This window comes from Nesterenkonia sedimenti (assembly GCF_012641515.1).
In the GTDB taxonomy this organism is placed as follows: Bacteria; Actinomycetota; Actinomycetes; order Actinomycetales; family Micrococcaceae; genus Nesterenkonia; species Nesterenkonia sedimenti.
The window spans coordinates 1-55,111 of the sequence record NZ_JABAHY010000011.1 but is presented as its reverse complement, the minus strand read 5'-3'; the positions used below and the strand labels follow the sequence as shown (position 1 = coordinate 55,111).

Genomic DNA, 55,111 nt, shown 5'->3' with positions numbered 1-55,111 from the left:
GAATCTCGTTAGCACGCTTGAGTTCCTTGTTTTCTCTGCGCAACCGGCGCAGCTCCTCGATCTCATCGGTGCTCATCCCAGCTGCCTCACCGGCATCACGACGGGCTTGTTTGAACCAGTTATTCAGCGTGTGGGCAGAGACGCCAAGCTTCTCACCGACCGCCTGGGCAGCACCCCAAATTGATGAATTCTCGATGCGGCGGTGGTCTTCCATCATCCGCAGCGCCCGGTCCCGGAACTCAGCAGGGTAAGGCTTCTGGTGGGTGGTCATAGTTCAATCCTCCTTGAACGGGTAGGACGGAACAACACCCAGTACGGTTCAATCCTTGTATCCGACGCTTGCGGACTGACCACCTTCACCAAAGACCTCTTCGCAAGCCGCGGCCTACCGATGCGAATGTATCCCGGACAGGCCATGAGCTATCAATTGCTGGAAGAATGGTCCACGCTCGGACTCGGGGCCGCCTTGCTGCCCGCATCCCGTGTCAGCAATGCAACGCCGCGCCGCGTGACCGACGCCGGATTGGACGTAGAAATCTTCTACGAAGCGGTGTGGGACCCTGCCTCAGGACTCTCAGCTGCTATCAGCACTATCATTGAGCGGTTTCAATGAAATGCGTTCCCTTCAAGGCTTGGACCGGTTTGTGTCATGAGAGGGTGAGGAAGAGTTTCTCGAGTTCCTCCACGGTGAGGCCGTCTTCGTCTTCGGCTGCCGATTTTGGGTCTGTGATGCAGTACTGCATGGCGCCGGAGATGATCATGAAGCCAGCACGATCAAGAGCTGTGGAGACCGCGGCCAACTGGGTGACGACCTCGCGGCATGAGCCGTTGTTCTCCACCGAATTGATGACCGAGTCCAGCTGACCTCGGGCACGTTTGAGCCTGTTAAGGATCTTGCGCTGAGTCTCCGCGTCTGCGTTACGCATGTGGGTCCTTCCGGTGCCTTGGATCAGAGAATGAGGATACGACGAATGATAGTCCCATGATTCTGCAGGGCGGGGTCAGCCGGAAGCGAGCTGGGTCCGGACTTCGTTCATATCGAGGGCTTTGATGGACTCGATAAGTTCGTGGAGACCAGCCGGGGCCAGAGCGCCGGGCCGTGAGTACACCAACACGCCGTCGCGGAACGCCATCAGTGTAGGTACTGAGGTGATCTTCGCAGCTGAGGCCAGGGCAGGTTCGGCCTCGGTGTCCACCGAGGCGAACATGATCTCAGGATGTTCGGCAGCGGCACCTTCGAAGACCGGGGCGAAGGCGCGGCACGGGCGGCACCACTCGGCCCAAAAGTCCACCAGGACGACGCCGTCCTGGTGGATGCTGCTGGCGAAGGTGTGCTGGTTCAGGGCATGGACAGCCGTCATGATGAAGTTCCTTCTGTTTAGGTGAGTTCCAGGGTGAGTACAAGCCCGCCCATGATCAGGACAAAGACCCCGAAGGCTTTGCGCAAAGCAGTCTCCGGAATGTGGTTGGTGAACCGTGATCCCAGCAGTGCTCCGATGACTGCTGCGCCAGTGACCAGTAGGATGAGCGGCCAATCCAGGGTGACGGCAGTCAGGTAGCCCCCTAGGCCGGCCACTGACTTCATGGTGATCACCACCAGGGAGGTGCCCACTGCTGCGGACATGGGCAGGCCGGCGAGCAAGGCCAAGGCGGGAACTACAAGGAAACCGCCGCCTGCACCCACCATGCCCGTCACCAGGCCGACGATCAGCCCGTCGGCCAGGATGCGCCACCTGCGCAGGGAGGAGTGCTCCCCACCCGGAGAGGATGTAGGGACGGCCTTCCGGCGGCGCAGCATGGCCGCTGCGGTGACAAGCATCATGAGCGCGAAGGCGATCATCAGCACCGTTCCAGGGATCCGGCTGCCGATCAGTCCTCCGGCGAAGGCGCCGAACATGCTGGCGGTTCCGAACAGCGCGCCGATCCTCCACCGGACGTTGCCGCGGCGTGCATGGCTGATCAGACTCACTGCTGAGGTGACAGCGACTACGAACAGTGAGCCCGCGACTGCTTCCCGCGGCTCCATCCCGGCCACATAAGTCAACAGCGGGACCGCCAGGATGGAGCCGCCGCCACCCAGCAGGCCCAATGAGACACCGATGAGCACTGCTAGGCCGACGATAACTACAGTCACAGGCTCCATGGAGGTCTCACAGTGTGCCGGTGATGTCAGGAATATCCCGAAGCGCGGACTCCAGGGTGGGGTCTGCTGCGGTTCTGTTCCAGGGCATCCGGCTCAGCGCGTAGGACATGCCGCAGGTGTTGGTCGCTGCGGCGAAGATCAGCCCAGAGCCGACGCCGAAGGAGAGCCACTTCAACTTCGGGCTGACGAAGTGGCTGGCGAGGATGCCCGTAGCCACCAGGACCCCGGCTCCCATGCGGACTTGTCGTTCCATCTCCCATCGTTGGGTTCCCCGCATCAGCTCTCCGCCTGCCTGCACATAGGCGTTGATGCCGCCGTTGAGCATGTGGAGGCGGTCAGTCCCCGCTTGGGACAGGGCCTGTGCGGCCTGCTGGCTGCGCGCACCAGATTGGCAGAGCAGCATGACCTCCTCTGGCAGCGAGGAGGCCACAGCGGAGGGGTTCTTCTGGAGCAGATTCAGCGGCAGGTTTCGTGAGCCCTTGATATGAGCAGCTTCGAATTCCGCTGGTGTGCGGACATCGATGAGCACTTGAGGTGCAGAAGGGTCGCCCTGAAGCAGATCCTCAGGAGCACAATATGTGACAGTCATAGTCAGCCTTTCGTCAGTGGAGTAGGAGATCAGCGGTCCGTGTGCTCAAGCCAAGCGTTGTAGCTGCCTTCCAACTCGAGGACCCGGTAGCCCTCTCGACGAAGGGCGCTGGCTGCGACGGAGTTGCGCCTCCCGGATTGGCAGTAAGAGATGATCGTGGCGTCCTTCGGCAGCTCGTCCAGGTGCCAGAGCACCTTGCCGGCGCTGAGGTTCTGCGCCTTGGGGATATGGCCGCTTGCGTATTCGGCGGCACTGCGAACATCGAGCAGCACATCCGCCTCGACTGCGGCGAGCTCCTCCGGGGGGACGGTTGCCGGGGTGAGCCTCGGAAGGCCTTCGAGACTGCTGATGTAACCGGCATGGTGATCAATCCCGACTCGGATCAGGTGGGCCCGCAGTCGGTGCGCCTCATCCTGGTCGGCGGCCAGCAGCACCAAGGGGCGGCTCTCCCGCTCTGGGTCATAGGCCCATGCGCCGAAGCTGGCAGGCTTATCACTGGGGATATTCAGAGCCCCGAGCGCGGTGCCGGTATGCACCTGCTGGTGGGGGCGGGTGTCGACCACGATGAGCTCATCGGTCTCGACTCCGGCCGCCACCTGATGGGTCGGAAGTTCCTCGAGGTCTGATAGCTGGCCCAGAATCGCCGGGCCTGTCTTGTTCTGCCGCTTCATCCGCCCGAAATAGGCGTGGGCATCCGGTTGGCCTTCCAGCAGCTGCTGGACGAATCCAGCCTCGTCATCGTTGTCAAGATAAGGTGACCACCAGGCATTGGCCCGTTCATAGCCCACTGTCGTGGCCGGCAGGGCACCCAGCGATTTTCCGCAGGCGCTACCGGCACCATGACCGGGGTAGACCAATACGTGGTCTTCCATCCCAGCAAAAACGTTCTTCAGGCTGTTGAAGAGCTGCTTCGCTCCCGCATATCGAGTATCGACACCGCCGGCAGCCTCATCCAGCAGATCCGGCCGCCCGAGTTCCCCGGCGAACACGAAGTCGCCCGAGAGGACGTAACCCGGCTGATCACTGAACGCACCATCAGTGATCTCGAAGACCAGGTGTTCCGGAGTATGGCCAGGGGTATGCCGAGCCCTGATCGTGATGTTTCCGATAGTGATCGCATCACCGTCATAAAGGCGATGGGCGTCGAATCCGTATTGCCAATCATCGTCCCCCTCACCGGAGACATAGAGCTCAGCACCCGTCGCCGAAGCCAGCTCTCGACTTCCCGAGAGATAGTCGGCATGGATATGGGTCTCGGTGACGCCCACGATCTTCATCTCGTGGCGCCGAGCAAGATCCAGGTACTCGGCGATGTCACGGCGTGGGTCGACCACCACCGCCTCATTCTCAGCCTGACAGCCGATCAAGTAGCTGGCCTGTGCCAGGTCTTCGTCATAGATGCGTTCCAGTAGCATTGCGCCTCCCATGATTAGCTCCTATATACCCCGTAGGGTATGTAGAACATCCTGCCATATACCCCCCGGGGTATGCAAAAAAGGTTTTTCATCCCCGAGGATTCGGCCGGTGCTCAGCGGCCACTGTGAAGGCCCCTAGCCTCTCCAATGCGGCGATAGCGGTGAGCATGCAGGTCAGGGCCACAATGGTCCGGTAGTCGATATAACCCAGGTAGTGCTCATCCGGGGTGACGAGGAAGCAGCTGAGCACTGCCAGCAGCACCGCGAAGCAGGCGAATGCATTACTGGTGATCCATCGGCGGGCTGCCACGGGATTTATCGTTGCACACACCACGGTCTCACTTGGACCTGACCCCGGTGGCGACAGTTATACTGGATCGCCGTGACCCACCTCAGCCGACGGGGCTTCCTCGGCGCCTCCTCCGCAGCCACTACCGCAGCTGCCTATCTCTTCACCGGCGCCACCCCTGGACCTCAGGAGGGCGCTGAAGGCAGTACCGAGGACGAGGCCGCAGCCCAGGAATCCACTGATGCCTCCGGCGCTATCACCATCGCCTCTACCTCAGCACCGGCATCTCTCGACCCGGGCCTGGCCACCGACACTGAGACCGAACGCATCTGTCGGCAGATCTTCGAGCCCCTGGTCGGCATCGATAAGGACACCGGCAATGTCTCCCCGCTGCTGGCCTCAGACTGGGAGGTCAGCTCCAATGGCCAGGTCTACACCTTCGCCCTGCGCCGCGGTGTGACCTTCCATGACGGCAGCGAGCTCGATGCCGAAGTCGTGGTGCAAAACTTCCAGCGCTGGGGACGGTTGGACTACCTCTACGGCACCAATGCCATGCACCGTTCCACTCCCCTGGCCTTCCCCTCGGTCTTCGGCGGGTTCATGGGCTCAGCCGACTGTGTACTGGAATCAGTCGAAGCCCTTGATGAGCGCACTGTGGAGCTGCGCCTGTCCGAACCGGTGGTCTACCTCCTGCAGGCACTGACCCTGCCTGCCTTCGGGATCATCTCCGGTGAGCTGCTCACCGATATCGACCCCACCCGGGTGGACCGCGCACCTGCCGGCACTGGCCCCTACGAGCTGGCCGAGCGTGAGAACGGCGCCGTGGCTCTGGAGGCATTCGGCGGCTACTGGGGCAGTAACAGCGGGCCCGAACGTGTTGTGGTGCAACCGCTGCCGAAGTCCTTCGACCGGCTGCGCGAGCTGCAGCGCGGGGCGGTGGATGTCTATGACTACATCACCGCCGATAACCTCCGCTCCCTAGTCCAGGCCGGTCGGCTCTACCTGCAGCGTGATCCCTTCTCTGTGATCTATATGGGGATCAACACGACCCACCCGATCCTCTCCGACTTCGACATCCGCCGGGCGGCTGCCCGCGCCATCGACCGCCAGTCGCTGGTGAACCAGCTGTTCCTGGACGGCTCCCGTGCCGCATTCCAGTTCACCCCTGCAGCATTGGCAGTGCATTCCGACGACGCCGTGCGCCACAGTTACAACCCCCAGTTGGCTCAGGAGCTACTGGAGGAATCCGATTACGACGGCGAACCCCTGGACTTCTACTACCCGATCACCACCACTCGCAGTTACCTGCCCCGCCCCGAGGCGGTCTTCGCCTCCGTGGCCGCGGATCTGACTGCCGCCGGGTTCAATATCCGGCCCCGGCCAGTGCCCTGGGATGAGGGATATGTGGATCAGATGCTCAATGATTCCGACCGCGCCTTCCACCTGCTGGGCCGCAATGGCGGGTTCCGCTCCCCGCATTCCTTCTTCGCACCTCTTTTCCGCCAGCCCAACCGCGAGTTCAACTTCACCAATGAGACTGTCAATGATCTCTTGGACTCCGCTCGCGCCGAGGATGACGAGGAGCAGCGCACCACCTACTACCAGCAGGTCGCCGATGAGCTGCAGGAGCAGCTGCCGGCAGTACCGCTGGCGTACCCCATCTCAGCCCTGGCCCTGGGATCCTCAGTGCGGGATTACCCAATGTCCCCGGTGCTCAACGAACGGTTCGCCGACATTGAGCTCACCGAGACCTGAGGTCAGCTGCGGCGTCGTCTTGAATTTCTTCACCGGTGACCCGCGGCGGTAGAGTCAAAGCCGAATCCTTGCCCGTAGTCAAAACTCTTGAGGAGCCCTGCAGTGAGCGAGTCACCGTCGACTGATGCATCCCAGCGATTCGATGTGATCCTGATTGGGGCCGGCATCATGTCGGCCACCCTTGGTGCATTGTTGAAGGAGCTACAGCCGGACTGGGAGATCGGGCTCTTTGAGAAGCTCGACAGCGCCGGACAGGAATCCTCCGACCCTTGGAACAACGCCGGTACCGGCCACACCGCCTACTGCGAGCTGAACTACACTCCCCGCGGTGCCGATGGCTCCATCTCCACAGCCAAGGCCGCCGGTATCGCCGAGCAGTTCCATGTCTCCCGTCAGCTGTGGTCGCACTGGGTGGATGAGGGCACACTGGGCAGCCCCCGAACCTTCATCAACGCCCTGCCGCATGTCAGCTTCGTCTGGGGGGATAAGAACTCCCAGTACCTGCGCGACCGCTATGAGGCCATGAAGGCTGAACCGCTGTTCTCGCATATTGAGCACACTGAGGATCTCGACGAGATCGGCAAATGGGCTCCGCTGCTCACCGGGGGACGCGATCCTCAGCAGAAGGTTGCCGCCTCTCAGTTCAGCGATGGCACCGATGTCGATTTCGGGGCGATCACCCGTCAGCTGGTCGGCCAGCTGGAGTCCCAGGGTGTGGACCTGCGCTACAGCAGCGAGGTCACCAATATCAACCGTGGCACTGACGGCCGCTGGGAGCTGAAGGTCAAGAACAAGGCAGGTGGCCAGAAGTACACCGCCAGCGCGCGGTTCGTCTTCGTCGGCGCCGGCGGCGGTGCCCTGAGCCTCCTGCAGGCCTCCGGCATCGACGAGATCAAGGGCTTCGGCGGCTTCCCGGTCTCCGGACAGTTCCTGCGCGCCACCGACTCCGCAGTTGCCGAACAGCATCACGCGAAGGTCTACGGCCTGGCCTCGGTGGGTGCCCCGCCGATGTCGGTACCGCATCTGGACACTCGTTTCGTCGAGGGACGCCGCTCCCTGATGTTCGGCCCCTTCGCCGGTTTCTCCACCAATTTCCTGAAGTCCGGTTCCTACTTCGATCTGCCCTCCTCGGTCCGGCCGCATAACCTGCTGCCGATGATGCAGGTCGGCGCCGCCAACACCTCCCTGGTGACTTACCTCGTCAAAGAGGTCACCAAGTCCCACAAGAAGAAGGTCGGCGCCCTGCAGGACTTCTACCCTGAGGCTGTCGGTGACCAGTGGGAGCTCATCACCGCTGGTCAGCGTGTTCAGGTGATGAAGAAGAACGAAAAGGGCAAGGGCGTTCTGCAGTTCGGCACCGAGCTGGTCACCGGCTCCGGCGGTTCCATCGCTGGGCTGCTGGGCGCCTCCCCCGGTGCCTCCACTGCGCCCTCGATCATGCTGAAGCTGCTTGAACGCTGCTTCCCCTCCCAGCTGGAGGGCTGGCGGCCGAAGCTGGAGCAGATGGTGCCCTCCTATGGCCGGCTGCTCAACGAGGACCCCAAGCTGCTCGAAGAGGTCGTGGCCTCCACCAGCCGCACCCTGCAGCTGGACGACTGATCCCGCAGAAAAGCAACTCCATGGCCTCACTGCGCTACCCGGCACCGGAGTCTTACCGGACCTCGCATGGGCTGACCGTTCACCTCTGGCGGCATGAGCAGCCGGTGAACAACCCCGTGCTGCTGGTTCATGGATTCGCCTCCAACACCCTCTACAACTGGGTCAAGACCGGATGGCTGGATCCTTTGGCCGGTACTGGGCGCAGTGTGATCGCGGTGGATCTGCCCGGCCACGGCGCTTCTCGCGATGTTGATGCCGGCGCCGCCGGGCTGCGGGCTGCCGATGTGCTGGCGGATCTCGCTGAGGTAGCCACTGATACCGGCGGAGCAGTGGATCTGCACGGCTATTCCATGGGGTCTCGGCTCAGCTGGGAGTTCGCACACCGCTACCCACAGCTGGTCTCCTCTCTGGTCATGGGCGGCTCCCCGGTCTCCGATGAGGTGTATCAGGTCGACGCCGACCAGGCCCGCAGCTGGGCTGCCGGTGGTTCTGAACCGGCCGATGAGGCCACCCGGAAGTTCATCACCGTGGCCTCAGCCCTCCCGGATCAGCATCTTCCCCATGTGGTGGAGTTCCGGCTGGCCCTGGCTCATGACACCTATCGTCCCGAGGAGATGGTCCCGGCCGTACCTACTCTGGTGGTCGCCGGATCTAAGGACGGCATCGCCGCCGGAGCCGAGAAGCTCGCCGAGCTGGTCCAGAAGACCGGTCAGCCGGCTCAGTTCGTGGAGATCCCGGGACGCAATCACGTCAATGTGCTCACCGCTCGGGACTATAAGTCTGCTGTTACAGGCTTTCTGGCTCGCTGAGCTCACCTGCGCGCAGCATCACCAGGATCGGCACCGCCACAGCGGCTGCGACGCCTGAGGCCACCAGTGCGGTCTGCCATACCTCGAGCATCCCGCAGGTGAGGGCGATCAGGAAGGCCAGACCGAGTGCACTGCGGTCCAGGCGTGGATTGGGCTCCCATACCCGTTCCGCCGGGGCGATCAGCCCGCCCAAAAAACTCAGCAGAGCCGGAGTCCAGACAGCCTGTTGCTCGGCTGCTGCGATCAGCAGCACCACCAGCACCACATAGCCGACGGTGCTCATCAGCATCAGGTTCCGCCAGCGGACCCACCGAGTGAGCAGGCGGGTAAATCCGATCGAGAGGAAGAACCCGGCAAGCGCAAGACTCGCGGCAGCCAGTGCCGGCCAAATTCCTGAGGTCACTGTGGCCAGTGCTACGGCAAAGGGCAGCAGTGCTCCTGGGAGTCGGGCCACCAGTGAGAGCAGTCGCATCAGGGGTGCACCAGCATCTTCAGATGGGATCCGCTGCGAGTCTTGGTCACGCGCAGCTGCACTGGGATCTGCTGGTGCATCTCGCTGACATGGCTGACCACTCCGACTTGCCGGCCCTCCCCCTGGAGGGTGTGGAGGGCCGACATCACGGCCTCGAGAGTCTCTTCATCCAGGGAGCCGAAGCCCTCATCGATGAATAGGCTCTCCAGTTCGATTCCGCCGGCCTCAGACTGGACGATCTCTGCCAGCCCCAGGGCCAGGGCCAGGGCGGTCATAAAGGTCTCACCGCCGGAGAGAGATTCGGCGGGTCGTTCCTCCCCGGAGTATTCGTCGAAGACCTTCAGATCCAGTCCGCGCAGGCCTCGCTGTTGCCTATCGGGGTCCAAAAGCAGTTGGTAGCGCCCGCTGGACATGGTGCTCAGGTGTCGGGTTGCGGCCTGGGTAACCCTCTCCAGACGGGCCGCCAGCACAAAAGTGGACAGGCGCATCCGGAGGTCGTTCTCCCCCTGACCGGCCACAGTCTTGGCCAGTTCTGTAGTGCGCAGCTGTTCCCCGGCCTGGGTCTCCCGTTGGGTCAGTGCCGTCTGCAGCTGCTCAGCGGTTCGGTCCAGGCTCTCCATACGCGCCGTATAGGCAGTGTATTCGCGGTGCTGCTGAGCCAGTGACTCCTCCGCCTCCTGGGCTGAGGTGAGCACCTGATCGACCTCCTCGGATGCGGGAATCTGCTCCCCCGCCTCAGTTCGGTCTCGCCCCTGTTGGAATTCCTCCTGCTCGGCCTCGTAACGCAGCCTCTCGGCTGCCGCATCATAGGCCTCTACCTTCTCGGTGAGTTCAGTCAGGATCTCAGGTGTGCACAGGGAATCGTCGACTTCTGCTGCGCTGCTGAAGGGCGATTCGGCCAGTTGTTTATCGGCAGCCTCACGGGCGCTGACTGCCTCTTTGGCTGCAGCCGCGGCCTCCTGTTCCTGCTGGGTGGCCGCAGACAGGTGTTTATGCAGACTCTCCAGGGCGCTGATCCGCTGACTGATGCTGGGGTGTTCGGCTCTGAGCTCGTTGATCCTCTCCTGGAGGGTTTGAGCTTCTTCACCGAGCCGGTGGGCCTCGGCCTGTTGGGTCTCGGCGCGGTGCAGGGCCTGGGTGTGCTGATTGCGCAATTCGGTCAGCTTCTGCCCGGCCTGCTCTGCCTCACGCCGCAGTCTGTGCTGCTGGGTCCGAGTAGCTTCCGCAGTTTCGACGGCAGTGCTGCTGGTCTCTGCGGCGGCAGTCAGCTGCTCCAGGAGTGTCTCTGCGTCCTCCTCGAGACTCTGCTGAATCTCCTGCAGCCGGGTGACGGTTTTGGTCTTCTCGGCCTGCAGGCTCTGCAGCTGTCCCCTGCGTTGGTTGAGGACTTCAGCTGCCTCCTCCACCTGGTCCCTGCTGACGGTCTCCGGTGAGGTTTCCAAGGGCTGGGGGTGCTCAGTGGACCCGCAGACCAGGCAGGGGGATCCTGGTTCCAATTGGGCGGCCAGTTCAGAGGCCAGGGACTGCAGGTGTCCTTCAGACAGTCTCCGGTACTCCGCCTCGGCCTCGTGGACTTCCTGTTCGGCGGTGGTGATCCGGTCGCTGAGGTCGGTCAGTTCCTGCTGGGTCTTCTGGCGTTGGCCGCCCAGTTGGACTTTCTGCTCCGCACCGCTGAGGCTGCTGCGGGCGCTGTCGAGTGTCTGATCCAGCTCCTCGGGGTCCAGCAGCTGTTCTTGAAGTTCTTGCTGGGTTTTCTGCAGTCCGGTGACCTCAGCGGCGATCTCTTCGGCCCGGGTGGTTGCCTCATCAGCTGCCTTCTTCGCCGTCTGTGCCTGCTGCAGAAGCCGGCTGTGCTCAGTTTCGGCCCCGGTGGCCTCCGGACTGGTCAGCCGGGCGTGGAGGACATTGAGTTCCTCGATAGCAGTGCTGATCTCGGTGCTGGCGATGTCACTCTGCTCGGTGAGCACCTGGTGGGCACGTTGGGCAGCTTCCTCTGCACCTGCGAGCAGACTCCGGTGGCGGGTCTCGGCCTTCTCAGCAGCACTCAGCCAGTCGCGGACACTTTGACCGGCGCGGTGTTCGGCCAGTTGCCGACGGGCCTGGTCCACAGCACCTCGTTGATTCTGGTGGTCTTCAAGCCTGCGGAGATGTTCAGCCCACAGCTGCATCTGCCGCCGCCGGCTCTTGAGGTCCTCAGCCTGCTGCCGGGCCTGCTGCGCGGCTTTCTTCGCTGTACTCTCAGCCTCGGCCAGCTGTTGCTGTCTGCTGTGCGCTGCTTCGGTCACCGTAGTGATCAGCTCTTCCTCAGTGAGCTCATCAGTCTGCGGCGCCTGGTCAGCCAATAGGGCAGCAGCCGAATCCCGAAGCGTGCTGGTGTGGATGCTGATGGTCTTCTCCAGCTGGTTCAGGAGGTCCTCAGCATCACGTTTCTGTTCCCAGAGGTGGGCCTCGAGCCGGTTGTAGATCCAAATGTCGAAGAGCTGCTCCAGGATTTCGCGACGGGTCTCATTATTGGCATGCAGCAGTTGGGCGAAGGCGCCCTGGGGCAGCAGGATCACTTTGGTGAACTCATGGACCTTCAAACCGATGATCTGTTCCAGCTCGGCATCGGCCTCGGCGATCTTATGCACCGGCAGGGTCTTCCAGTCGCCGTCGGTCCGACGTTGGATGCTCAGTTCGGCCCCCACGCGCTGGGGTTTGGCTCCACGACGTTTGGGCGGGCGCCAGTAGACCGCCTGGCGCCGGATTCGGTACCGGTCTTCTCCCCTGCTGAACTCCAGTTCGACATAGGGCACCCTGTCTGCCGGGGCATGCTGGGATTTCAACTGGTCAGGGCGGCGCTCCCCGGGAACTGTGCCATAGAGGGCGAAGGTCAGCGCATCCAGGACCGAGGTTTTCCCGGAGCCGGTTTCGCCGCGCAGCAGGAACAGCCCGTCGGCGCCCAGGGCATCGAAATCGACAGTCTCCGTACCGGGGAAGGGACCGAAGGCGCAGAGTTTCAGGGTGTGGAATCTCATGCGGTGCGCGCCTCCTGCAGTGCCTGCTCCACCAGGGCGAGTTCCTCATCATCGGCGCTGCGGTGTCTGACATGGTCCAGGAAGCTGGCCACGAGGTCCAGCTCGGTGGCAGCTTCGGCGAACTTCTTCGAGTAGGTGGTGGCCTCCCGCTGGGTAGCCGCTCCGGCGTAGCTGTACTGCATGAGGTGTGGATAGACCTCGCGCAAGCGCTGATAGGCCCTTTCAGGCCGTTCGTCATCGGTGAGGGTGATCTGCACGAAGGCCTCGGACCACCTCTGAACGGTTGCCGGGTCCAGGATGCTGTCCAATTCGCCTTTGAGCCTTTTGACCTCTCGGCCGATCTGCCAGTCCAGCCCAGTGATGGCTGAGCCCGGATCTGCTAATTCGGTGGATTCGATCAGCCAGGCCCCTTTGCCCTGGGACTCCTCTGAGAAGGAGTAGCGCAGCGGGGAGCCTGAGTACCGGATGCGCTCGGCCAACCGCTGCCGGCCATGCAGATGACCCAGGGCCACATAGTCGAATCCCTCGAAGAGCTCCAGGGGCACCACGGCCAGTCCCCCGACAGTCTCCTCGTGGTGATCCAGGGACTCCTCCGGAACTGCCGGGGCACCGATATTGCGTTCGGATTCGCTGGCGATTCCCCGGGCCGCAAAGAGATGGGCCATCACCACTGTGGTGGCAGATTCGCCCCGGTCTGCGGCGTCCTGACGTATCCGGTTCAGCACCTCGGTCATCACTGAGGTGTGGTGGGCCTTCTGGAGACCGAGCTCCTCTGCACACAGCTGTGGTTCCAGATAGGGCACACCGTAGACCAGCAGCTGGCTGCCGTCCTCCTGGGTGAAGGACACCGGGGTCCAGGCATCGGCTAATTGGGTGCGCAGATGCACACCGGCGGCAGTGGTCAGCCGGGAGGTGAATCCCAGCCGCTGGGCGGAGTCATGGTTGCCTGGTGTCACCACCACCTGGGCTCCTGCCTGGATGAGGCTGTAGAGGGTGTCATCGAGCAGTTTCACCGCCCATTCCGGTGGCAGCGCCCGGTCATAGACATCCCCGGCGACCAGGACGAGATCAATCTGCTGTTCTTCCACCTCAGCGCAGAGTCTGCTGAGCATCTCGGTCTGTTCCTCGCGCAGCGAGGTCCCGTGGAAGCCTCGGCCCAGATGCCAGTCTGAAGTGTGCAGAATCTTCATGTTCTCCACGATATGCCCCGCAGAGGACACGGCCAGGTTCCCACGTCTACTCTTATGGGGTGAATTCGAGACTCCACCGTAGAGATGAAGGGGCTTTGGTGTGACAGATGAGGAGCTGATCGCCGCATTCGAACCGGCGATGCTGGGGCTGCTGCCGGCTGAGGGCCAGCCGGTGCATGCGGAGTCGCTGCTGGCCCTGTGCCTGGCCGACGGGCTCCTGGAAGTTATGCAGTGGGCCAAGGAGGGCACCGGTGCCGATCCTGCTGCGAGCATGTGGCTGGGAGCGCTGCGCTGGCACCGGCTGATCACCGGGGCTTTCCCCGCCGGCGCACCTGAACCGGTGGCTCGGCCCACGGACCACGCCCTGGGGCTGATCCTGAGCTCCGGTGGCGCTGAGATCGTTCCCGGATCCGCTGAGTCGTCGCTAGCCGGACTGGCCAGTGGCGCCATGGGCACTCGGGCTGAACCCGCCCAGCCGGAGGCTCAGGAAGATGCGGCCCTCACCCGGGTGCTGCCGATCAGCCTGGCCCCCTATGTAGATGACCAGCTGCGGCAGGACTGGGCTGAGGAAGCCATCTGCCTCACTCATGGCCACCCCCAGCTGCGGGAAGAGGCCCGACGACGGGCCACGCTGAGGCCTGCTCCGGAGGAGGCGGGGCCCCGGCACCAGCTCTTGGGCGTCGTCGTCGAGGATCTCGTCAAGCGCTGGAAGGCCGCTACGACTTAATCGGCCAGGCCTCGCCGAGCAGCTGCTGAAAATCCTGTTCGGTGATGATCCGCAGGGTTTGGCCCCGCTCGATCCGGGTGCGGGCCTCGCGGACTTTGCGGGCCTGCAGCGGCGGCACCGGATCGGCTGCCTGGAGGTCCTCGGCGCTGACCCCGTCTCCGATGACCAGCAGACTGGTGGATCCGGTGACCTTCGAGGAGGTGTTTCCGCCGTGGTCTGCCACCAGGCCCTTGGCATCGGCTCGCGGGATCGCGAGATTGCCGCTGAAGACCACATGCTCTCCGTGCAAGGGGTGCTCGGGGTCGGCATCGGGATTCGGCGCGAGGTTCTTGCCCTCATCCTGCCAACGCATGAGATCAGGCAGCATATCGTCACTGATATCCGGGGTTCGGGCGTCGAAGAGTTTCTCATACTGCCGGACCTGCCGGGTGGCCCGGGACTCGTAGGCACGCGGCGGGGTCCAGGCTTCCAGTTCCTCGGCCTCGATAAAGTGCCGGCCGAAGAGATCCTCGAGCCGGTTAGCCTTCTGCCGCTCAGCGATATCGACGACGATGGCTGCAGCAGCCCGGGCGTCCCAGAGCGCGTGGTGGTGATGTTTGAGGTGGAATCCGGCCTCCTCAGCCGCTGCCGGCAGAGCATGGGATTCCAGCTGGTAGACCGCGCGGGCCAACCGGACCGAGCACAGCGCCCGCAGCCCCGGGGAGCTCAACCCGGAGACCTCCAGTGCTGATTCGAAGACCTCGAGGTCGAAGGTCGCGTTATGAGCCACCAGGGTGTCACCACCGATGAACTCCCGAATCTGGGCGAAGAGATCGGCGAACCGAGGCTCGGCGGCGACTCGCTCTGCCGTGATGCCGTGGATGTCCACATTGCGCGGATCGAATCGGTCAAACCCCTGTGGGGGACGCATCCGCTTGAAGAAGAGCTCATCCACATTGCCGTCACGGACCCTGACCATGCCGATCGCGCAGGGGGATCCGCGGAAGCCGTTTGCCGTTTCGAAGTCCACGGCGGTGAAGTTCAGGCCGCTGACCCGAGGGGGGCGCAGTCCGGCCAGGGAACCAGGTGCTGAGACCGACATTACGCGCCCAGCACCTCCACCAAATGAGGCGCCAGGGCGGCGAAGGCTTTGCCGCGGTGGGAGATGGCGTTCTTCTCGGCCATGCTCAGCTCGGCAGTTGATCGGGTCTCCCCGGCCGGTTGCAGGATGGGGTCATAGCCGAAGCCGCCCTCGCCACGCGGGGTGGCCAGCAGGGTTCCCTCGAGTTTGCCGTAGGCGGTGTACTCAGCCCCCTCAGGGGTCACCAGGGAGGCTACGCAGACGAAGGCCGCGCTGCGGTGTTCTTCCGAGATATCGGCCAGCTGCTGCAGCAGGAGGTCGCGGTTGTTCTCATCGGAGGCCTGGGCTCCGGCCCAGCGGGCGGAGAAGATTCCCGGGGCTCCGCCGAGGACATCTACGGCAAGCCCGGAGTCATCGGCCACAGCGGGCAGCCCGGTCTGCTGGGCCACTGCACGAGCCTTGATCAGGGAGTTCTCCTCGAAGGTGACACCGGTTTCGGGGATGTCACCCACTCCGGCGGTGGCAGAGTCGATGACGGCGTCCTCGGTGTTGAGGTCCTGCAGCTGGGGCTGGGTGGCCAGCAGGGCACGGAACTCGCGGACCTTGCCCTGGTTGCCGGTGGCGAGAACGATTCTGGCTTCGGCTGGGATGCTCACCGGGAGAGTGCCTCCCGCTGGAGATTGTCCAGCTGCGCGCAGCCGGTGACCGCGAGGTCGAGCAGTTCGTTGAGCTGGTCGCGGGAGAAGGGCGCACCCTCGGCAGTGCCCTGAACCTCGACGAAGTCCCCGGAGCCGGTGACCACAACGTTCATATCGGTTCCGGCCGTGGAGTCCTCGGGATAGGGCAGATCCAGCACTGCGGTGCCATCGGGGAGCACACCCACCGAGACTGCGGATACAGAGTCCCTGAGCACCTCGGCATTCTTGCGGATATGGCCTTCGGCCCGGGCCCATTCCACCGCATCAGCCATGGCCACGAAGGCTCCGGTGATGGCTGCGGTGCGGGTGCCGCCATCGGCCTGCAGGACATCGCAGTCCAGGGTGATCATGTTCTCGCCCATGGATTCGAGGTCAACCACTGCGCGCAGGGACCGGCCGATCAGCCGGGAGATTTCGTGGGTGCGGCCGCCGATCTTTCCTTTGACCGATTCCCGGGAGCTGCGGGTGTTAGTTGCTCGTGGGAGCATCGCGTATTCGGCGGTGACCCAGCCGCGGCCCGCGCCTCGGAGCCAGCGGGGGACATCGGATTCGAAGCTTGCGGTGCACAGCACCTTGGTGCGGCCGAATTCGATCAATACGCTGCCCTCGGCGTGTTCGGACCACCCCCGAGTGATGGTCACCTCCCGCAGCTGGTCAATGGCGCGGCCGTCTGCTCGTAGGTAATTCTGGGTCATTGATGCTCCTGCTTCAGTGCTCGCGGGGTGCTGGTGCTAGTGACGGATCAGTTCTCAGATGTCGTAGGTGACCCCGTGCGAGGCCACGGCGATATTGCCGGTGTACCGGCGCGAGGCGTGTTCGTGGACGATCTGGGCGTTGGTCCAGGCCGGGATATGGGTCAGCAGCAGCCGGCCCACTTCTGCCTCGGCGGCCGCGGCACCGGCCCGGTCACCATTGAGGTGGATCCCGTCAAGGTGATCGTCCCGGCCGTCCTCGAAGGCAGCCTCGCAGAGGAAGACATCGGCGCCCTTGGCAGCCTCGATGAGTCCCTCACAGCTGTCGGTGTCGCCCGAGTAGGTCAGGGTGCGCACACTGCCGTCCTCCTGGCGTGCTTCGATCCGCAGCGCATAGGGCTCCTCGATGGGGTGCCGCACTGGGACCGGGGTGATGGTGAAGGGACCGATCTCGGTGGGCTGCCGAGGGGTCCACCCCCGAAAGTCGAACTCCGAGTGCATCCCCGGATCGGGGTTAATGCCATGGGCGATAGCGATCCGCTCATCGGTTCCGGCCGGGCCGTGCACCGGGATTCGATCAGCTGTCCACCCTCCGGGCATCCATTTGACCACAATATGCAGGCCCGTGAGGTCCATGTAGTGGTCAGGGTGCAGATGGCTCAGGCATACCGCGTCGAGCTCGTCCAGTGAGATGTGCTGCTGCAGCGACCCCAGTGCCCCACTGCCGAGGTCCAGGGCCACCCGCCAGGTGCGTCCCTCATATTCTTGGCTGATCAGGTAGCAGGATGCCGGCGATTGCGGTCCGGGGAAGGACCCGCTGCAGCCGATGATGGTCAGTCTCATTGCCGCCAGCTTAGCGGTCCTGCTCTTCGGGCATCACATCGAGCATCGCTGAGAACAGGGTCTCCTGCAGCCAGGTGGTGAAGGCGTAGAGCTCGGCCATGAACTCGTCAGTGGTCGCGGCCTTGCCCTGACCTGCGATGTTATGCACTTTCTCGGCGTCGTCCTCGGTTTCGATACCGAGCCGGGCAGCCAGTGTCAGCCGAACGTCATTGATCGCCCGCCCGAAGACCGGGGCCTGCTCCTCGGTGAGTATGACCGGATCGGATTCAAGGGCCATCCGGGCGGTCTGCAGATCGGAGATCTTCGACTCCCGCAGCGAGGATTCGGAGAGCCTGCGCAATTGGGCAGCTTCATCAGCGTCCTCGGCGGCATCTGGCAGCAGCCGGGCGAGCACCTCGTCAGTGGGCGGTTCCAAACCCGGCTGGGCGTCGTCGTCGTTCTCTGCCTGTTCCTGCTCGTTCTCCAGGTACTGGGCGCCGAGGCCTGCCAGTTCACGGCGGAAGTGGTCGAACTCATCCTGCTGGTCAGTTGCGGCGGTGTCTCCGTCGACCTCTTTGCCACGCTGCTGCAGCAGGGTGATCACATCGGCGCAGAGCTGGGAGATCAGCCGCCGTTCGTGGGTTTCTAGGTCAGCCTTATATCCCCGGGTGGTTGCCCGGAATGCTCGCGCCATCAGTTATTCCGCCTCTTCCACTGTGGCCTGTAGGCCGTAGTTGTGCATGGCGGTGACATCGCGCTCGGCCTGCTCCCGCGGACCGGTGGCGACCACCGCCCGGCCTTCATGGTGGACCTGCAGCATCAGCTTCTTGGCCTTCTCCTTGGAGTGACCGAAGTAGCTGCGGAACACCCAGGCCACATAGGACATGAGGTTCACCGGGTCATTCCAGACCACCACCTGGTAGGGCCGGTTGGCGGCAGCACGCTGCTGTTCGCTGAGGTCGGCCTCCTCGCGGGTCAGCGTTGATCCGGCAGTGGAACTCATAGACCCCATTTTAGGGCCGTAGGATAGCGACCGTGGAATCCACCGCCTTGCTGACCGACCAGTACGAACTGACTATGGTGCAGGCAGCCCTGCGATCTGGGGCCGCCCACCGCCGCTGCACCTTTGAGGTGTTCAGCCGCAAGCTGCCCGCCGGGCGCCGCTATGGAGTGGTCGCCGGGACCGGGCGAATGCTGGAGGGGTTGGAGCAATTCCGGTTCGGTCAGGCCGAGTTGGACTATCTGGATTCGCAGAAAATCGTCGACGACGACACCCTGCAGTTCCTGGCTAACTACCGGTTCTCCGGGGAGATCACCGGCTATGCCGAGGGCGAGGTCTACCTCCCGCATTCCCCAGTGCTGCAGGTCACCGCGAGCTTCGCCGAGGCCTGCCTCTTGGAGACCTTCGTGCTCTCGGTGATGAATCATGACTCCGCGGTGGCGGCTGCGGGATCTCGGATGACCATGGCCGCTGATGGGCGTCCCTGTGTGGAGATGGGCTCCCGGCGCACCCAGGAGTATGCGGCAACTGCTGCTGCCCGCACCGCCGCGGTGGTGGGTTTCGCGGCAACCTCCAATCTTGAGGCCGGCCGCCGCTGGGGCATCCCGACCCTGGGCACTGCCGCCCATGCCTTCACCCTGCTGCATGACAGTGAGGAGGAGGCCTTCGCCGCCCAGGTTGAGGCTTTCGGTCCGGGCACGACCCTGCTGGTGGACACCTATGAGGTGGAACCTGCAGTGCGAAAAGCGGTGGAGATCGCCGGCCCCGAACTGGGTGCGGTGCGCCTGGACTCCGGGGACCTGGTGGAGCAGGCCCATGAGGTCCGTAAGCTGCTGGATTCCCTGGGCAATAACAACACCAAAATCATTGTCTCCTCGGATCTGGATGAGCATGCCATCGCCCGGTTGGCTGCTGCCCCGGTGGATTCCTATGGTGTGGGGACCCGGCTGGTCATCGGCTCCGGCTCCCCGACTGCCTCCATGGTCTACAAATTGGTGGAGCGTGCTGAGGCCGGTGCTGAGCCGGTTTCGGTAGAGAAGGCCTCTGCGGGTAAGGCCAGCACTGGCGGGAAGAAACAGGCCCTGCGCAGCCTGGATGATCATGGCCGTGCCGAGGCTGAGGTCATCTCTGCCCGAGGGCCGCTGGCTGATGCTGGTTATGTGGGCCGTCAGCTGCAGGTTCCGCTGGTGGTCGATGGTGAGGTCCAGCCCGGTTTCACTGGTGCGGAAGGTGTTCAGCAGGCTACTCAGCGGCACCGGGATTCACTGGCTGAGCTGCCCTCGGATGCCCACCGTCTTTCCGATGGAGACCCCGTAATTCCGACGATCTTTCGTTAGGCTGTAAGCATGGCTGAAGCACTGATCATTGTGGATGTGCAGAACGACTTCTGCGAGGGCGGCGCCCTTGCCGTTGCCGGTGGCGCCCAGGTGGCCGCTGACCTCAGTGAATTCCTGGAGGATATGCACGCCGACTACGACGCCGTGGTCGCCACTCGGGACTGGCACATTGATCCTGGTGCCCATTTCTCTGAGAGCCCCGATTTCGTCAAGAGCTGGCCGGTGCACTGTGTGGCCGGGACTGCGGGGGCGGAACTGCATGAGGATCTCGATACCGACTACATCGAGGCTGAGTTCCTCAAGGGCCTCTACGACGACGGCTACTCTGGTTTCGAGGGTCGGCTGGGTGATCCTGGTCGGGTGGGAATTCTTGAAGGCGAGAAGGGTGTGAAGGTCGAGGCGGCCGACGTCGTCGCCGAGGACGCTCCTGATTTGGACACCTGGCTGCAGGAGCGGGAGATCGATGCGGTGACGATTGTCGGCATCGCCACTGATCACTGCGTGCGGGCCACCGCCTTGGATGCCGCTGAGAATGACTACTCGGTGACTGTGATCTCTGATCTGACCGTTGGTGTCAGCGAAGAGAAGATCGAGGAGACCTACGAGGAGTTCGCCGAGGCCGGTATCACCGTCACCCCAACCCAGGACCTCTGATTCCGGCCCCTACTGCCAGGGGTTGATCATGGTCATCCCGGCAACTGTTGCGGTATCGAAGCCCGGCAGCATTTCCGCGGCGGCTTCGAGGCTGACGGTGCGTTCGATGAGGTGGTGCGGTGCCAGCTCGCCGGTGGCGATGAGCTCAAGCATGGCCGGATAATCCGCTGCGGCCATACCGTGGCTGCCCAAAATATCCAGCTCCCAGGCGATCGCCCGATCCAGGGGGATGCGGGGGTGACCTCCGGTGGGCGCCAGGAGACCGACTTGGACATGCCGGCCGCGACGGCGCAGGCTCAGCACTGCATCAGCGCTTGTCTGCTCACTGCCCACCGCATCCACTGAGACATGGCTGCCGCCTCCGGTCAGCTCGGCCACGGCTTGCGGGATGTCTTGGCCTTCGGCCAGCAGGGTGTGGTCTGCTCCGAGTGCACTGGCCGCGGCGAGCGCTTCCTGATGCCGGTCGACAGCGATAGTCCGTGCGCCCAGTGCCCGGGCGATCATCACAGTGCTCAGCCCCACCCCGCCGGCACCGATGACGGTGACCCATTCCCCCGGTTGGACAGCGGCACGGCCGACCAGCGCCCGGTAGGCGGTGGCGAACCGGCAGCCCAAGGCTGCGGCGGTACTGGTCTCTACGGCATCGGGGACTTTGATGAGGTTGGTATCGGCGGCGTGCAGGGCCACGTATTCGGCGAAGGACCCCCAGTGGGTGAATCCGGGCTGCTGCTGTTGGGGGCATACCTGGGCTTGCCCCTCTCGGCACCAATGGCAGGTTCCGCAGCCGCAGATGAACGGGACGGTCACCCGGTCACCGACTGAGAAGCCGCGCACCTCGGGAGAAACCTCGACGACGACGCCGGCTAACTCATGTCCTGGCACATGCGGGAAGGCGACATCACTGTCATGACCGGCCCAGGCGTGCCAGTCGCTGCGGCAGAGACCGGTGGCCTCCACTCGAACCACCACTCCCCCGGTAGGAAGGCTGGGATCCGGTACTTCACGAACTTCCGGCTGGGCCTGGGGAGCATCGATCACCACTGCACGCATAGCAGCATTCTCCCAGGTCTTCAGGCCACGGCCGTGAACCGCTGGAATGCCCTGTGTGGGACCCCAGCTCTGATCAGCTTCTGCCCCAATACCTGCAGATCATCGAGATCAGCCCAAGTCAGGCGCACCACCTGATAGTCCAGCATCCGCAGCGCGTCTTCACGCAGCTTCTCCTGCCGAACGGTCTCCTCCGCCGGCTGCCCGGTCAGTCCCCGGGTGTATTTGACCATCCCGTCGAACTCACAAATCACCCCATCCCACCAGAAGTCCACCCGGACACTGCCGATACGGGGTAGGTGAATAACCTGCTGCAGTTCCGGAGGCTCAAAGCCCAGCTCATCAAAGAGCACCCTGCACCGGGACTCCCCTGGGCTCTCCGAGCGCCGGTCACCAAACTGCCGCAGCCTCCGCCACACCTCGGCCAGACCCCGAACCAAAAACTCCTCAGCCCGATCGAGAGCTTCCTCCCCCACTCGGACTCCGTAGACATAGTTGCCGGCCATCACGGCATCAAGCACCATCACCGCCTCCTGACGCGGCAACCTCGGCAGGGTATCCACCAGCACATGCGGCAGCGGCTCCACCTGCACACTCACCGCACCCCCATCCTCCAGCCGGACCCCTGGTACCTCCAGCGAGATGGCGGGTATGCTCAACTCCCCAGATAACAGTTGCTCATCCGCGAGCGCCCTATTCACATCTGATGGCTTCAGCGGAGGCAGCCCATGAATGGGAAAGAATGGTGTTGGCTGTCTGCCACGGCCATTCCGCAACCCCGAACGTAGATGCACCTCACGAGGCCAGTCCATCAGCGGGACCCCATAGACCGACAGCGCGGTAACCCCACAGAGCACCGAGGAAGGCCTCGTCAGGGCAACTGCGGCGCTGAAGGCCCGATGCCGATCACTCAACCGCACTGCCTCCCATTGGGCAGCTCTCACGAAGATGCCCGGACGCAGTCGTTTCAGCTCACCACGTTGGACGCCCCGGCCAAGAGTTGGTTTCGAGCGGCCCCTCTCAGGACCCGCACGCAGGAGGGTGATGACCCCCTCCCTATCTGCAGGAGTCATGAGGCCAAGTCTGGATGCACTCAGAAATCTGCGCCAGCACCCCACCGAGAACCTGTGGATAATTCAACAGCTGAAACTCTGAGAGAGTCAGACCGGCTAATGTGTGGATGCGACTCCCTGAAAGTTTCACCGTGCTGCCCACAGCGGCCGCAGGTGAAACGTAGATGGAGCCAGATTCTAAGTCAGCCCCGGGGAACTCTATAGAAGTTTCAGAGGGGTTCACCGTGCCGGGCAAAGTACTCCTCGGCGAGGATGCCCATGGAAACATCGTCGTACCACTTCCCAGCGTGGAAGACACTGGCTCGGCGCCGTCCCTCTACCTGGAAGCCGACCTTCTCATAGGTGTGGATCCCGCGGTCTGAGTACCCGAAGACCAGCAGCTCCACTTTTCGGCAGGCGTACTCGGTGAAAGCCAGCCGCAGGGCTACCTCGAGAATATCGGTGCCATAGCCCTGGTCCTGGAACTGAGGTCCCACCACCATGCCCAGTGTGCCGATCATCGCCGGGGCTTTGATGGAGTGCACCGAGACCTGCCCGACCATCTCCCCATCGGCCTCCGCCGCGTAGGCGAATCCGGAGGCGTCCTTACTGGATGCCCACTGCCGGAACATCTCAGCGTTCTCATCCCGACGACGTCGGATGATATTGCCGTCATTGAACAGAGTGGTATCGGGGTTATCCCACCAGTCGCAGAGCGTCTCGATGTCCTCGTCTTCAATGGCCCTCAGTTGCACTTTCTCACCGTGGAAGATATCCGCAGCCCACTCACGCAGTCTCTGATAGTCGCTCATGCGACTAGCTTAGGTTCGCCAGGACTCAGACGCGGGTGAACCAGAGCTGGACTTGGCGCAGGCGTGCTTCCAACTGAGCCTGGGTGGCCTGCCCCACCGGGGGGCCGCCGCATTTCTCACGGAGCTTGGTATGGATACTCCCCTGATGCATACCGGTCTTCGCTGCATAGGCAGAGACCGATTTATTGAGCTTATTGCGCAGGGTCTTCAGCTGGCGATGGTCGACGACGTCGGCCTGGCTGGCCTGGGACTGCTGGGGGCGGCGTTTGAGCTGTTCAGCCTGCTGTTTGCGCAGCAGCTCGGAGACCTGATCAGGCTCCAGCAGCCCGGGAATGCCCAAGAATCCCATCTCATTCTCGGAGCCAATCTCACCGCCGATGCCGAACTCATCGCCGTCGAAGAGTACCCGGTCGAAGGAAGCATTCGATCCCAGGGCGGCGAACTCCCCACGGGTCAGCTCCTCTGAGGCACGGTCCTCCTGCTCGGCGGCATCGAGCTCGGCCTGCTCGGGGATCTCATCCACATCCACGCTGCCCTCGGGTTTGGCCAGGGCGTGATCGCGTTCGGCCTCCATGGCATTGGCCAGATCCGTCAGCACCGGAACTGAGGGCAGGAAGACACTGGCCACCTCGGCCTTCTTCCGCAGACGCACAAAGCGCCCCACTGCCTGGGCGAAGAACAGCGGGGTCGAGGTGGAGGTGGCATAGACACCCACACACAGCCGGGGAACGTCGACACCCTCGGAGACCATACGCACGGCCACCATCCAGTACCGGGAGCCGTCCTCGCTGAACTCCTCGATCTTATTCGAGGCCTCTTTGTCATCGGAGAGGACAACAGTGGTCTTCTGCCCGGTGAGTGCATCCAGCTGGGCCGCATAGGCCCGGGCTGCCTCGTGGTCGGTGGCGATGACCAGACCACCGGCATCCTCAATCTTGTCGCGGACCTTCATCAGCCGCTGGTGGGCTGCTCGCAGCACCGCGGGGATCCACTCTCCCTCGGGGTTCAGCGCTGTGCGCCAGGCATGCTGAGTGATGTCCTTAGTGGCTGCCCCACCCAACTGGGCCTCCATCTCCTCACCGGAGGCGGTGCGCCAGCGCATATTGCCCGAATAGGCCATAAACACCACGGGCCTGACCACACTGTCCTTCAGCGCCGGACCGTAGCCATAGGAATAGTCAGCCTTCGACCGCGGGACACCGTCATTGTCCTCGGCGTATTCGACGAACGGGATCGGTGAGGTATCCGAGCGGAACGGGGTGCCGGTCAGCGCCAGGCGCCGCACCGCCGGATCGAAGGCCTCGCGCACACCATCGCCCCAGCTCAGGGAGTCACCGGCGTGGTGGATCTCATCGAAGATCACCAGGGTCCGACCGGCCTCGGTCTTGTTGCGGTGCAGGGCCGGTTTATTGGCCACCTGGGCATAGGTGACCGCGACCCCAATGAACTGTGAACCGTGCCGACCGTCGGAGTTCTTGAAATTGGGGTCGATGGCCAGCCCCACCCTCGCGGCAGCATCGGCCCACTGGCGTTTCAGATGCTCAGTCGGGGCAACAACATAGATCCGGTTGATCTCCCCGGATTCGACCAGCAGTTTGGCCACACGCAGAGCGAAGGTGGTCTTACCCGCACCGGGGGTCGCGACCGTCAGGAAGTCCCGAGGCTTCTTCTGGATATAGAGATCCAGGGCCTCCTGCTGCCATTGGCGCAGGGTACCGGCAGTACCGCGGGGTGCGCGGTGGGGGTAAGCCGGCGGAAGCTGAGAACCGACGTCGGTCCCGACGTCGAAAAGAGTAGGTTCAGTCACTCAGGAGCTGGCGGTTCAGTTCTTACCGAAACCGAAGAAGCCTCGGCGGCCCTTGCCCGAACTGTCGTCGTCTCCGCCGCCCTTGAGCTCCTCGTAGATCTCCTTGCACTCAGGGCAGATCGGGAACTTTTCGGGGTCGCGGGAGGGAACCCAGACCTTGCCGCATAGGGCGACCACAGCATTGCCCTCCAGGGCGGATTCCATGATCTTGTCCCGCTTCACGTAGTGCGAGAAGCGCTCATGGTCGCCGGGCTCGGAGATCTGCGGGGTGTGCTCACGCTCGATCGTGGCGGCACCGCCGGGGGACGGCTCGCTGCTGGGATCAGCGGTGTGCATCCGGAAGAGGTTCTCGGCTGTGGGGGTCATAGGGCTATTCTACCGAAGACTCTTTGGTCCGCAGTAGGATCCACAGCCTGATTATTCATACCTCAGAACGAACTTGGCGCGATCTCCCCGCATGCGACGTCGAACATAGAAAACTGGCGCACCATCCTCTTCTGCAGTGACACGGGGCTGATGCAGGAACAGGTGACAGACGCTCCTATAGTTGTCAAGTAGTCGCTGAGGCCGGCTCCGCGGCAGGAGGTCGTGCCTTGATCAGGTGATAGACCTCGCGGATGACATAGCGTTTGAGACACCGGATGATGTCGCGTTTGGACTTGCCTTCAGCTGTGCGTCGAGCGACATAGGCGATGGTGGGTTCGTGGAACTGCATATCGCTCAGTCCCTAGGAGACCCTCAGCAAGAAGTGGGAAGCCCTGGCGCAGGAGGATCACTTGTGGAGCTGCTTCCAACAGGTGGGTACCGCCTATTGCCCTTCTCCGCCCCGTTGTCAGAGGCGAATGAGCCGGTTCTACACCTCCACCAGAAGGAAGTCGCAGAGTTAGCCCAAAGGATGGGGCCGTAGTTCTGAATCAGCGGAGGCCGACGGGGCGATCGAGTGCCAATTCGATCAGCTCAGTGATCAGCTCCCGGTATTCGATCCCGCTGGCCCGCCACATCTGCGGATACATACTGATCGGAGTGAATCCGGGCATCGTGTTGACCTCGTTGATCACAACTTCGCCATCGCGGGTGTAGAAGAAATCCGCCCGGGAAATCCCCTCACCATCGAGTGCATCGAAGGCGATGATCGCCTGACGTCGGATCTCCTCAGTGATCTCCGCGGGCAGATCCGCGGGGCAGGAGAGGTCCGCTGCGGCGTCGTCGGTGTATTTGGCGGTGAAATCGTAGAACTGGTGGGATTCAGCACCATCGTGGACCACAATCTCACCCAGCAGGGAGGCCCTGGCCGGCTGTCCACCTCGGCTGCCCAACACACCGCATTCGATCTCGCGGCCGTCGATGCCCTCCTCGACCACGACCTTGAGATCGTGTTTGCGAGCAGTCTCCAGCGCCTGGTCCAACTGCGCGAAGTCATCGACCCTAGTGATTCCCACCGAGGAGCCGGCACGGGCGGGTTTGACGAAAACCGGAAGGCTCAGCCGTTTCACCCGTTCCAGGGCGGCCTCCGGATCCTGGGCCCACTGACGTGCGGTGATGGTCTCCCAGGGGCCCACCTTCAACCCGGCGGCCTGGAAGGCCAGTTTCATGAAGTGCTTATCCATCCCCACCGCTGAGGCCAGCACACCAGCGCCCACATAGGGCAGACCGGCCAGCTCCAGGAGCCCCTGAAGGGTCCCGTCCTCACCATGGGGCCCATGCAGAAGGGGAAGCACGACGTCGACCCCACCCAGGGAGGTGGTGGTTCCATCGGGGTGGATCTCAATCAGCTCAGCGCTGCGCTCAGAGCTGCCGGATGCCCCACTGTGCAGGGCGACCGTGGACTCAGTGGGCTCCACCCGCGGCAGCTGATCACCGGAGAAGCTGTAGCTGCGGGGGTCGATCACCGGCCGGGTCCACTGACCGGTTGCGGTGATGCCGACCTCGACCACCTCGAACCGGTTGGTGTCGATTGCTCCGAGCACCCCGGCTGCGGTGACGCAGCTGACCGAATGCTCCGAGGACTGGCCTCCGTAGAGCACCAGGATGCGTGGTGTTGTTGTCACGGCGCAACCTCCTTCTTCAGCTCCCGGGCCAGCAGCAGCGATGCGATGTTCTCCACCGACAGTTTGCCCTCCAGTACGGCCACAACCGCCTGGCAGATCGGCATTTCGACCTCATGCGCCTGAGCCAGCTCGAGCACGGCCCGGGCAGATTTCATCCCTTCGGCGGTCTGGGTCAGCTCAGTGGTGACCTCTTCGGCGCTGAGCCCCTGGCCCAGCAGCCGGCCGGCGGTTCGGTTCCGCGAGAGCGGGGAGGCGCAGGTGGCCACGAGGTCTCCCAGTCCGGAGAGCCCGGAGAAGGTCTCCAGCCGGCCGCCCAGAACGGTGGCCAGCCGGGTGGCCTCGGCCAGCCCACGGGTGATGACACTGGCCTTGGAGTTATCCCCCAGTTCCTGGCCGTCACAGATGCCCACGGCCAGGGCGATGATGTTCTTCACGATCCCGGCGATCTCCACACCGGTGACATCGGTATTGGTATACGGCCGGAAGTAGGCCCCCGAGCACAGCGCGGCAACATGCTCAGCCGCGGCCTCATCCCGGCAGGCGACCACAGATGCTGTCGGCTCCCCGCGGGCAATCTCCATGGCGAGGTTCGGCCCGGAGACTACGGCGATCTGCTGCTCGGGCAGCTCAAGCTCCTCGGCGATCACCTCGGACATCCGTTTACCGGTCCCCCGCTCCAGTCCTTTGATCAGAGAGACGACGACGGCGCCTGGGGCCAGTGCCGCTTTGACCTCGGCCAGATAGCCCCTGAGGTGCTGTGCCGGCAGGGCCAGGGCGATCAGTTCGGCATCGGTGACCGCCGTGGTGATGTCATCAGTGGCGGTGATGGATTCTGGTAGCGGGATCTCACCGAGATAGCTGCTGTTGGTGTGTTCGCGGGTGATCTCCTCAGCCACCTCGCTGCGCCGGGCCCACATGACGATCTCAGTGGGTGGGCCGTCGTGGACGGCATCGGCGAGTACTTTGGCGAAGGTGGAGCCCCAGGAACCTGCTCCCAGAACAGCGATCCGGGTCATTCGCGCCCCTCTTCCTCTTCTCGCTCCTGCTGGCGGGCTCGCTCTTTGAGCTGGTCACGTGGCACCCGCTGGTTCAGCCCGCGGTCCCAGATGTCCTCCGGCGGGGTCTCACCGCGCAGTGCGGCCACCCCGTCGGTCAGTGCCTGTTCCACCCGCTGGGTGGCCTCAGCCAGCACGGTGCGAGTCAGCGGCTTCTTTCGGAGATCTTCGAGATCGATGGCCTTGCCCACCGAAAGGGTGTACTTCCGGCGTGGCAGCAGCCGGGGCACTTTGGAGTAGGAGGGCAGCACGTCCTGGACACCCCAGTGAGTGATCGGTACCAGCGGGACTCCGGTGGTCAGCGCCAGCCGGGCGGCACCGGATTTGCACCGCATTGGCCAGCCATCGGGGTCCCGGGTCAGTGTCCCCTCGGGGTAGATGAGAATCGCCCCATCCTCGCTGAGTGCCTCCCGGGCGACCTCCAGGGAGTGGTTCGCCGCCTGTCGGTCGTCCCGGGCCACCGGGATCTGCTTGAGCCCGCGACATACCGCTCCCAGGCCCGGGACCCGGAACAGGGATTCCTTGGCCAGAAAATGCGGGGTGTAACCGGCGGAGTAGACTGCGTGGCCCACTGCCAGGGGGTCAAGTTCGCTGATGTGGTTGGCCACTGCAATGAAGCCGCCGGCCGGGAGGTTCTCGGCCCCCTGCCACCGCTTGCCGAGGATCAGATTCATAGCGGGACGGACGATCCCGGCGGTGAAGTGCCAGCGGAGTTGGCGGCGTCGTCTAAGCATGTCTCAAAACCCTACCGGCAGAATGTTTCAGCGTTCGGAAATGCTGATATCAGCTCCGAGGCCCACGATCTTGTTGATGAAGTCCTCGTAGCCGCGGGAGATGATCTCAATACCGGTCACCGTGGAGGTTCCCTTGGCCGCCAGGGCGGCGATGAGGTGGGAGAAGCCTCCGCGGAGGTCGGGGATGTCGATATCGGCACCCTTGAGTTCGGAGGGCCCGGAGATCACTGCCGAGTGCAGGAAGTTGCGCTGGCCGAACCGGCAGGGGTTGGAGCCCAGGCATTCGCGGTGCAGCTGGATACCGGCACCCATCCGAGCCAGGGCCTGGGTGAAGCCGAAGCGGTTCTCGTAGACGGTCTCGTGAACGATTGAGACACCCTCGGCCTGGGTCAGGGCAACCACCATCGGCTGCTGCCAGTCGGTCATGAACCCGGGGTGCACATCGGTTTCCAGCACCAGGGGCTTCAGGGGTGCGCCAGCGTGCCAGAAGCGCATGCCGTCGTCGTCGACCTCGAACTCGCCGCCGATCTTGCGGTAGATGTTCAGGAAGGCGGTGAGATCGCGCTGGGCGGCACCGCGGACGTAGATATCGCCCTTGGTGACCAGGGCCGCCGAGGCCCAGGAGGCCGACTCATTGCGGTCTGGGATGGCCCGGTGCTTATACCCGGAGAGCCGGGAGACACCTTCGATCCGGATGGAGCGGTCGGTGTAGACGGTGATGATCGCGCCCATCTGCTGCAGGATCGCGATGAGATCGTGGATCTCGGGTTCCACCGCAGCGTTCTTCAGCTCGGTGATGCCCTCGGCCAGCACGGCGGTCAGCAGCACCTGCTCGGTGGCACCCACCGAGGGGTAGGGCAGTTCCAGTTTGGCTCCGCGCAGTCCCTTGGGGGCGGAGATGTGGATCCCATTGGGCTGCTTATCGACGACGGCGCCGAAGTTCCGCAGCACCTCGAGGTGGTAGTCGATGGGCCGGTCACCGATCCGGCAGCCGCCGAGATCGGGGATGAAGGCCTCGCCGTTCTTATGCATCAGTGGACCGCAGAACAGGATCGGAATCCGGGAGTCGCCGGCGTAGGCGTCGATCTCGGAGTGTTCTGCGGAGTAGGTCTCCCGCGGGTCCAGGGTCATTGTCCCGCCCTGGATATCGCGTTCGACCTTCACACCGTGGGTGGTCAGGAGATTGGTGACGATCTCGACGTCTTTGATCTCCGGGACATTGCGCAGTTCCGAGGGTTCGCTGCCCAGCAGGGAGGCGACCATCGCTTTGGGCACCAGGTTTTTAGCGCCGCGGACATGCACTTCGCCCTGCAGCGGTTTCCCGCCCTGAATGGTGAGCAGCTTTGCCATATGTGTCGGTGATCCCTTCTTCTGCATTGGCACATGTGGGAATGTGGCCATGCCACTGTACCCAACGCAGAAGAGCATACTCTGCGAATCTGAGCTGCCAACCGGCAACGATTCGGTGACAGTTCAGTATGTCGTCAGGTTTTGGCCGGCAGTGTGGTGGGTTTGAAGCTGGGTCGGGTGGCTTCGTAGGTGGTGATGTGTTCTTGCTGACGTAGGGTCAGGGAGATGTCGTCGAGGCCTTCCATCAGGCGCCAGCGGGTGTAGTTGTCGACTTCGAAGGTGGTGTCGACGGAGCCGCAGCGGATGGTGCAGGATTCCAGGTCGACGGTAATTTCTGATCCGGGGTTGTTCTCGAGTTCTTTCCAGATCAGTTCGACATCGGGTTGGGCGACTTTAGCTGCTAGCAGACCCTGTTTGGCGGAGTTGCCGTAGAAGATATCGGCGAACCGGGATGAGATCACTACTCGGAAGCCGTAGTCGCGCAGGGCCCAGACGGCGTGTTCGCGGGAGGAGCCGGTGCCGAAGTCGGGTCCTGCTACCAGCACAGAGCCGTTTTTATAGGGCTCTTGGTTCAGCACGAAGTCTTCGTTTTTGCGCCAGGCGTAGAACAGGGCGTCGTCGAACCCTGTTTTGGTGATGCGTTTGAGGAAGACGGCGGGGATGATCTGGTCGGTGTCCACATTGGACTGTTTCAGCGGCACCCCGATGCCGGTATGGGTGGTGATCGGTTCCATGGGGTCTCTCCTAGGCGGGGGTTGGCTGCAGGACGTCTGAGGGCGCGGAGAGAGTTCCGCGGATGGCGGTGGCTGCAGCGACCACTGGGGAGACCAGGTGGGTGCGTCCGCCTTTGCCCTGACGGCCTTCGAAGTTGCGGTTGGAGGTGGAGGCGCAGCGTTCGCCCTCGGCCAGTTGGTCGGGGTTCATGCCCAGGCACATCGAGCAGCCGGCGAAGCGCCATTCGGCCCCGAAGTCTTTGAAGATCTGGTCGATGCCTTCGGCCTCTGCCTCCAGGCGGACCTTCGCTGAGCCGGGTACGACGATCATGCGCACATCGGGGTCTTTTTCCCGTCCTTTGATGACCTCAGCGGCTTTGCGCAGGTCTTCAAGCCGGGCGTTGGTGCAGGAGCCCAAAAAGACGGTATCGACCCGGATATCCTTCATCGGGGTCCCAGGCTGCAGGTCCATGTACTGCAGGGCCCGTTCTGCTGATTCGCGGTCGACCGGGTCGTGGAAGCTGGTGGGATCCGGTACGGATTCGTTGAGGCTGACCCCCTGGCCGGGGTTGGTTCCCCAGGTGACGAAGGGTTCAAGCTCATCGGCGTCGATGATGACCTCGGCATCGAATTCTGCGCCCTCATCGGTGCGCAGGGACCTCCAGTACTCAACGGCGGCATCCCAGTCCTCACCCTGGGGTGCATGGGGCCGGTCTTTGACGTATTCGAAGGTGGTCTCATCGGGGGCGACCATTCCGGCACGGGCTCCGGCTTCGATGCTCATATTGCAGATGGTCATCCGGGCTTCCATCGACAGCTGCTCAATGGCGCTGCCGCGGTATTCCAGCACATAGCCCTGGCCGCCGCCGGTGCCGATCTTGGCGATGACCGCCAGGATGATGTCCTTCGATGACACCCCGGGCTTCAGACTCCCGTTGACGGTGATCGCCATGGTCTTGAACGGTTTCAGCGACAGGGTCTGGGTCGCCAGCACATGTTCGACCTCGGAGGTGCCGATACCCATGGCCAGGGAGCCGAAAGCCCCATGGGTGGAGGTATGGGAGTCACCACAGACCACAGTCATCCCGGGCTGGGTCAGGCCCAGCTGAGGCCCGACGACGTGGACGATCCCCTGGTTGGCATCTCCCAGGGAGTGCAGCCGGATGCCGAATTCCTCACAGTTGGCCCGCAGGGTATCGACCTGTTTAGCGCTGATCGGATCAGCGATCGGCTTATCGATCTCCAGGGTCGGGGTGTTGTGGTCCTCGGTGGCCATGGTCAGATCCGGGCGCCGGACCGGCCGGCCGGCAAGGCGCAGCCCTTCGAAAGCCTGCGGGCTGGTGACCTCGTGGACTAGGTGCAGGTCGATGTAGAGCAGGTCAGGCGAACGCTGACCATCCTTATCCTCACCACGGACCACTACATGGTCACGCCAGACTTTCTCCGCCAGGGTCAGCGGCTTCTCTCCGGTTGTTTCTGCCATATATCCAGGGAACCACTGAACTGTGACGACCTCCACAGATTCGCAGGTGCATCTCATTATGTGAGACCACTATTAGACTGATGCGTATGCCCGAACAGAGTTCCTCCCTGGCAACACCGAATCCCCCGCGCCCACTGCATTCTCCCTCCGGAATCGGAGTGGTGGACAAATCGGTGATGATCATGGATGCCCTGGAGGCCGGACCGGCTTCCTTGGCCCAGCTGGTGGAGGTCACCGGTCTCGCCCGGCCGACCGTGCACCGGCTGGCCAGCGCGCTGGTTCACCACCGGTTCCTGAACCGGGATGTGCGCGGCCGCTATGTGATCGGCTCCCGGCTGACCGAGCTTGCCTCTGCTGCCGGTGATGACCAGCTGGTCACTGCCGCCGGCCCGGTGCTGCTGAAGCTCCGCGATGCCACCGGTGAGTCCTCCCAGATCTTCCGCCGGCAGGGCAATGCACGCATCTGTGTGGCCTCGGCCGAGCGCCCGGTGGGTCTACGCGATTCCATCCCGGTGGGCACCCATCTCTCCATGCGGGCAGGCTCCGCAGCCCAGGTGCTGCTGGCCTGGGAGGACCACGAGCGCCTCGTCGAGGGGCTCAAAGGCGCCCGGTTCACTCCGACGGTACTGGCCGGAGTACGACGCCGCGGCTGGGGTGAGTCCCTGGGTGAGCGGGAATCTGGGGTCGCCTCAGTCTCCGCTCCGGTACGTGGCCCCTCGGGCCGAGTGATCGCCGCGGTCTCGATTTCCGGGCCGCTTGAGCGCCTGACCCGCCAGCCGGGCCGGAAGTTTGCCGGCGTCGTCGTCGCTGCTGCCCAACAGCTGACCGATATGGTCCGGCAGAACCCCGAGGCTGACCACGGTCTGGGTGAACACCGCAGATGAGAAAATTCTCCTGCGTCAGTTAACCCCCTTGGGCCTCAGACGTTCTAGGATGACTGCGTGAACGCTTCTGTGGAGAACATCAGTGTTATCGGCACCGGCTACCTGGGCGCGACCCATGCCGCCTGTATGGCGGAGCTGGGCTTCAATGTGATCGGCGTCGATGTCGATCCCGAGAAGATCGCAGCGCTCTCTGCCGGCGATCTGCCCTTCCACGAGCCGGGCCTGCCCGAGCTGATCCGCAAGCATGTGGACTCCGGACGCTTACGCTTCATCACCGATGCCGAATACTCCACTGTCGGCGGCTGGGGCGATGTGCATTTCATCTGCGTGGGCACCCCGCAGCAGAAGGGTGGCACCGGTGCGGATATGACCTATGTCGATGCCGCCGCCACCGGTCTGGCTAAGGCCATCACCAAGGACCGTGCCCTGATCGTGGGCAAATCCACTGTGCCGGTGGGCACTGCGGCCCGGCTCTCTGAGCTGGTGGCCCAGGAGAAGAACGACGGCGTGGAGGTCTCTCTGGCCTGGAACCCTGAGTTCCTGCGCGAGGGCTTCGCTGTGGAAGACACTCTGCGACCCGACCGGCTGGTGGTCGGCACCCGTTCGGAGGCCGATGAGGCCATCCTGCGCCAGGTCTACGCCGAGGCGCTGGGTCGGGAGACCCCCTGGGTGGCCACCGATTTCGAGACCGCCGAGCTGGTCAAAGTCGCAGCCAATGCGTTTTTGGCCACCAAGATCAGCTTCATCAACGCCTTCTCCGAGGTCACCGAGACTGTCGGCGGGGATATCCGCACTCTGGCCGATGCCATCGGTCACGACACCCGGATCGGCCGCAAGTTCCTCAACGCCGGTGTCGGCTTCGGCGGCGGCTGTCTGCCCAAGGACATCCGCGCCCTGCAGACTCGGGTCTCGGAACTGGGACTGGACCACACTATGCGGTTCCTCGATGAGGTGGACCAGATCAACCTGCGGCGGCGGAAGAAGGCCATCGCCCGGGCCTTCGAGCTGCTGGATCAGGACATTGTGGGTAAGAAGATCGCAGTCCTGGGCATCACCTTCAAACCACTCTCCGATGACGTGCGCGACTCCCCCGGTCTGGATGTGGCCGCCCGGCTGTTCAACGCCGGTGCTGATGTTGCCGTCTATGACCCCGAGGGCAACCACAACGCCGCCAAACGCTATCCCCGGCTGAACTATGTGGACAGCCTCGATGCCGCAGTTGCCGATGCCGAATTGGTGGTTCTGACCACCGAATGGGATGAGTTCAAGAAGCTCACCCCGGCAGATCTGGACGGCAAGGTCGCGGCCAAGCGGTTCGTCGACGCCCGGCATGTGCTTCCGGCCGCCGACTGGGAGACCGCTGGCTGGACCTTCGCCCAGCTGGGCCGGAAGTTCGAGGAGTAGGTCAGGGGGCCAGGGAGTCCCAGCCGCGGCGGCCGGTTTCCAGACCGGTGAGCACCTCGGCTGAGCCCTGCTCAATCCGACCGATGACCTCAAAACCCTCGGGGAGCTCTGCGCTTTCGGGGAAGGTGGCCAGCAGGCCGTAGTCCTCTCCCCCGCTGAGCACCCAATGGGCTGCCCGCTGCGCTGCCGACGCAGGGCCGATGAGTTCGGCCACCGGCTCTAGGCGTCCTGCACGCCGGGTGAGCACCTCGTCGTCGAGCCTCACCCGCACCCCGGAGGCCTCGGCCAAACGCTGGGCATCACGCAGCAGCCCATCGCTGAGGTCCATTCCCGCAGTGGCCCCAGCCGCCAACGCGCTGGGCCCGGCGGTCAGCACCGGTTCGGGCTGCTGCTGGGCCTTCAGGCAGCTACGAATGATCTCAGCGTGGTCCTCACAGTGCTGTTCCTCCGCCTCCGTGACGGCCTCAGCACCGGGCAACTCCAGGACTTCGAGGCCGGCGGCGGCATATCCCAGAGCCCCGTTGACCGCCAGGAGCTCCCCTGCGGTGGCGCTGCTTCTGCGCAGCAGTTTCCCATCCTCCGGTGGTGCTCCCAGGGCGGTGATGGTCACCGAGATGACCTCCCCGGAGCCGAGATCGCCACCGGCGATGACACAGTTCTCAGCACCGGCGGCACTGCAGGCCCGGATCATCCCGCGGTAGAAGTCCTGCACCCAGGCCACCGGTGTCTGCGGCGGCAGAGTGAGACTGACCAGCAGGGCGGTGGGTTCAGCCCCCATGGCGTTGATATCTGAGAGGTTCTGAGCGGCCGCCTTGGTGCCGATGTCCATCGGCCATTCCGCCACTGGTTCGAATTCTGTACCGCCGAGCTCCTCAGGCCCCAGCCACCACTGCCGCCGGAAGTCCTGTCCCTCGCTCATGGTGTCGGTGGTGATCACTGCAGCTCCGGCCGGAAAACTGAGGCAGGCGGCGTCATCGCCGGGTCCCAGCGGCATCCCGGAACGCTGGGCGTTGAAGGGAGCGATCACTTCGGTGATGGCTTCTAAGACGGCATCCTCACCGGCGTCGGTGACTGTGAGCTGATCAGCTGTCATAGTGACTCATCATGACACGGGCGGACCATAAGATTGAGCCTATGTCTACACCACCTTGGAAACGATCTGCAGCTGGCGCCAATACTTTCGACGAGGGTTCGGGGGCGGTTCTGCCCACAATCTACGAGCGGACCACCGGTGCTGCGATCGCGGCCGGGGCGATGAATCTGGGCCAGGGTTTCCCCGATGCGGAGGGTCCGCAGTGGCTGCGTCAGGCCGCTGCCGATGCCGTGGCCGACGAGGCCACCGGCCCCAATCAGCAGTACCCACCCGGTATCGGTCTGCCGGTCTTCCGTGAGGCGGTGGCCGAGCACCAGCGTCGGCACTATGGTCTTCAGTTGGATCCGGCCAGCCAGGTGCTGTTCACCACCGGTGCCACCGAGGGGATCGCTGCGATTATTCTTGCCTTCGCCGAGGCCGATTCCGAGGTGCTGACCTTTGAGCCCTGGTACGACTCCTATGGGGCGATTGTTGCCCTGGCCGGGGCGCAGCTGACCAGCCTGCCGCTGAGCGCTCCGGATTTCCGTCCCGATGTGGATGCGCTGATCGGGCAGATCTCGGAGAAGACCTCCATGATCCTGCTCAACACCCCGCATAACCCCACCGGCACGGTCTTCACTCCTGCGGAGATGCAGAAGGTGATCGATGCCGCCCGCGCCCACGGCGTGGTGGTGATGTGTGATGAGGTCTATGAGCATCTGCTCTTCGACGGCGCCGAACACACCCCGATCCTGACACTGCCCGGAGCCGATGAGGTCGCTGTTGCGGTCAGCTCCGTGGGGAAGTCCTTCTCGCTGACCGGGTGGAAGGTCGGCTGGGTGACTGGCAGCCCTGAGCTGGTCAACCGGGTGCGCGGGGTCAAGCAGTTTTTGACCTTCAGCTCTGCCCCGGCCTATCAGTGGGCAACTGCCCAGGGGCTGGTCGATGACCGCGGGTTCTTCGCCGAGCACCGTGCCCAGCTGACCAGCACCCGTGACCTCTTGATCGAGGGACTGCAGTCAGTGGGGCTGACCACTTCGAATCCGCAGGCCGGTTACTTCGTGCTGGCCGATATCTCCCCGATCAGTGATCTGCCCGCTGATGAGTTCTGCAGGCGGCTCAATAACGAGGTCGGGGTCGCTGCGATTCCGGTCTCCTCGCTGACCAAGCAGAATGAGGCCTCCGCTGAGCTGGACCGATTGGTCCGGTTCGCCTTCTGCAAGCACCGCTCCACAGTGGAGACCGCCCTTGAGCGACTGCAGGCGGACCTACCGCTCAAGTGAGGCCTAGAGGTTGAGCTGCTTCTGCAGCTTCGCCCAGAACTCACGTCCGGGTGTGGGATCGTCCTCGAAGAGTTCGGCGTACTCCTCGTGGAGGTCTCCCCACCCGGCGTGGGCGGCTTCCTCGGAGATCGGATGACCCTCCAGAACCGGTTCCAGCCGGTCGAGATAGGTATGCCACCCGGTGGCGGTCTGGGCTGCGGGAGTGGCGGGGTCGCCGAAGATATGCACGAAGGTCAGCTGTGTGGCCTCCTCATCCCCGGTGATCTCGAACCGGAAGCCGTCACCGTTGAAGGTCCAGACCAAGAGGTTGGGCTCCTGGGCTTCGATCACCTCACCGGTCATGCCATAAGCCTCTAGAGTCTCTCCGGTCTCCGGACCCCATTCGACGGCGGCCGGGAACCATTGTTCCAGTTCGGATGGGGTCGCGGCAGCCTGCCAGATCCGCTGCTGGGAGTACGGCAGGGTGCGTACAAAACGCAGCGCGGGAGCGCCGTCGACGGTTTCCTGGGTTCCGTAGCCGGGTTTCTGGTCGCTCATGGGCTCTCCTTTGCGGGGCGTTTCATATCGAGCCGGTTCTGCTCGTCGATGGTGAAGTAGGCGGTGGGTCCGCCGCCGCGGACCAGGGGCTGACCTGCGGCGGTCTGGTAGATACCGTCGGTGAGCAGGCTCTGGTCGATATGGACGCCGACTACCTCCCCGAAGACCACACTGGTCACTGTCTGCTCGCCCTCGGCAGTGGTCAGCGGGATGATCTGGGTGGTGCGGCATTCGAAAACTGCGCGGGCCTGGGCCACATGTGGAGTGCTGATCACCCGGGACTCAGCCGGGGTCAGCCCGGCCAGCTCGAATTCGTCCACCTCGGGACCCACCTCAGCGGATGTCGTGTTCATGGCGGTACCGAGGGCTTCGCTGACCAGGTTCCAGCAGAATTCTCCGGAGGCCTCCGCATTGGCCAAGGTGTCCTTGGCTCCGTTGCTGGCGAAGCCGATGATCGGTGGGACGTAGTTGAAGGCGTTGAAGAAGCTGTAGGGGGCCAGGTTCAGCCGCCCGGCGGTGTCCTGGGAGGAGATCCATCCGATGGGTCGCGGGGCGATGATGGCGTTGAAAGGCGAGTGCCTCAATCCATGTCCCTTGGCGGGTTCGTAGAAGTGGTACTCGCGGTTCATCGGCAACTCCTTGATGCTCATCAGCGGCTTGGGCCCACCACTGACCTTCTCAGAAGCTGCTAGGAGAGGCCAGCCAGCCCCTGCTGGAATCGTTCTAGGACGATTTCCGGCAGTCCCTGGGGAACATCTGGTCCGTGGTCGGCAATATCCAACAGTGGCGCGGTGACGAGATCGGCGCCCTGCTTCTTCAGCTGATCCTGAAAATACCCCGGGGCCAGCAGATAGCTGATCACCGCGATCCTTCGCTGAGGATTCTCCGCACGAGCAGCGGATACCGCTTCTGCCACATGTGGCGAGGCGAAAGCTAGGTAGGCGTCTTGGACGCTTCGATTCAGGCGGTCCTGCAACAATTGGGCGGCGGCCTGAACATCGACGACGGCGTTCTGATGGGAGGAGCCTGCCGCAGCGAGGATCAGCACATCTTCCTCTGGGTTTCCGCCCGCCTCACGCAGGCGCTGTTCAAGAGCTGCTGCCAACCGCGGATCCGGCCCCAAAGCACCGGTCACCGTGGTGGGCCGACCGGCTCCCTCTGCTGCCTGACGCATATCCACATTGACGTGATATCCCGCCGACAGCAGCAGCGGCACCAGCACTGCAGGCTGCTGGGGCCGCAGTGCTGACAAAGTTGCCGGCACATCAGGGTCTTGAACGTCTACGTGGCCGAGTCGGATGTCACTGACGGAGCCGTTTCCCCCAGCCAGGTCCCGGGTGGCCCCCACCAAGGCTGCAACGGCTGCCTGGCCATCCGGAGACGCCGTTCCATGGGAAATGGCCGCCAGAGCTGGGGCCGGAGGTACAGTCATTGGATTTCGCCTCCCTAGACCTGAACCCGCACCAGACCCTCAACCACATCTACCGGGTAGGTACGCAGGCTAGGCGCCTCCTCCTCAGAGATGCACTGGCCGGTGGTGAGGTCGTAGACCTGCTTGAAAATCGGCGATGCTAGGGTCGGCTGGCCCTGGGCTGAACCGACAATCCCGCGGGCCATGACATTAGCGCCCGCTCGAGGATCCCAATGGTCGACGGCGTAGACCCGGTCATCAGGAAGTCGGACGATCGCGATTTGGATGCCTTCGATGAGTGCACCCTCCGCCCACAGGGGTTCCAGTTCAGCCAGGTCACAGACGGTATGCCATGTGCCGGCCTCCGCCCCTTCTGCACCCCAGGGAGCTGCCTGATGTTCCAGTGTTGCTGTACTCACCATGCGTTCCTTCCGACAGCGGTCAGGACTACTTGCTGACTCCAGAGTAGAAGGAGCGGATTTCGCTCTGAACACCGGGATGTAACACCTCAGTGACACAGACCTCACGAGACTGTCACACAGAGGTGAGAACCTGGTCACCTCGTTCTCACATATGGGTTATCCGCCTGAAATCGGCCTTGCATACCGTGGATTTTCACCGGAGATACCCTGCGAAAGGCTCCCACATGTCTACACCTTCATCCACTGAGCACCGCATTGCTGTGGTCGGCGGCGGACCGGCTGCCCACCGGCTCACTGAGGCCCTGCTGTCCCGGGAGAATCACCGTCTGCAGATCAGCGTCTTCTCTGAGGAGGGCTCCCCACCCTATGATCGGGTGGCTCTGTCGAAGCGCTTCGATGATCCGGACAACGCCCTGCTGTTGGGCGAACCTGAACTCTGGCAGGACCCACGGGTGAGCCTGTATACGGATACGAAGGTGGTTGGCTTCGATGCAGCCTCCCGAACTGTCACCTTGGCCTCTGGTGAGACCCAAAATTACGACGACGTCGTGCTGGCCACTGGATCCACCGCTCCGCGCCCGCCTATTCCCGGAGCCAAGAGTATTGCGGTCTACCGCACTCTCGAGGACGTGGACTGGCTGGTTGATCGTGTCTCGGAGCTACATGACGAACTGGGCCGAGCTCCACACTGTGCGGTGATCGGCGGAGGTCTCCTGGGCCTTGAGGCCGCTGGAGGACTGGCCGGCCGCGGAGCAGAGGTCACCATCGTGCATTCCCGCAATCACCTGATGAATGCGCAGCTGGACGAAGGTGGGGGTCGAACCCTCAACCGACTGCTGACTCAGGATGGCTACCACCTTCAGATGGGTGAACGCCCACAGGCCCTTCGCATCAACCAGGGCGGCACCTTCGGCTATACCTTGGAGTTCTCCACCAATGCTGACCTCCCCTGTGACCTGGTCGTGGCCGCCATCGGGATTTCTGCCCGGGACGAGCTGGCCCGTGAAGGCGGCCTACAAATAGCCGAAGGCGGCGGCGTCGTCATCGATGAGAAGTGCCAAACCTCCGCAGAGGGGGTGTGGGCAATCGGAGAGGTCGCTAGTTATCAGGGCATCTGCATGGGTCTGGTTGCTCCGGCCAATGCCATGGCTGAGGTGGTCGCTGACCGGCTCTGCGAAGGCGAGGCCTCCTTCACCGGATTCGACACGGCCGCAAAGCTCAAACTGGCTGGAATGGATGTAGCCAGTTTCGGTGACACCTTTGGGGAGACATCGGAGGCCCTGGAGGTGGTCTACGCCGATCCCGCAGGCGGGATCTATCAGAAATTGGTGGTCACTGATGATGCCCGCACTCTTCTCGGCGGGGTCTTTGTCGGCGATGCTGGCCCCTACACTGCACTGCGACCTCTGCTGGGCCGCGAACTGCCGGCAGAACCCGGTGCGTTCCTCTCAGCTGCCAGCGGTGGAAGCTCAGTGGACCTTGAACTCCCCGACGACGCCCAGCTGTGTGCCTGTAAGGATGTCAGTGCCGGCGAGGTTCGGCAGGCTGTCGCCGGGGAAGGACTCCCCGCTCCCTGCACTGATATGGGGTCTGTGAAGGCGTGTACTGCCGTGGGCACACAGTGTGGATCCTGCATTCCCGTGGCGAAAAAGGTCATGGAGACAGAGATGACCAAACTTGGCCTGGAGATCTCCACGGCCATGTGTGAGCATTTCCTGCAGTCTCGGACTGAGCTCTTCGAGGCCGTCCGTGCTGCTGATCTGCGCTCTTTCACAGAGATCGTCGACCGGTTCGGCAGCCCCGCCGATTCCTCAGTGAACTTCGGCTGTGATGTCTGTAAACCGGCGGTCGCTTCGATGTTGGCTGCAATGCATGATGAGTACATTCTGGGCAGCGGCCGAGGCGGGCTCCAGGACACAAATGACCGTGCGCTGGCGAATATGCAGAAGAACGGCACCTACTCTGTCATGCCCCGAATCCCCGCCGGTGAAATCACCCCCGATAAGCTTGCGGTGATAGCTGAGGTTGCTCAGGACTTCGGTCTTTACACCAAAATCTCGGCGGCTCAGCGCATTGACCTCTTCGGTGCCCGCCTTGAACAACTGCCAAGAATCTGGAAGCGCCTGGTTGATGCCGGCTTCGAGTCCGGTCAGGCCTATGGCAAAGCCCTCAGGAATGTGAAGTCCTGTGTGGGCAGCACCTGGTGCAGGTATGGGGTCCAGGATTCAGTGGGCATGGGCATCTTCCTCGAGAATCGATATAAGGGGCTGCGTTCGCCGCATAAGATGAAGTTCGGCGTCTCAGGCTGCTCTCGGGAATGTGCCGAAGCCCGCGGTAAGGACGTCGGCGTCATTGCCACCTCCGAAGGGTGGAATATGTATGTCGGCGGCAATGGCGGAGCCAATCCCACCCATGGCCAGCTTCTGGCCAAAGACTTGGATGACGACACGCTGGTCGCCTATATCGACCGCTACATCATGTATTACATCCGCACCGCAGATCGTCTCCAACGAACTGCCCGCTGGATTGAGGATCTGCCCGGCGGTGTGGACCATGTCTACGACGTCGTGGTGAACGATTCACTGGGAATCGCTGGTGATCTGGAGGCTGCGATAGCCCAGCATTTGGATCGCTATGAGGATGAATGGGCTGCCACCCTCCGGGACCCCGAGAAACTTCGTCGGTTCCGCAGCTTTGTCAATGCCCCAGAGGCCCCAGACACCGATCTGAAGTATGTCTTGGAACGTGGTCAGATTCGTCCGGCCACTGACCGCGAACGGGAATCGGGGGACCTCGTCCTCGTGGGCCCCACGATCCCAGTACGCCAGGAGTTCCAGAACGATTCTGTTTCCACAGTCGGTGAAAGGAGTCTGCGATGACCTCGGGTTCGGTGACCTTAGTGGGTGGTGGCCCCGGAGCCGCTGACCTCATGACCGTGCGGGCCCGGGACGTATTGGCAACGGCTGATGTGGTCTTCTACGACAGGCTGGCACCTACTGACCAGCTGAGTCTGTGGGCACCGAAGGCTGACCTCTTCGACGTTGGCAAACGCCCCGGTCATCACCGAGTCACTCAGGAGAATATTCATCGCATGCTGATCGACGCTGCCCTTGCCGGCAAGCATGTTGTCCGGCTGAAGGGTGGCGATCCGTTTGTCTTCGGCCGAGGATGTGAGGAGATCGCTGCCTGTCGAAATGCTGGTCTTCCGGTATCTGTGGTCCCAGGAGTCACCTCAGCAGTGGCCGTCCCGGCCGCGGCAGGAATTCCGGTGACCGCTCGTGGGGTCAATCGAGCCTTCACTGTCATTTCAGCCCATGATCCGCTGACTGAGGACGAGTTCTCCGGGCTGGCCCGGCTGAGTGGAACTGTCGTGATCCTGATGGGGATTGGCACGCTGGCTCATACGGTGGACGGACTTCTCCGTCACGGTCTCTCGGCCGAGACACCAGCGGGAATTGTTGAGAACGGCAGTCTTCCCACCCAGCGGGTGACGTTCAGTCCGTTGGCCTCGTTGAATCGGGTGGCTGCTCTTCAGAAGCTGCGCCCGCCGGCTGTTCTGGTGATCGGTGAGGTGGTCAGGCTGGCCGAGAGCAGCACGGATTATCAGCAGAGCCTTGCGGCCCACGGGAGAATCCTGCAAGCGACGCAAGCGGCAGCGTGATTGGCCAATATGGCTCAGCAGGTACAAGAAGGAGCAATCCCCCCGGTCTCAGCTCCGGGGCTGCCTCAGACGCTCTCCGGGTTCCGCATAGGCGTTACCTCCGACCGCCGCAGTGAAGAGCTGATCGCTGCATTTGAACGCCGGGGCGCTGAGGTTATGCACTCCCCCGCTCTGCGCATTACTTCCCTGACCGAATCCATCACGCTGCAGCAGGACACCAATGCGGTGATCGCTGCGAAACCAGACTTCACTATCATCACCACTGCCTACGGTATGCGCCGTTGGGCGGAGGCTGCCGATACATATGGCACCTGGGGCGATCTCTACGAAGTACTGCAGAATTCAAGCATTCTGGTCCGAGGTCCCAAAGCCAGGGGCGCAGTACGCGCTGCTGGGCTCGACGATGACGGCGCGGCGGAGGACGAACGTACCGACACGGTGCTGGATATGCTGCTGGAGCAGGATATCCGGGGCAAGACCGTTGTATTCCAACTGCATGGGATGTTGAACCATCAGCAGGTCTTCCGGGTTGAACAGGCCGGAGCAAAAGTCTTGACGGTTATGCCTTATACGTGGAGTAAGCCACCGGAGGATTCCGACCTGCTGAAGATGATTGATGCTGTTATCGAGCGCCAGCTCGATATGGTCACCTTCACGGCAGCTCCTGCTGTTGACGCCTTTCTCGGTGTCGCCCAGCAATACGGGAAGCGAGAGGATCTGGTCGAGGCTCTGCAGACTGATGTCCTCTCCGCCGCCGTGGGAGGCGTAACGGCCAATCCCCTGGCGGATGCTGGGATTGAGGCTGTCATTCCGCACCGGTGGCGACTTGGCGCGATGATCAAGAAAGTCTGCGACCACCTGGAGACTCACCATATTCTTCGCGCGGAGACTGCCCAGGGACCGATGGAAATCCGGGGGCATCAGGTGGAATTTCCGGACAGTTCAGCCGACCCCGTACGGCTTTCGCCAGCCCCGCTGACCCTTTTGCGTGAGTTGGTGATGGCCGGTGGAACAGTCTTGAGCCGGGATCAACTCCTGGCTGTACTGCCGCTCTGTGACAGTGAACATGCCCTGGAGATGCTGATCTCGCGGCTTCGAAAGTCGCTTCCGGTCTCAGAGGTTGTCGGCACTGTCGTCAAACGGGGCTACCGCCTGGTCGTCTAAACCTTGACCTCCCCCGGGGCACCGGTGGTGGCGAGGATCTTCTCGATGTTCTTATGGCAGGTGCCGCAGCCGGTTCCGGCACGTGTCTCGGCGCTGACCTCTTCCACTGTCCGGCAGCAGGTCTCGGCGGCCTCCTGCACCATCCCAGCCGTGGTGCCGGCGCAGCGGCACAGCACATCCTCCGGCCCCAGTTCAGCCTCTTTGGTGGCGTGTTCGGCAGCCAGCAGTGCCGTCCTGTCTGCCACGGGGATTGTGCCTCGGGTGGCGTGCATGGCCAGCTCCGCCGCCGAACGCGGCATCCCCACTGAGACGAAGCCCAACAGCCGCTCCCCCGCGGCGTCGTCGCCGGCGCTCACCGGCTCGGTCACGATCCGCAGGTACTGTCCATGCTTGGGATCTGACCAGGTGGACACCGTCGGGGCAGCCGGGTCCCAGGGGTCGATATCCCAGGGGTCATGGGAGGTGTCGCCGGCGCAGGCCACGTTCAGCGTCTTCGATTTCATCAGCACCACGTCCAGCCCGCCCGGCGCTGGCGCAAAACCGGCCCCGGCCTCGAATTCCACCGGGGTCCCTGCGGCGTCGAGCTCCGCCTCCGGAACCAAGCCCAGGTCCTGACGCAGCGAGGTGGCTGCCGCCTCCGCCTGCAGCCAGCCCGGGGCGATCAGCCCTGAGGGATCGCGCCCGTCCACGGCCGCACAGTCGCCGACGGCGAAGACATCGCCGTGGCCCTCTTGGGTACCGGTGCTGCGGGCATCACGCCCGGTGACGATCCCCCACTTCACCGGCAGTCCGGCCGCGGAGGCAAGCTCGTCCCTGGGCTTGACCCCGGTGCAGGTCACCAGCAGCGAGGCCGGCAGCTTCTCCCCCAGCGAGGTGCGCACTGCCGTGAGCTCTCCATCCTCAGAGACCACTGTCGTCAGGTCGCAGGCAGAACGGATATCCACTCCGGCCCGCATCAGCTCACGGCGCAGAAGCATGCCGGCTTCGGTGTCGATCTGACGCCCCATGGGTACATTGCCGCGGTGCAGCAGGGTCACCGGGATTCCCACCTCTGCGACGGCGAGCGCGGCCTCCACCCCGAGGACACCGCCACCGAGCACCACCACAGGTTCACGTTTCTCCAGGGCGCGGCGGATGCGCAGGGCGTCTTCCATATCCCGCAGCGCGATGACTCCGTTCGGATAGCCGGTGGGCTTGAGCTCGTAGTCGATATGCCCGTCGCGACGCAGCTCCACTGACATATTCGGCAGGATCGGCTCGGCTCCGGTGGCCAGCACCAGCTTGGTGTAGGTCAGCGTCTTCTCCGCCAGAGTGACCGTATGAGCGACTGTGTCCACGGCGGTCACCTCCACACCAAGCAGGACTTCCACGCCTGCGGCCTGCAGGGAAGCGACCTCATCCATGGCCAACTCCTCGGGCTCCACTCGTCCCACGGAGACGTCACCGATGCGGATGCGCTGATACGCCGCCCGATCCTCGCTGCCGATGACTGTGAGTCGCAGCGATTCGGCCTGGATCTCCGGCATCAGCTCCTCGATCAGTCGGGAGGCCACGGGCCCAAAGCCGATGACCACCACATGCGGGACCCCACTCTGACTCACGTCTGCGCCCCTTCCTTCTGTCGCCCTTCCGGTGTCTGATCAGTCGGAATCTCGCCCTGAACCGCCGGGCGGATCACTGCCGGGGTGTTTTTGAACTCGGGCATCGAGCTGTGCGGATCAGTCAGCCCGCGGATCAGCAGATTCGCTGTCCCGCTTCCCTGGAAGTGGAAGGGCGCGAAGATCGTATCCGCACGGATCCCGTCGTCGAGCTCTACGACGCCGACCATCGCACCCTGGGCGTTCTCCACCACGGCGTAGCTGCCTTCCACAAGCCCGTATTGATTGGCTGTGGCCGGGTGTACCTGCAGTACTGCCTCCGGATGGGTGTCCTGCAGCGCCTGGACTCGCCGGGTCTGGGTCCCTGACTGGTAGTGCTCCATGACGCGGCCGGTGGTGAAGGTCAGCTCACCAGCCTGGGGCGTGGCCTGTCGTCGCGGACGGATCGCGCTGAGCTGAGCCCTGCCGTCAGCATGGGCAAAGCGCTCCTGGAACATCCGGGAGGTGCCCACCACCGGCTCACCGGTCAGCGATTCCTCCCCGGAGAGAGTAGAAGAGGGCACGGGCCAATAGGGGGCGTGGCCGGCGTCGATGAGGTCCCAGTCCAGGCCCGAATAGTCGGCGGCGGCTCCGCGAGTAGCATCGCGGATCTCCTCGAAGACCTCCCGGGGGTCCACCGGGAACTGCGCGGGGCTCCCCAGCCGGCGGGCCAGCTCGGACCAGATCCACAGCTCGGAGCGCGGCCCCGGCGGCGGCTCCACAGCTTTGCGGCGCCGCAGCACCCGTCCCTCCAGGTTAGTCATCGTGCCATCCTCCTCGGCCCACTGCAGCACCGGCAGCACGACGTCGGCCTCCTCAGCGGTCTCAGAGAGGAAGAAGTCGGCGACCACCAAGAGATCCAAAGCACGCAGGTTCTCAATAACCCGGCCGGCGTCTGGGGCTGAGATCGCGATATTCGACCCATGGACGAGCAGGGCGCTCACGCCCTTGGGAACCCCCTGCTCATCCACGGTGCCCATAGTGTGCAGCAACTGTGTGGCCGGCTTGCCGGGTCCAGGGATCGAGGTTTCCTCCACGCCCCAGACCTGGGCCATATGCGCCCGGTCCCCCGGCTTGGCGATCATTCGGATGCCCGGCAGCTGATCCGACTTCTGCCCCATCTCACGGCCGCCCTGGCCATTGCCCTGACCGGTGAGCGTGCCGTAGCCGCCTCGCGGACGGCCCTCTGTGCTGACCCCGGGCAGGCCCAGCAACAGGGCCAGGCTGATCGCCGCACGGGCGGTGTCGGTGCCGTCGCGGTGCTGCTCCACTCCGCGGCCGGTCAGGATGTAGACCGGATCCCCGCCATGCCGTGCGGCGCGGGCGGCATGGCCCAACTTCCTGGCCACGCTGCGGATCTGATCAGCCCCGACCCCGGTGGCTGCCTGGGCCCGTTCGGGCCACCAGTGCGAGACTGAGCGGCGGAACTCGGCCACACCGTTGACCCGCTGGGTGAGATAGTCCTCATCAGCGAAGCCCTCCTCGATGATCACATTGGCCACCGACAGCAGCAGCACCAGATCTCCTCCCGGGGCTGGTGCCACATGCAGTCCGGCGCCGTCGGCCGTGAGTTCTGCGGTATTGGAGCGCCGCGGGTCCACCACGATCAGCCCACCCTTGTCCCGGGCGCCCTCAAGGTGCTGGACGAAGGGCGGCATCGTATCGGCCACATTGGAGCCCAGCAGCAGGATGGTGCAGGCACCGTCCAAGTCAGTCAGCGGGAAGGGCATCCCCCGGTCCAGTCCGAAGACCAGCGTGGAGGCCTTCGATGCCGAGGACATGCAGAACCGGCCGTTGTAGTCGATCTGTGAGGTACCCAGCCCTACGCGGGCGAATTTGCCGAGTGAATATGTCTTCTCATTGGTCAGACCACCGGAGCCAAAAACGCCGATGGCGTCGGGGCCCCGCTCCTGCTGGATCTGCCGGACCCGTTGGACAATATGGTCCAACACATGGGACCAGGTGGTCTCCTCGAAAGCGCCGGTGCGCTGCCCGGCGGCATTGCGGCTGCGGATCAACGGGGCGGTGATCCGGTCCCCGCGGTTCTTCAGCAGCTCGGCGGCTGTGTTGCCCTTGCGGCAGAGCCGCCCCCGGTTGGTGGGGAAGGCAGCCCCCTCCACCTCGAAGCCGGTCTCCTGACCAGGGGTTTCGCGCACTGTCAGGTTCATCGCACACTGCAGCGCGCAGTAGGGGCAGTGGGTGGTGACCGTCCTGGTGCTCCCCCGCTCTGCGGTGTGGTCTGCCGCCGGCGTCGTCGTCATAGGGGTTCCTCAGACCTGCTCGCGGGCGAAGACGGTTCCCGGACGCATGTAGACCGCCCAGGTCAGGAAGGCCAGACCAAGGTAGACCACGGCGAAGCTCCAGAAAGCGGTGTCGAAGCTGCCGGTGGCCTCGTTGGAGGCGCTGAGCACCTGCGGGATGGCGAAGCCGCCGAAGCCGCCGATTGCGCCGATGAAGCCCAGCGCGGCCGAGGCCTTTCGCTCATGACCCACCCGGCAGTCCGGAGAGACTGAAAGTCGGAAGACCAGCGGGATCATCCGGTAGCTGGAGCCGTTGGCCACACCGGTAAGGGTGAACAGCGTCAGAAACAGGATCAGATAGATCCAGAAGCTGCCCAGTGGCAGCGTCAGCACGACAGCAGCAGTCACACCTGCCATGGCGATGAAGCTCAGCATTGTGATCCGGGCTCCGCCGCCGCGGTCAGCGAGTTTGCCGCCATAGGGGCGGGCCAGGGAGCCGACCAGCGGTCCCAGGAAGGCCAGCGAGAGGGCTGCTCCGAGGATCTGGAAATCGGAGAACTCGGGGAACTCACGGCTGATCAGCGTGGGGAAGACCGAGCCGAAGCCCATGAAAGAGCCGAAGGTGCCGATGTAGATCAGCGCGATAACCCACAGGTGCTTCTCCTTCAGCGCCGAGAACGAGCCCTTCACGTCGTTCTTAGCGTGGGAGAGGTTATGCATGTACTTCCACGCACCCCAGGATGCCAACAGGATCAGCGGGATCCACATCAGGCCGGCCACCGGCAGGTTGGGGCTGAACTGACCGAAGGCCAGGGCGGTGATCGCGATCGGCACCGTGAACTGGGCGACTGCCACTCCGAGATTCCCTCCGGCGGCGTTGACTCCCAGTGCTGCCCCCTTCTCCCGAGCCGGGTAGAAGAAGGTGATGTTGGCCATCGAGGAGGCGAAGTTCCCTCCGCCGAAGCCGGCCGCCGCGGCAATCAGGAAGAGCGCCCAGACCGGTGTCTCCGAGGAGGAGAGAGAGCAACTGTCATAGCGATGGTGGGGATCAGCAGCAGAAGACCTGAGACCACCGTCCAGTTTCTGCCTCCGAACAGCGCCACCGTGAAGCTGTAGGGGATGCGCATCGTCGCCCCGACCAGCGGCGGCAGGGAGACCAGCCAAAACTGCTGGGCGCTGGTCAGGTCGAAGCCGGCCGCGGGCAGGAACACCACGGTGACCGACCAGACCTGCCAGACCGCGAAGCCGAGAAACTCGCAGAATACCGACCAGATGAGGTTGATGCGCGCCGTCGGGCGTCCCGGCCCCTCCCAGAACTCGCGGTTCTCGGGCTGCCAGTTGGTGATCCAGCGACCCTTCTCCACGACCAACCGGTCAGTGGGCGCCTCAGCGTTGCGAACGTCTGCCTGCCGTACCTCTGTCTGCATAGGTCCACAGTCCCAATGCAATGTTTCAACCACGACGTAGGAGTGTTTCGTCCGTGAAAAATAGGGCTCATCGACCACAACCTTCTCTGTGAGGTCCGGGCCCTTCGGTGGCCAATGCACCGCCCTTGCTACACTGGCGGACATGAAGCAGTAGTGATCCTTTTCAGCCCCGCGCCCTGAGGTTTATACCCGGCGGGGATTTCGTATCACTTCAAAGGTTCACTGATGTCTTCTACTGTTTCTTCACGTCCTGCTTCGCATCTTCGGGTCTCTGGTCTCTCCCATACCTTTGGCGGTTTCCGGGTTCTGACCGATATATCCTTCACCGTCTCCCATGGTGAGCTGGTGGGGCTCATCGGTGAGAACGGGTCGGGGAAGTCCACACTGCTGCGTATCCTCGCCGGCCTCATCACTCCCGATGGCGGGCAGATTCAGCTGACCGTACCGGGGGTTGATTCCCCACGGGTTGGCCTGCTGCATCAGGAGCCTCCGTTCAGCTCGGCTCAGACAGTTGGTGAGGCCATGGAGTCTGCGATCGCACCTTCTCGGCGGGCTGCTGCTGCAGTTGATGAGACCGCTGACCGGTTGGCCCGGAATCCCGAGGATCCCGCCCTGAGCACTGAGTACGCCTCCGCCTTAGAGCGGGCCGAGCAGCTGGGTGCCTGGACTGTTGATGCCAGGGTCTCCCAGATGCTCACCGGTATCGGTCTGGGGCATCTGCCCCGGGACCGTCCGACCGGAGTACTTTCCGGTGGTCAGCGGGCGAGGCTCTCCCTGGTGTGGGTGTTGCTGAGCGCACCGGATCTGCTGCTCTTGGATGAGCCGACAAACCATCTCGACGACGACGCCACCGCCTATCTTCGTGGGGTCCTCGCCTCATGGAACGGTCCGGCGCTGATCGCCAGTCACGACCGCGCCTTCCTTGATGAGGCAGTCACAACCTTGGTGGATCTCGACCCCTCCCCTGTGCCGCATGAGGTTTCGGTGGATCTCATCCAGGATGGTGCGGGCACAGGAATCGGGGTGACTCGCTTTTCCGGGACCTACACCGAATATCTGAATGCCCGTCTTGATGCCCGGCAGCGGTGGGAGCGCCAGTACCGGGATGAACAGGCTGAGCTGAAGCGGCTGCGCGCCTCAGTCCGGGAGAACCAGACGGTGGGCCATGAGGATTGGAAACCGCGCAGTGAAATACGGATGGCTCAGAAGTTCTATGCCGACCGGAACGCCAAGGTGGTCAGTCGGCGGGTCAATGACGCTCGGACCCGGTTGGCGGAGTTGGAGAAGCAGCAGGTCCGTCGACCCCCGCAGCCACTGATCTTCCGCGGGCTGCCAGCCGGGGCGGAATACCCAAAGTCGGTTTCTGATGGACACTCAATCCTGACTGCTTCGGAAGCCACCGTTCAGGACCGTCTGCCCGTGACATCACTGAGCCTGGCTCCGCGGGAGAAACTGTTGATCACCGGACCCAATGGCTGTGGGAAGTCCACGCTTCTGGCTGTGCTCTCTGGGGATCTTGCCCCTACTTCTGGCACTGTGACCTGGCAGAAGAGCGCACGGGTTCGCACTCTTCGCCAGGAGGTTCACCTGCCTGATCCCCATGACCGCGGCGGTGATCGCACAGTTGAGCAGACCTATGTGGATCTTGTGGGCGCCCAGCGCGCTGAGGCCGTGCCGCTTTCGACCTTTGGTCTCGTTCATCCCAGGGATTTTGAGCGGCCGCTTCGACTGCTCAGCACTGGTCAGCAGCGACGCCTGGAGCTGGCTGTACTGCTGGCCGATCCGCCGGAGGTGCTGTTGTTGGATGAGCCGACTAACCATTTCCCCCTGGAGCTGGCCACTCGTTTGGAGGCAGCAGTTCCGGATTATCCGGGCGCCGTCGTCGTCGCCTCTCATGACCGGTGGCTACGCCGGACTTGGCAGGGACAGACCCTGGCGCTGGGTGGGGATTAGTCGCTGGTCAGAGCAGCGGTTGTTGTGACGGTGGCGAATTCCCCGTGGAGGTTGGTGGCGGTGACCTCTCTGAGGGTATCGGCGGCGATGACGGCTCCTGCCGGTGAGGTCCTATCGAATGTGTGGGTGGCGTCGAGGGCGAAGTAGACCTCGTAGCCGAGGTTGCCGCCGACCCTAGCGGTGGTTTCGCAGCAGTGGTTGGTGGTGACTCCGCAGATGACCAGTTCGCTGATGTTCTCCTGCTGCAACCAGGCGTGGAGGTCGGGGCTGCCGTGGAAACTGGAGTTCACGCTCTTGGTGACCAGCAGCTGGGGTTCGCCGCTGAGGATCGGTCGCAACGCGTTTCCCGGACTGCTGGGGTGCAGTGGGGATTCGGGGTCACTGGAGTCGTGCCGGACGAAGACCACGGGCAGGTCTTTGGCCTGCCAGGTCTGGATGAGCGCGGCGATATGGGTCTCGCAGTCGGGGTTGTTCCGCTGCCCCCAATACTCGGCGTCGTCGAATCCCTGCTGAACATCGATGACCAGCAGCGCCGGCCGAGCCGTCGTGGGTGTCTGCTCCATGACCACAGCCTACGCGGCCAAGAGAGCTAGTAATCCTTGTCTCACAATTGTTTCGGGGACCACAGAATGCTCCATGTGCAGTTTTGCGTAAAGGGGGGCGAGGCCTGCATCGACGGGTGCAGCTCGTTCACTGCCTGCCATCGGATGGGTAGCCGCACTTCCAATCACAAAGTTAGACAAAACATACGCGCTTCCCAGGGGATCGCTGTCACCACGCTGAACGAGTAGCTCACACATCCTCTCCGAAAGTCGCAAATAATTTGGGCCCCTGGGCGCTCGCATCGCAATAACCTGACATGCCCAGGGTTTTTCCACCAGATGTCGATGAAATTCGAGCATCAGCTCCATGACTGAGGCCCCCTCGACTGCACGGAGCAACGCCGCATCCTGACCCAACGCGCCATCAAGGGCTACGTCGTACAGGTCCTCAACTGAGCCCACCCGCGAGTAAAGGCTGGCCGGAGCAACCCTCAGCCGTTGAGCCACCCCCCGGATTGTCAGGGCACCCAATCCACCGTCATCTAGAAGTTCCACTGAGGCCGAACTGATGCTCTCTATGTCTACAGACCTAGACCGCTGTACTGGTTTGCGATGTTCCCAATAACTCACGCTAGGATCTTATCCGAACGCCGTTCGTTTTATGAATCTGACCCCTCGACAATGGGAGACCCCATGACCTCACCTGTGCAGCTCATCCGCTCAGACCGGCTTACCGACGCCGCCGAATATGCCTATGCGGCTGTTGTGCCCGCAGATGCTGAGCTGGTCTTTATGGCTGGCTCCTGCCCGCTGAAGGTTGACGGTTCCACTGCGGCCGTTGGTGATTACGCCGGCCAGGCTGCCAAATGTGTGGAGAATCTGCGGACCGCGCTGGATGAGGCCGGGGCTGATCTCCAGCATGTGATCAGCACTCGGGTATTGGTGGCATCCTCCCGGCAGGCCGATCTCGTAGCGGCTTGGGAGGTGGTGCGGGATGCATTCGGCAGCCACGATGTGCCCAGCACGCTGATGGGCGTGACTGTTCTGGGTTATGACGATCAGCTGGTTGAGGTGGAGGCGGTGGCCACCAGGCCCTAGACCCCGTGCAAGGATTGAGTTATGCCGCCTACAAATTCTCTCGGCTCCTTGGCCGTGGAGCGATTCACTCCTGCTGGGGATCGCTTTCCCGTTCATTCCCATGACGAGTTTGTCATCTCAGTGAACAGTGCCTCCATCATCCGAGAGAAGGTCAGGTTGGATCGGGACAGTTCTGAAGTAGGGCATGACGCGATCACTATTTACAACCCGGGACAGGTGCAGAGCTCGACCGCGGTGACGTCGGATGGCAGCGCGTGGGCATGTTTTAGCGTCTACTTGGAGCCGGAGGTGGCCGGCTCACTCGTCGGTCAGCAAATAGTCGAGGTGGAAGACCCTGTAGTTGAGGATGCTGGCTTGGCCAAGGCTCTCCGGTCCGCTTATCTCAGCTTGGACCAGCGCCTTGCCCATGAAACCACCGCTTGGGTGATTGCCGAGACTCTTCACCGAGCCCGTCAGAGAAAACCAGTGGAGCGGCCTGTGGGGCTGACCCCATATGCCTGGCATCTGCAGCCGCGTATACGAGAGGGGCGACGGCGACTCCGCTCCGGGCAAGCCGTATCAGTTATCGCAAGTGATCTGGGTTTCGCTGATCAGGCCCACTTCCACCGCCACTTTCGGGCTGCATACGCAGAGACACCTCGCCAATTCCGGAGCCGGGCGGGCTGTGTCGATTTCGTTCAAGACTGAGTGACCTAAGCTGCAGCACAGTGGACCACATGCTTCAAGTTATTCTCACCGGTTTTTGGCTGGGCCTGGTGTTCAATGCTGCTCCGGGTCCTGTCTTCACTGAATCGCTACGACGCGGTGTTCGGGGTGGTTTTCGGCCCGCGCTAGCAGTCCAAGTCGGTTCGCTTGTGGGCGACGCCGCTTGGGCAGTCCTGGGACTTGCAGGGGCTGCGGCCCTGCTGACCCAGCCCCAGTGGCATATCCCCATCACCCTGGCCGGCTGTCTGGTGCTGCTGTTTCTCGGTGGGCAGGGCCTCTACGCCGCGTGGCGGCCACCTGCAACTGAGGATCCTGCTGCACAGTCGGCCGGCAGTGCTATGCGCGGGCCTCTGGTAGCCGGGGCGCTGATGTCACTGGGCAGTGTATGGAACGTGGTCTACTGGGGCGGCGCTGGTGGCGCGGTTGGTGGCGCACTTGGCGAGGAAGCCGCCATGAGCGCTCTGCTGGTGTTCTTCGCGGCGTTTATGGCCTCATCGATTCTCTGGTGCTTCATCTGCGCCGGATTCATCGCGGGGTTGCGCAGAGCAATGAGTCAGCGGTGGACCCGGGTCATCGAAGGCGGAGCAGGTGCTGCCCTGATCGTTATGGCAGTTCTCCTCGCCATCCAGGCATTCGACTAATCCGGCAGAGAGAACCCCTCTCCCCCAACTGACAAAGAGCCAATCCAAGCCGCGGAAGATCGCCGTGTCCACCCATCCATATAGCGTTAATGCATGGAGTTTAAACAGGCGATGAGATGCACTGAGAACCCTGTGTTCTTGGGTGGAACATCGTCATGTCCGGACTCCAAAGTAATGTGGGGTTATGGAGAAAGAGATCAAATTCAGCGGAAGACCCTACCCGGGCATTGGCCCGGTACATGGCCGTGTCCACCCCTCCACCTACAGTGGTTTTGTGGATATAGAAAGTGGTCCCAGACAGAGGATTTGCCTGGTATCTGGGCATGTCCGCCCCCAGGGGTAGCGTGGGTTGTATGAAGGATGACCAGCAGTTCCCCCGCCCGGAGGTACCGGAGCGTGTGGCTCATCTGATGCATGAGCCAGCACTAGCTGCTCTCCACAACCACACCATCAATATCCGGCGAGAAACAGCCCGCCAGATCATCCGCCTGCTGGACGACCGCGAAGACCGCCAGCGGGAAGTCGCCCGGGACCACATCCACTACCGCAGAGCCACCGCACACGAGGCTAACCGGCATGCGGCCCTCTTACTGGAGACCACGGAGCAGACCGCTACCGCCATCCTCAATTCCGCTGAATACGTGCGCGAGCATCTGCCGAA

53 protein-coding genes and 2 pseudogenes (1 of these 55 cut by a window edge) are annotated in these 55,111 nt (G+C 63.3%); 18 read left to right on the top strand and 37 right to left on the bottom strand.

Annotated elements, in window-relative coordinates:
* Window positions 1-271, bottom strand: partial view of a transposase gene (locus HGQ17_RS11305; RefSeq protein ID WP_168888048.1) — the 5' portion only. Its footprint begins 56 nt before the window's first position; 271 of the gene's 327 nt are visible here — the first part of the coding sequence; the start codon lies at window positions 269-271; its stop codon lies off the left edge, out of view.
* Between the two features lie 144 nt (window positions 272-415).
* Here HGQ17_RS11305 and HGQ17_RS11300 point away from each other — a divergent pair, with 144 nt between their 5' ends.
* Window positions 416-613, top strand: a complete 198-nt coding sequence (locus tag HGQ17_RS11300; RefSeq protein ID WP_168888047.1) for a hypothetical protein — start codon at window positions 416-418, stop codon at window positions 611-613.
* Window positions 614-647: 34 nt separating this feature from the next.
* On the opposite strand, the gene HGQ17_RS11295 is transcribed toward HGQ17_RS11300, so the two are convergent.
* From HGQ17_RS11295 to HGQ17_RS11270, 6 genes are all read right to left on the bottom strand, one after another.
* Window positions 648-926 carry a metal-sensitive transcriptional regulator gene (locus HGQ17_RS11295; protein WP_168888046.1) on the bottom strand — a complete coding sequence of 93 codons (279 nt, stop codon included), beginning with the start codon at window positions 924-926 and terminating at the stop codon, window positions 648-650.
* 75 nt (window positions 927-1,001) lie between these two features.
* Window positions 1,002-1,361, bottom strand: coding sequence for a thioredoxin family protein (locus HGQ17_RS11290; RefSeq protein WP_168888045.1), 360 nt, complete (start codon window positions 1,359-1,361; stop codon window positions 1,002-1,004).
* 17 nt (window positions 1,362-1,378) lie between these two features.
* A complete protein-coding gene (locus tag HGQ17_RS11285) occupies window positions 1,379-2,143 on the bottom strand; it encodes a sulfite exporter TauE/SafE family protein (protein WP_168888044.1) in 765 nt (254 codons plus the stop codon).
* Between the two features lie 7 nt (window positions 2,144-2,150).
* Entirely contained in the window at window positions 2,151-2,732 is a 582-nt protein-coding gene (locus HGQ17_RS11280; RefSeq protein ID WP_168888043.1) for a rhodanese-like domain-containing protein, read from the bottom strand.
* 29 nt (window positions 2,733-2,761) lie between these two features.
* Complete coding sequence (locus tag HGQ17_RS11275) at window positions 2,762-4,147, bottom strand: MBL fold metallo-hydrolase (protein WP_168888085.1); 1,386 nt, start codon at window positions 4,145-4,147, stop codon at window positions 2,762-2,764.
* A gap of 88 nt (window positions 4,148-4,235) precedes the next feature.
* Complete coding sequence (locus HGQ17_RS11270; RefSeq protein WP_168888042.1) at window positions 4,236-4,457, bottom strand: hypothetical protein; 222 nt, start codon at window positions 4,455-4,457, stop codon at window positions 4,236-4,238.
* Window positions 4,458-4,529: 72 nt separating this feature from the next.
* Between HGQ17_RS11270 and HGQ17_RS11265 the strand changes: the two genes are divergently transcribed.
* The 3 genes from HGQ17_RS11265 (at window position 4,530) to HGQ17_RS11255 (ending at window position 8,599) form a co-directional block, all read left to right on the top strand.
* Window positions 4,530-6,191 (top strand): ABC transporter substrate-binding protein, encoded by a 1,662-nt coding sequence (locus HGQ17_RS11265; protein ID WP_168888041.1) that lies wholly within the window; start codon window positions 4,530-4,532, stop codon window positions 6,189-6,191.
* Between the two features lie 102 nt (window positions 6,192-6,293).
* Window positions 6,294-7,790 carry a malate:quinone oxidoreductase gene (locus HGQ17_RS11260; RefSeq protein ID WP_168888040.1) on the top strand — a complete coding sequence of 499 codons (1,497 nt, stop codon included), beginning with the start codon at window positions 6,294-6,296 and terminating at the stop codon, window positions 7,788-7,790.
* A gap of 20 nt (window positions 7,791-7,810) precedes the next feature.
* Window positions 7,811-8,599, top strand: coding sequence for an alpha/beta fold hydrolase (locus HGQ17_RS11255; protein WP_168888039.1), 789 nt, complete (start codon window positions 7,811-7,813; stop codon window positions 8,597-8,599).
* Here the strand turns inward: HGQ17_RS11255 and HGQ17_RS11250 are convergent.
* From HGQ17_RS11250 to HGQ17_RS11240, 3 genes are read right to left on the bottom strand one after another with little or no spacing between them, the layout of a single operon-like run.
* On the bottom strand, window positions 8,577-9,071 hold the full coding sequence (locus HGQ17_RS11250; RefSeq protein WP_168888038.1) for a hypothetical protein: 495 nt from the start codon (window positions 9,069-9,071) through the stop codon (window positions 8,577-8,579). The genes HGQ17_RS11255 and HGQ17_RS11250 overlap by 23 nt on opposite strands.
* On the bottom strand, window positions 9,071-12,088 hold the full coding sequence (locus HGQ17_RS11245; RefSeq protein WP_168888037.1) for an AAA family ATPase: 3,018 nt from the start codon (window positions 12,086-12,088) through the stop codon (window positions 9,071-9,073). Before HGQ17_RS11245 ends, HGQ17_RS11250 begins: the two co-directional genes overlap by 1 nt.
* Entirely contained in the window at window positions 12,085-13,278 is a 1,194-nt protein-coding gene (locus tag HGQ17_RS11240; RefSeq protein ID WP_168888036.1) for an exonuclease SbcCD subunit D, read from the bottom strand. Before HGQ17_RS11240 ends, HGQ17_RS11245 begins: the two co-directional genes overlap by 4 nt.
* 100 nt (window positions 13,279-13,378) lie before the next feature.
* On the opposite strand from HGQ17_RS11240, the gene HGQ17_RS11235 reads away from it, so the two are divergent.
* On the top strand, window positions 13,379-14,005 hold the full coding sequence (locus HGQ17_RS11235; protein ID WP_168888035.1) for an ADP-ribosylglycohydrolase family protein: 627 nt from the start codon (window positions 13,379-13,381) through the stop codon (window positions 14,003-14,005).
* Here HGQ17_RS11235 and HGQ17_RS11230 read toward each other — a convergent pair.
* The 6 genes from HGQ17_RS11230 to clpS are packed head-to-tail and all read right to left on the bottom strand — an operon-like array spanning window position 13,995 to window position 18,280.
* The gene (locus tag HGQ17_RS11230) at window positions 13,995-15,086 is read right to left on the bottom strand and encodes an exonuclease domain-containing protein (RefSeq protein WP_229503501.1); all 1,092 of its coding nucleotides are present in this window, start codon (window positions 15,084-15,086) and stop codon (window positions 13,995-13,997) included. The two genes, HGQ17_RS11235 and HGQ17_RS11230, sit on opposite strands and share 11 nt — an antisense overlap.
* A complete protein-coding gene (gene rdgB, locus HGQ17_RS11225; RefSeq protein ID WP_168888034.1) occupies window positions 15,086-15,721 on the bottom strand; it encodes an RdgB/HAM1 family non-canonical purine NTP pyrophosphatase in 636 nt (211 codons plus the stop codon). The genes HGQ17_RS11230 and rdgB overlap by 1 nt, the downstream gene beginning before the upstream one ends.
* Window positions 15,718-16,458, bottom strand: coding sequence for a ribonuclease PH (rph, locus tag HGQ17_RS11220; RefSeq protein ID WP_168888033.1), 741 nt, complete (start codon window positions 16,456-16,458; stop codon window positions 15,718-15,720). The genes rdgB and rph overlap by 4 nt, the downstream gene beginning before the upstream one ends.
* Window positions 16,459-16,512: 54 nt before the next feature.
* Window positions 16,513-17,298, bottom strand: coding sequence for an MBL fold metallo-hydrolase (locus HGQ17_RS11215; protein WP_168888032.1), 786 nt, complete (start codon window positions 17,296-17,298; stop codon window positions 16,513-16,515).
* A gap of 10 nt (window positions 17,299-17,308) precedes the next feature.
* The gene (locus HGQ17_RS11210; protein WP_168888031.1) at window positions 17,309-17,971 is read right to left on the bottom strand and encodes a DUF2017 family protein; all 663 of its coding nucleotides are present in this window, start codon (window positions 17,969-17,971) and stop codon (window positions 17,309-17,311) included.
* Between the two features lie 3 nt (window positions 17,972-17,974).
* Window positions 17,975-18,280 (bottom strand): ATP-dependent Clp protease adapter ClpS, encoded by a 306-nt coding sequence (gene clpS, locus HGQ17_RS11205; RefSeq protein ID WP_168888030.1) that lies wholly within the window; start codon window positions 18,278-18,280, stop codon window positions 17,975-17,977.
* A gap of 74 nt (window positions 18,281-18,354) precedes the next feature.
* Here clpS and HGQ17_RS11200 point away from each other — a divergent pair, with 74 nt between their 5' ends.
* Complete coding sequence (locus HGQ17_RS11200; RefSeq protein WP_211090619.1) at window positions 18,355-19,614, top strand: nicotinate phosphoribosyltransferase; 1,260 nt, start codon at window positions 18,355-18,357, stop codon at window positions 19,612-19,614.
* Between the two features lie 9 nt (window positions 19,615-19,623).
* Window positions 19,624-20,268: an isochorismatase family protein gene (locus tag HGQ17_RS11195; RefSeq protein WP_168888028.1), complete on the top strand. Its 645-nt coding sequence runs from the start codon at window positions 19,624-19,626 to the stop codon at window positions 20,266-20,268.
* A 9-nt stretch (window positions 20,269-20,277) separates the two neighbouring features.
* On the opposite strand, the gene HGQ17_RS11190 is transcribed toward HGQ17_RS11195, so the two are convergent.
* The 12 genes and pseudogenes from HGQ17_RS11190 to leuC all read right to left on the bottom strand — a co-directional run bounded on the left by HGQ17_RS11190 (window position 20,278) and on the right by leuC (window position 32,369).
* Complete coding sequence (locus HGQ17_RS11190) at window positions 20,278-21,318, bottom strand: alcohol dehydrogenase catalytic domain-containing protein (protein WP_168888027.1); 1,041 nt, start codon at window positions 21,316-21,318, stop codon at window positions 20,278-20,280.
* 20 nt (window positions 21,319-21,338) lie between these two features.
* Entirely contained in the window at window positions 21,339-21,974 is a 636-nt protein-coding gene (locus tag HGQ17_RS11185) for a hypothetical protein (RefSeq protein WP_168888026.1), read from the bottom strand.
* Between the two features lie 623 nt (window positions 21,975-22,597).
* Window positions 22,598-23,179, bottom strand: coding sequence for a GNAT family N-acetyltransferase (locus tag HGQ17_RS11180; RefSeq protein WP_168888025.1), 582 nt, complete (start codon window positions 23,177-23,179; stop codon window positions 22,598-22,600).
* Between the two features lie 25 nt (window positions 23,180-23,204).
* A complete protein-coding gene (locus HGQ17_RS11175; RefSeq protein WP_168888024.1) occupies window positions 23,205-24,986 on the bottom strand; it encodes a DEAD/DEAH box helicase in 1,782 nt (593 codons plus the stop codon).
* 15 nt (window positions 24,987-25,001) lie between these two features.
* Window positions 25,002-25,322 carry a DUF3039 domain-containing protein gene (locus HGQ17_RS11170; protein ID WP_168888083.1) on the bottom strand — a complete coding sequence of 107 codons (321 nt, stop codon included), beginning with the start codon at window positions 25,320-25,322 and terminating at the stop codon, window positions 25,002-25,004.
* Window positions 25,323-25,536: 214 nt separating this feature from the next.
* Window positions 25,537-25,683 (bottom strand): annotated as a pseudogene (locus HGQ17_RS11165) (IS110 family transposase); the annotation flags it as partial.
* A 217-nt stretch (window positions 25,684-25,900) separates the two neighbouring features.
* A complete protein-coding gene (locus HGQ17_RS11160; protein ID WP_324615267.1) occupies window positions 25,901-27,034 on the bottom strand; it encodes a D-alanine--D-alanine ligase family protein in 1,134 nt (377 codons plus the stop codon).
* Window positions 27,031-28,050, bottom strand: coding sequence for an NAD(P)H-dependent glycerol-3-phosphate dehydrogenase (locus tag HGQ17_RS11155; protein ID WP_168888022.1), 1,020 nt, complete (start codon window positions 28,048-28,050; stop codon window positions 27,031-27,033). The genes HGQ17_RS11160 and HGQ17_RS11155 overlap by 4 nt, the downstream gene beginning before the upstream one ends.
* Window positions 28,047-28,823 carry a lysophospholipid acyltransferase family protein gene (locus HGQ17_RS11150; RefSeq protein WP_168888021.1) on the bottom strand — a complete coding sequence of 259 codons (777 nt, stop codon included), beginning with the start codon at window positions 28,821-28,823 and terminating at the stop codon, window positions 28,047-28,049. Before HGQ17_RS11150 ends, HGQ17_RS11155 begins: the two co-directional genes overlap by 4 nt.
* A gap of 27 nt (window positions 28,824-28,850) precedes the next feature.
* Window positions 28,851-30,173, bottom strand: a complete 1,323-nt coding sequence (gene murA, locus HGQ17_RS11145; RefSeq protein WP_168888020.1) for a UDP-N-acetylglucosamine 1-carboxyvinyltransferase — start codon at window positions 30,171-30,173, stop codon at window positions 28,851-28,853.
* A gap of 134 nt (window positions 30,174-30,307) precedes the next feature.
* Window positions 30,308-30,907, bottom strand: coding sequence for a 3-isopropylmalate dehydratase small subunit (leuD, locus tag HGQ17_RS11140; protein ID WP_168888019.1), 600 nt, complete (start codon window positions 30,905-30,907; stop codon window positions 30,308-30,310).
* A 10-nt stretch (window positions 30,908-30,917) separates the two neighbouring features.
* Entirely contained in the window at window positions 30,918-32,369 is a 1,452-nt protein-coding gene (gene leuC / locus HGQ17_RS11135; RefSeq protein WP_168888018.1) for a 3-isopropylmalate dehydratase large subunit, read from the bottom strand.
* Window positions 32,370-32,455: 86 nt separating this feature from the next.
* Between leuC and HGQ17_RS11130 the strand changes: the two genes are divergently transcribed.
* Window positions 32,456-33,253: an IclR family transcriptional regulator gene (locus HGQ17_RS11130; protein ID WP_407670791.1), complete on the top strand. Its 798-nt coding sequence runs from the start codon at window positions 32,456-32,458 to the stop codon at window positions 33,251-33,253.
* A gap of 57 nt (window positions 33,254-33,310) precedes the next feature.
* Complete coding sequence (locus HGQ17_RS11125) at window positions 33,311-34,657, top strand: UDP-glucose dehydrogenase family protein (protein WP_168888017.1); 1,347 nt, start codon at window positions 33,311-33,313, stop codon at window positions 34,655-34,657.
* Window position 34,658: 1 nt separating this feature from the next.
* On the opposite strand, the gene thiL is transcribed toward HGQ17_RS11125, so the two are convergent.
* Window positions 34,659-35,750, bottom strand: a complete 1,092-nt coding sequence (gene thiL, locus HGQ17_RS11120; protein WP_168888016.1) for a thiamine-phosphate kinase — start codon at window positions 35,748-35,750, stop codon at window positions 34,659-34,661.
* A 41-nt stretch (window positions 35,751-35,791) separates the two neighbouring features.
* On the opposite strand from thiL, the gene HGQ17_RS11115 reads away from it, so the two are divergent.
* On the top strand, window positions 35,792-37,012 hold the full coding sequence (locus HGQ17_RS11115) for an aminotransferase class I/II-fold pyridoxal phosphate-dependent enzyme (protein ID WP_168888015.1): 1,221 nt from the start codon (window positions 35,792-35,794) through the stop codon (window positions 37,010-37,012).
* Window positions 37,013-37,015: 3 nt separating this feature from the next.
* Here HGQ17_RS11115 and HGQ17_RS11110 read toward each other — a convergent pair whose 3' ends face one another.
* Genes HGQ17_RS11110 through nirD form a run of 4 tightly spaced genes read right to left on the bottom strand, consistent with a single transcriptional unit; the run spans window position 37,016 to window position 39,379 of the window.
* Window positions 37,016-37,549 (bottom strand): SRPBCC domain-containing protein, encoded by a 534-nt coding sequence (locus HGQ17_RS11110; protein ID WP_168888014.1) that lies wholly within the window; start codon window positions 37,547-37,549, stop codon window positions 37,016-37,018.
* Window positions 37,546-38,178 (bottom strand): flavin reductase family protein, encoded by a 633-nt coding sequence (locus HGQ17_RS11105; RefSeq protein ID WP_168888013.1) that lies wholly within the window; start codon window positions 38,176-38,178, stop codon window positions 37,546-37,548. The genes HGQ17_RS11110 and HGQ17_RS11105 overlap by 4 nt, the downstream gene beginning before the upstream one ends.
* Before the next feature lie 59 nt (window positions 38,179-38,237).
* Entirely contained in the window at window positions 38,238-38,981 is a 744-nt protein-coding gene (locus HGQ17_RS11100; RefSeq protein WP_168888012.1) for a sirohydrochlorin chelatase, read from the bottom strand.
* 14 nt (window positions 38,982-38,995) lie between these two features.
* Window positions 38,996-39,379, bottom strand: a complete 384-nt coding sequence (gene nirD / locus HGQ17_RS11095; RefSeq protein ID WP_324615266.1) for a nitrite reductase small subunit NirD — start codon at window positions 39,377-39,379, stop codon at window positions 38,996-38,998.
* A gap of 227 nt (window positions 39,380-39,606) precedes the next feature.
* On the opposite strand from nirD, the gene nirB reads away from it, so the two are divergent.
* Genes nirB through HGQ17_RS11080 form a run of 3 tightly spaced genes read left to right on the top strand, consistent with a single transcriptional unit; the run spans window position 39,607 to window position 44,207 of the window.
* A complete protein-coding gene (gene nirB / locus HGQ17_RS11090) occupies window positions 39,607-42,261 on the top strand; it encodes a nitrite reductase large subunit NirB (protein ID WP_168888010.1) in 2,655 nt (884 codons plus the stop codon).
* Window positions 42,258-43,043 carry a uroporphyrinogen-III C-methyltransferase gene (gene cobA / locus HGQ17_RS11085; RefSeq protein ID WP_168888009.1) on the top strand — a complete coding sequence of 262 codons (786 nt, stop codon included), beginning with the start codon at window positions 42,258-42,260 and terminating at the stop codon, window positions 43,041-43,043. Before nirB ends, cobA begins: the two co-directional genes overlap by 4 nt.
* Before the next feature lie 9 nt (window positions 43,044-43,052).
* Window positions 43,053-44,207: a uroporphyrinogen-III synthase gene (locus tag HGQ17_RS11080; RefSeq protein ID WP_168888008.1), complete on the top strand. Its 1,155-nt coding sequence runs from the start codon at window positions 43,053-43,055 to the stop codon at window positions 44,205-44,207.
* Here the strand turns inward: HGQ17_RS11080 and HGQ17_RS15740 are convergent.
* From HGQ17_RS15740 to HGQ17_RS11065, 3 genes and pseudogenes are all read right to left on the bottom strand, one after another.
* Window positions 44,204-45,808, bottom strand: a complete 1,605-nt coding sequence (locus HGQ17_RS15740) for an FAD-dependent oxidoreductase (RefSeq protein WP_168888007.1) — start codon at window positions 45,806-45,808, stop codon at window positions 44,204-44,206. The two genes, HGQ17_RS11080 and HGQ17_RS15740, sit on opposite strands and share 4 nt — an antisense overlap.
* Window positions 45,805-48,105, bottom strand: a complete 2,301-nt coding sequence (locus HGQ17_RS11070) for a molybdopterin oxidoreductase family protein (protein ID WP_168888006.1) — start codon at window positions 48,103-48,105, stop codon at window positions 45,805-45,807. Before HGQ17_RS11070 ends, HGQ17_RS15740 begins: the two co-directional genes overlap by 4 nt.
* A gap of 9 nt (window positions 48,106-48,114) precedes the next feature.
* Window positions 48,115-49,511 (bottom strand): annotated as a pseudogene (locus HGQ17_RS11065) (MFS transporter).
* A 225-nt stretch (window positions 49,512-49,736) separates the two neighbouring features.
* Here HGQ17_RS11065 and HGQ17_RS11060 point away from each other — a divergent pair.
* A complete protein-coding gene (locus tag HGQ17_RS11060; RefSeq protein WP_168888005.1) occupies window positions 49,737-51,464 on the top strand; it encodes an ABC-F family ATP-binding cassette domain-containing protein in 1,728 nt (575 codons plus the stop codon).
* On the opposite strand, the gene HGQ17_RS11055 is transcribed toward HGQ17_RS11060, so the two are convergent.
* A complete protein-coding gene (locus HGQ17_RS11055; RefSeq protein WP_168888004.1) occupies window positions 51,461-52,027 on the bottom strand; it encodes a cysteine hydrolase family protein in 567 nt (188 codons plus the stop codon). The genes HGQ17_RS11060 and HGQ17_RS11055 overlap by 4 nt on opposite strands.
* A 672-nt stretch (window positions 52,028-52,699) precedes the next feature.
* On the opposite strand from HGQ17_RS11055, the gene HGQ17_RS11045 reads away from it, so the two are divergent.
* The 4 genes from HGQ17_RS11045 to HGQ17_RS11030 all read left to right on the top strand — a co-directional run.
* On the top strand, window positions 52,700-53,104 hold the full coding sequence (locus HGQ17_RS11045; RefSeq protein WP_168888003.1) for a RidA family protein: 405 nt from the start codon (window positions 52,700-52,702) through the stop codon (window positions 53,102-53,104).
* A gap of 21 nt (window positions 53,105-53,125) precedes the next feature.
* The gene (locus tag HGQ17_RS15920) at window positions 53,126-53,791 is read left to right on the top strand and encodes an AraC family transcriptional regulator (RefSeq protein ID WP_168888002.1); all 666 of its coding nucleotides are present in this window, start codon (window positions 53,126-53,128) and stop codon (window positions 53,789-53,791) included.
* 29 nt (window positions 53,792-53,820) lie between these two features.
* Window positions 53,821-54,450: a LysE family transporter gene (locus tag HGQ17_RS11035; RefSeq protein ID WP_168888001.1), complete on the top strand. Its 630-nt coding sequence runs from the start codon at window positions 53,821-53,823 to the stop codon at window positions 54,448-54,450.
* A gap of 353 nt (window positions 54,451-54,803) precedes the next feature.
* The coding region (locus HGQ17_RS11030) for a hypothetical protein (protein ID WP_168888000.1) at window positions 54,804-55,111 on the top strand (308 nt) is incomplete at its 3' end.

Excerpts from the sequence above, each read along its gene's own strand:
- rph (WP_168888033.1), bottom strand. The coding sequence starts at position 16,458 with ATGACCCAGAATTACCTACGAGCAGACGGCCGCGCCATTGACCAGCTG.
- HGQ17_RS11290 (WP_168888045.1), bottom strand. The coding sequence starts at position 1,361 with ATGACGGCTGTCCATGCCCTGAACCAGCACACCTTCGCCAGCAGCATC.
- nirB (WP_168888010.1), top strand. The coding sequence starts at position 39,607 with ATGTCTACACCTTCATCCACTGAGCACCGCATTGCTGTGGTCGGCGGC.
- cobA (WP_168888009.1), top strand. The coding sequence starts at position 42,258 with ATGACCTCGGGTTCGGTGACCTTAGTGGGTGGTGGCCCCGGAGCCGCT.
- HGQ17_RS11110 (WP_168888014.1), bottom strand. The coding sequence starts at position 37,549 with ATGAGCGACCAGAAACCCGGCTACGGAACCCAGGAAACCGTCGACGGC.
- thiL (WP_168888016.1), bottom strand. The coding sequence starts at position 35,750 with ATGACAGCTGATCAGCTCACAGTCACCGACGCCGGTGAGGATGCCGTC.
- leuD (WP_168888019.1), bottom strand. The coding sequence starts at position 30,907 with ATGGAACCGATCACCACCCATACCGGCATCGGGGTGCCGCTGAAACAG.
- clpS (WP_168888030.1), bottom strand. The coding sequence starts at position 18,280 with ATGAGTTCCACTGCCGGATCAACGCTGACCCGCGAGGAGGCCGACCTC.
- HGQ17_RS11295 (WP_168888046.1), bottom strand. The coding sequence starts at position 926 with ATGCGTAACGCAGACGCGGAGACTCAGCGCAAGATCCTTAACAGGCTC.
- leuC (WP_168888018.1), bottom strand. The coding sequence starts at position 32,369 with ATGGCAGAAACAACCGGAGAGAAGCCGCTGACCCTGGCGGAGAAAGTC.
- HGQ17_RS11240 (WP_168888036.1), bottom strand. The coding sequence starts at position 13,278 with ATGAAGATTCTGCACACTTCAGACTGGCATCTGGGCCGAGGCTTCCAC.
- HGQ17_RS11080 (WP_168888008.1), top strand. The coding sequence starts at position 43,053 with ATGGCTCAGCAGGTACAAGAAGGAGCAATCCCCCCGGTCTCAGCTCCG.
- HGQ17_RS11045 (WP_168888003.1), top strand. The coding sequence starts at position 52,700 with ATGACCTCACCTGTGCAGCTCATCCGCTCAGACCGGCTTACCGACGCC.
- HGQ17_RS11105 (WP_168888013.1), bottom strand. The coding sequence starts at position 38,178 with ATGAACCGCGAGTACCACTTCTACGAACCCGCCAAGGGACATGGATTG.
- HGQ17_RS11210 (WP_168888031.1), bottom strand. The coding sequence starts at position 17,971 with ATGGCGCGAGCATTCCGGGCAACCACCCGGGGATATAAGGCTGACCTA.
- HGQ17_RS11285 (WP_168888044.1), bottom strand. The coding sequence starts at position 2,143 with ATGGAGCCTGTGACTGTAGTTATCGTCGGCCTAGCAGTGCTCATCGGT.
- HGQ17_RS11170 (WP_168888083.1), bottom strand. The coding sequence starts at position 25,322 with ATGCACACCGCTGATCCCAGCAGCGAGCCGTCCCCCGGCGGTGCCGCC.
- HGQ17_RS11195 (WP_168888028.1), top strand. The coding sequence starts at position 19,624 with ATGGCTGAAGCACTGATCATTGTGGATGTGCAGAACGACTTCTGCGAG.
- HGQ17_RS11100 (WP_168888012.1), bottom strand. The coding sequence starts at position 38,981 with ATGACTGTACCTCCGGCCCCAGCTCTGGCGGCCATTTCCCATGGAACG.
- HGQ17_RS11130 (WP_407670791.1), top strand. The coding sequence starts at position 32,456 with ATGCCCGAACAGAGTTCCTCCCTGGCAACACCGAATCCCCCGCGCCCA.
- HGQ17_RS11230 (WP_229503501.1), bottom strand. The coding sequence starts at position 15,086 with ATGTCGGTCTCAGCACCTGGTTCCCTGGCCGGACTGCGCCCCCCTCGG.
- HGQ17_RS11180 (WP_168888025.1), bottom strand. The coding sequence starts at position 23,179 with ATGAGCGACTATCAGAGACTGCGTGAGTGGGCTGCGGATATCTTCCAC.
- murA (WP_168888020.1), bottom strand. The coding sequence starts at position 30,173 with ATGGCAAAGCTGCTCACCATTCAGGGCGGGAAACCGCTGCAGGGCGAA.
- HGQ17_RS11280 (WP_168888043.1), bottom strand. The coding sequence starts at position 2,732 with ATGACTGTCACATATTGTGCTCCTGAGGATCTGCTTCAGGGCGACCCT.
- HGQ17_RS11035 (WP_168888001.1), top strand. The coding sequence starts at position 53,821 with ATGCTTCAAGTTATTCTCACCGGTTTTTGGCTGGGCCTGGTGTTCAAT.
- HGQ17_RS11060 (WP_168888005.1), top strand. The coding sequence starts at position 49,737 with ATGTCTTCTACTGTTTCTTCACGTCCTGCTTCGCATCTTCGGGTCTCT.
- HGQ17_RS11190 (WP_168888027.1), bottom strand. The coding sequence starts at position 21,318 with ATGCGTGCAGTGGTGATCGATGCTCCCCAGGCCCAGCCGGAAGTTCGT.
- HGQ17_RS11250 (WP_168888038.1), bottom strand. The coding sequence starts at position 9,071 with ATGCGACTGCTCTCACTGGTGGCCCGACTCCCAGGAGCACTGCTGCCC.
- HGQ17_RS11055 (WP_168888004.1), bottom strand. The coding sequence starts at position 52,027 with ATGGAGCAGACACCCACGACGGCTCGGCCGGCGCTGCTGGTCATCGAT.
- HGQ17_RS11275 (WP_168888085.1), bottom strand. The coding sequence starts at position 4,147 with ATGCTACTGGAACGCATCTATGACGAAGACCTGGCACAGGCCAGCTAC.
- HGQ17_RS11300 (WP_168888047.1), top strand. The coding sequence starts at position 416 with ATGAGCTATCAATTGCTGGAAGAATGGTCCACGCTCGGACTCGGGGCC.
- HGQ17_RS11150 (WP_168888021.1), bottom strand. The coding sequence starts at position 28,823 with ATGCTTAGACGACGCCGCCAACTCCGCTGGCACTTCACCGCCGGGATC.
- HGQ17_RS11155 (WP_168888022.1), bottom strand. The coding sequence starts at position 28,050 with ATGACCCGGATCGCTGTTCTGGGAGCAGGTTCCTGGGGCTCCACCTTC.
- HGQ17_RS11070 (WP_168888006.1), bottom strand. The coding sequence starts at position 48,105 with ATGACGACGACGCCGGCGGCAGACCACACCGCAGAGCGGGGGAGCACC.
- HGQ17_RS11200 (WP_211090619.1), top strand. The coding sequence starts at position 18,355 with ATGGTGCAGGCAGCCCTGCGATCTGGGGCCGCCCACCGCCGCTGCACC.
- HGQ17_RS11245 (WP_168888037.1), bottom strand. The coding sequence starts at position 12,088 with ATGAGATTCCACACCCTGAAACTCTGCGCCTTCGGTCCCTTCCCCGGT.
- HGQ17_RS11115 (WP_168888015.1), top strand. The coding sequence starts at position 35,792 with ATGTCTACACCACCTTGGAAACGATCTGCAGCTGGCGCCAATACTTTC.
- HGQ17_RS11255 (WP_168888039.1), top strand. The coding sequence starts at position 7,811 with ATGGCCTCACTGCGCTACCCGGCACCGGAGTCTTACCGGACCTCGCAT.
- HGQ17_RS15920 (WP_168888002.1), top strand. The coding sequence starts at position 53,126 with ATGCCGCCTACAAATTCTCTCGGCTCCTTGGCCGTGGAGCGATTCACT.
- HGQ17_RS11215 (WP_168888032.1), bottom strand. The coding sequence starts at position 17,298 with ATGAGACTGACCATCATCGGCTGCAGCGGGTCCTTCCCCGGACCGCAA.